Here is a 46,268-nt window from a genome sequence, read left to right on the forward strand (position 1 = left end):
CAGAAGTACGGCCGCGAGCCGATCTCGCTGCACACCCCGCTCGGCGAGGACGGCGACTCCGAGTTCGGCGACCTGATCGAGGACTCCGAGGCGGTCGTCCCGGCGGACGCGGTGAGCTTCACCCTGCTGCAGGAGCAGCTGCACGACGTCCTCGACACCCTCAGCGAGCGTGAGGCCGGGGTGGTCTCGATGCGCTTCGGCCTGACCGACGGACAGCCGAAGACGCTGGACGAGATCGGCAAGGTCTACGGCGTGACCCGTGAGCGGATCCGTCAGATCGAGTCCAAGACCATGAGCAAGCTGCGGCACCCGTCGCGCTCGCAGGTCCTGCGCGACTACTTGGACTGACCGGTCAGCCGATTCGGACAGTTTTGCGCTCATATCAGGGCCTGACACGCTGACCGTGGCACTGCATGGTGCTCTCGTCCAGAATATTGGGCTCGAGTTCGACGCGCAGCGCCAGGCCGATGCCGAGGCCGATCGGCAGGCACGGCCCGATGCGTTCGACCGCGAACGTGCGGAGACGTGGTAGCCGCAGGAAGCTGCGATCAAGGAAGCCGAGGATGCCGCCTGGCAGGCGTTGACAAAGGCAGTGACAGACGGCGGTGTCTGCCTGCGGTAGTTGTGCTGGGTCTTCCTGCGCTACGGTGTTCATATTGTCTATCCCACCTTGACTTTGTCTAGTAGATCTAGACAGATCTTATGAAGCGCAGGGCAGTCCTCAAGTCAATCAAGGCGGCAGCCGACAAGGCTGGCCTCACGTACAGCGAGGTCGAGTTGACCAACCACACCGGCATCATCGTCGGTGGCAAGCGGTCAACGATCGGTCGGCACAACGAGGTGGACGAGGTCACTGTCCTCAAGTTCTACAAGCAGTTTGAGGATGTCCTCGGTAAGGGGTGGTGGAAGTGACCAGGTACACGGTGCGTGCGGAGCGCTCCGGTAAGTGGTGGGCATTGCAGTGTGAGGAGGAGCCGGGGGCGTTGTCGCAGGTCAGTCGACTTGACCAGGCTGAGGAACACATGCGGGAAGCGATCGCGTTCGTGGCTGAGGTCCTCGAGGAAAGCGTCGAGGTCGACGTGATCCCGGTCATCTCGGAGTCGACTCGCCGGCACATGACGGCTGCGGCAGAGGCGAGAACCGAGTACGAGGAAGCGCAGAAGCGAGCGGCGCGAGAGTCTCGAGCGGCAGCGCGCGAGCTGGCGAAGGCCGGCCTCAGCATGCGTGATATCGGCAAGGTGATGGGCGTCTCGTTCCAGCGCGCCCAGCAGCTCGTCAAGGGATGTGGGCGCTCAACGGACTGAGCAGTGCCTCATTGCTGCCTGACGTACGCAGCGCCCCCCCGCCACTAACTCTGGCGGGGGGCGCTGTTGCCTGAATGCCACTGCCTTAGCCAGTGGCAGCCCGGCTCCGGGCGTTAGCCCCGCCATCACCGCGGCCTCGCGCCGATCAGCCGTAGCTCGACGCCTAAGCAGTCCTCGGGAAGGTCGAACCACTCCTGCCGAACTGGTCGGTGGCGTCGACCTGGAAGCTGCCCGTCATCACCCCAGGGCGACGCGGTGGCTGCGGTGATCTGCACCAAGTGTGAACCCGTCCGTCCGTCGCGGTGAAACTGACGCCACGACCAAGCCAAGTGGCTGCACGCTCGGCGTGCGCGGCGGCGTACTGCTCGTAGGTTGGTGAAGCCCGGGTCCTGGTCGACAGTCATGCCGCGCCGCCCGTCGACAGCCGCTGGGCCGCTACCCGGACTGAGTCCGACCGGTCGACGGCCGGCCGGTCCCCGTCAGGCGGCGAGGGCGCCGGCCGGGTCGATCAGCGCTCGCCGCCACACCGTCTCGGCTGCACCGAAGAGCACGGCGTCGTCGCCGAGCTCCGGCAGCGCCAGCCTCACCTGTTCGGCGGGGGCGGCGAGGGCGCCGGCGAACATGCTGTGCCGGACCTCCGACGAGACCAGGGGGTAGACCTCGCGGAGCAGCCCGCCGAGGACGATCAGGCCAGGGTTGAAGATGTTGACGACGTTCGCCAGGCCCGACCCCAGGTGTCTGGCGACCTGGCTGAGCAGTCTGGGCCCGTCCGGCCCGATCGCGTGCAGCGCCTCGACGAGGCTGTTCCGCGGCACATCGGCGCGCAGACCCAGGGCCCGGGCGACCGCCTGCCGGCCGATCTCGGTCTCCCAGCAGCCGACGGAGCCGCAGCGGCACCGTTGGCCTTCCCGGCCGACCACCACCATGTGACCGAGCTCGCCGGCGTAGCCGCCGGCGCCCACCAGTGGCTGGCCACCGATGATCACGCCGCTGCCGATACCGACGTCGCCCTCGACGAAGACGACGTCTCCGCAACCGCGGGCCACGCCGCGGAGGTGCTCGGCCAGCGCTCCGGCGTCCGCGTCGTTGACGACCTGCACGTGCGCCCCCGGCATCCGGCTCTCCAGCAGTCGTCCGAACGTGACGTCCCGCCAGCCCAGGTTCGGCGCGAAGCGCACGTTGCCGTCGGCGTCCCGGGTCACCCCCGGCACGGCGACGCCGAGTCCGAGGACCCGGCCGGGCGCCTTCGCTGCGAGCTCGGTGGCGATCGTGGTGACCAGCTCCGCGGCCGTCGTCGGAGCGCGGTCGGGCAGGGGGCGGCGGTCACGGCGCAGTACCGTCCCGCCCAGCCCGACGAGGGCGACCTCGACCTGGTCGACCTGGACCTCGCCCGCGAGCACCTGGGTGCCGAGCGCACACGGACGGACCACGGGGGACGGACGTCCCCGGCCGGTGTGACCAGCCCTGTTGTCGGCCACCAGCTGCTCGACCGCACCGAGCCGGGCCAGCTCGCCCACCAGGTCGGCCACGGTGCTGCGCGTCAGACCGAGCCGGTCGGTCAGCTCGGCCCGACGCATCGGCCCGTCGAGGTGCAGGTGGCGCAGCAGCACGGCCAGGTTCGTCCGCCGTACGTCCGGCGAGCCGGCGAGTGTCTCCCGGACGCTCATCTGCCACCGTCCCTCGGGCTATCGCCCGGTGGCTGCGGCGCGTCGGCGGGAGATGGCGTCGACGCTGGCCGCCAGCAGCAGTACCAGGCCGGTCACGATGAACTGGATCTCCGCCCGCTGGGTGATGAGCGGCAAGCCGTTCTGGATGACGGCGATCACCAGGCCGCCGATGATCGCGTCGATGATCCGGCCCTTGCCGCCGAACAGCGACGTCCCGCCGATGACGGCGGCCCCGACGGCGAGCAGCAGGGTCGAAGCACCCCCGGTCGACGGCGACACCGAGTTGGCCCGGGACGCCAGCAGCACGCCGCCGAAGGCGGCGAGGGTCGAGCTGATCATGAAGCAGGCGATCTTCACCCGGTCGACGTTGATGCCGGCACGTCGGGCCGCCTCGGCGTTGCCGCCGATCGCGTACACGTGCTGGCCGAAGCGGGTCCGCTTGAGCAGGAAGCTCAGCACGACGACGAACACCACGGCGATCGGCACGATCAGGGGTACGCCGCGCAGCGACTTGATGGCCGGGTTCACGGCTCGCTCGAGGTTGAACAGGTAGACGACCACGCCGAGCACCACGGCCAGAACGGCGATGCGCAGCCCAGGCAGCAACGGTGACGGGGTGGGCAGGCCGGCTTTGCGGCGCCGGGTCATCCCGAGGACCTCGACGAGCGCGTACCCGACGACGACGACGACCCACATCACCCAGCCGAGGGCGGGCGGCAGGTTGTCGTTCATCAGCGCCAGCACGAAGGGGTCTCGCACCGGGACGGTACCGCCGGTGCCGATGACGGTGAGCAGGACACCCTGCAGGGCCAGGAAGGCCGACAGGGTGACGACGAACGACGGGATGCCGAGCTTGGCCACGAGGAGACCGATCAGCAACCCGATGACCATCCCGACGACCAGGGCGGCGAGAAAGGCCGCCGGCCACGGCCAGCCCTTGAAGGTCAGCAGCACCGCGAGCGTGCCGGCACCCACGCCGGCGGTGTAGCCCGCGGACAGATCGATCTCGCCGAGCAGCAGCACGAACACCAGCCCCATGGCGATGAAGATGACCGAGGCGCTCTGGTTGAGCAGGTTGGCCCAGTTGAGCTTGGTGGCGAAGTTGTCGGGCCGCAGGATCGTGAACAGCACCACGAGGAAGACGAAGCCGGCGATGGCCGGCAGGGAGCCGACGTCGCCACCGCGGACGCGGGTCAGGTACTCGCGGGCGGCGCTGCCCAGGGTCGCCCCTTCGGGTATCTCCTGCATCGGTGTGGGGAGCTGCTCGGTGGTGGAGCTCATCGCAGCACCTCTCTGTCGGCGGTGAGACCCAGCTCGCCGCTGCGTCCGGTGGTGATGAGCTCGACGATCTGTCCGGTCGTGACGTCTTCGGCGCGGACCGTGGCGGCGAGCTGGCCCAGGTAGAGAGCGGCCACGGTGTCGGCGACCTGCTTGACGTCGTTCATGTTGTGCGAGATCAGGATGACCGCCAGACCGCTGTCCGCCAGTCGGCGCACCAGGTTCAGCACCTGCTCGGTCTGGGCCACGCCCAGGGCCGCGGTCGGCTCGTCCAGGATCACCAGCTTGCTGTTCCACAGCACCGCCCGCGCGATGGCCACGGTCTGACGCTGCCCGCCCGAGAGCCGGGACACCGAGGTGCGGACGGACTTCAAGGTGCGGACGGAGAGGCCGCGCAGCGTCTCCGACGCCCGCCGCTCCATCGTCGTCTCGTCCATGACGATCCCCGTCGTCTCCTCGCGGCCGAGGAACATGTTGTGGACCACGTCGAGGTTGTCGCACAGCGCGAGGTCCTGGTAGACGACCTCGATGCCCAGGTCACTGGCGGCCTTCGGCGACGTGACGTTCACCTCGCGGCCCTCGAAGAGGTACGTGCCGCCGTCGAAGGTGTGGGTGCCGGCGATGCCTTTGACCAGGGTCGACTTGCCGGCCCCGTTGTCACCGACGAGCGCGGTGACCTTGCCCAGGTAGCAGTCGAGGTCGACGCCCTTGAGGACGTCCACCGCCCCGAAGCTCTTGGTGATGCCCCGCAGGCTCAGCAGCGGCTCCTGGCCGTCGGCGAGCGAGCTGGAGGGTTCGGTCGTCATCGATCCTCCTGGATCTGGTGCGGAAAGGCCCTGGCCGTCCCGTCTCAGGAGGAGACGGAACGGCCAGGGCGAGCGGAATGGGTCAGGAGATGCCCGCGGCGGTGCAGGCCTTCTTCAGCGCCGCGGTGGTGCACACCTTGGCCGACGTCGTGTAACCGTCGTCGATGACCGACTTGACGTTGTCCTTGGTGATCCCCACCGGGTCGAGCAGGATCGCCTTCTTGCTGGAACCGGCCTTCGGGTCGTCGAAGGTCTGGGTGGCCAGCGCATCGGCTCCGGCCACGTCACCCTTGGCCAGCAGGATGCCGAGCTGGGAGGCGGCGTCGACCTCCTTCTGGACGGCCTTGTAGACGGTGTTGCACTGGGTTCCCAGCAGGATGCGCTGCAGGCCCTCGTCGGTGGCGTCCTGGCCGCTGACGGGGACCTTGCCCTGGAGTCCGTTGCGGGTCAGGACCGAGACCACGGCACCACCGAGACCATCGTTGGCAGCGGCGACGGCGTCGACCTTGCCGTCCTGCTTGGTGTAGATCTGCTCGAAGAGCCGGCCACCCTCGTCGTTGTTCCACTTCGGCACGGCCTGGTCGGCGACGACGTCGTAGCCCGCGTCCCGGATGACCTTGTCGTAGCCCTGCTTGAACAACGTGGCGTTGTTGTCGTCGGGCGAGCCGTTGAGCTCCACGATCTTGGGCGAGGTCGTGCCGTTGGCCTTGATGCAGCTGAGGAGACCCTCGCCGATGGTCTGGCCGACCTTGACGTTGTCGAAGGACACGTAGTACTTCGCCCCGCCGCCGAGGTTGGCGCGGTCGTAGTCGATGACCGGGATGCCGGCGTCGGTGGCCTTCTTGATCACCGCGCCGCCCGAGTCGGGGTCGATGCTGGTCATGATCAGGGCCTTCACGCCGGCGCTGATCATGCCGTCGGCGATCGTCTGGAACTGCGTGGCGTCGCCTTGGGCGTTCTGGATGTCGGCCTGGACGCCGGCAGCGTCGAAGGCCTTCTGGAAGGAGGGCCGGTCCGCGTTCTCCCAGCGGGCCGAGGACTCCGTGTCGGGCAGGATCACGCCGATCTTGCCGCTCACCGCGGCGGACGAGCTCGAGGCGGCGGGCTGGCCCGAGTCCGAGCCGCCCCCGCCGCAGCCGGCGAGGGTGAGGGCCGCAGCGGCGGCGAGCGTTCCGATGCCGAGCAGATGCTTGTTCATGGGTACGGACCTTTCTCGGGCCAGCCATGCTGCTGGACCCAGAGGGCGCATCGACAGATACGCCGAACGTGTCCGTCGTGCCCTCGCGCGCGCCCGCCGGCCGGTCGATCGTCCGGGAGGAGGCGCAGACCGCGTCAGCGTTGACGGTCTAAGTAGTGCGCGCAAACATAACAGGGCCCGGTCGCCCGTTGGCGCCCGCGGTCGTCACGGCTTCATAACTTTGCTTCTCGAGCTCTTGCCGTTTCGCCCTCGTCCTCGGCGGTCCAACCATCGACGGATGGTTCGAGACCCAGGGGCGGAGCGTCGCGGCCTGCCACCAGCAGCAGGCCGAACACTGTCACCCAGGTGCACAGACGAGCAGGATGCAGCGTCTGGACGGCGACATGCAGCGTGGGGCGGGACCGAGCCGGCGGCTGGAGCGCTCCGGTCACTGCCTGGCGAATCGGTATGCGCGTCACTTTCGGAGGCGCTACCGGCCCTTCGCCACGACTCCGTTGGGCATGTCCGTTTTCGGACATGACCAGAAGCGGACACCGGAGCGCAAACCCCTGCCGGTCCGGTCGTAGGTCTGGTGTACTTCACCACGGCAAGCTTGCTTGCCTGGGTGGGGCCGGCCTCGATCGGGGGGTCGTTGGCCGGCGCCGCCGAGGACGGGACCGACGCGTGCGTCGGTCCGGTCCGGCTCCCTCCGTGGCCGGGACCGCGGAGGGTCCGTCCTCGAAAGGTCTGTGATGTCGCTCAACCCCTGGTTGCTCATCGTGATCGTCGCGCTCGTCGCGGCAATCCTCGGCGCCGAGCTGCTCGTGCTGCGGCTCCCGCACCGGGTGAGGGTCAGACCGGGCGCGTGGGCACCGCCGGCCGAGCAGGAACGGCTGACCCGGATCCTCGCCCGCAACCCCAGCTACGACGAACGCACCGGCCTGACCAGCGACCGCGAGCTGGCTCGTTGGTTCGAGGACAACCGCCCCTGACCTCTGTCCGCCGCCGAGCCACTCGCGCGGTCCGGAGACGACACAGCCCCCCGCACCATGACGGTGCGAGGGGCTGGCGGCGTCTGGGAGGGGCTACTTGATGCGCTCGGACTCGTCGTGGATCTGCAGCGCCACCTGGCGCAGCTTGTCGGCGTGCTCCTTGCTGTGGTGGGCGCAGAAGAGCAGCTCGAACCCGCTGGCCAGCGTGACGCGCACGTAGGCCTGTGCCCCGCACCGGTCGCAGCGATCGGCGGCCGTCAACTCGGCGCCCTCGATGACTGTAGTGCTCACGGTCGGCCTCGTTTCCTGATGATCACGTGATCTTCATGTGGTGTCGGACTTGCCCCGGGTGGGGCCGAGCAGGTCGAACATCTGGCTGTCGGCCGTCCCCGGTGCCTAGTCAACATCGAACTTGGCTCTGATTGTTCCGGTTGGCCGTCTCGGACCCGTGTCTCTTGTGTAACAAATCCTCAAGCCGTTGGTAGACCCGGGTCCTGCCCTCCCATTCGGCAGCAACACCCGCTTGGACTGGTCAGCCTACGTGCGGGGTTCAAGGTCTTGCCGGCGGTACGCTCGCCGCGTGCCTGCCGCCAGTCCGACGCCTGAGAACCGCGACTACGAGGCGCGCCACCTGCTGGTCCTGGAGGGTCTGGAGGCGGTCCGGAAGCGGCCGGCGATGTACATCGGGTCGACCGACACCCGTGGGCTGATGCACTGCTTGTGGGAGATCATCGACAACGCGGTGGACGAGGCGTTGGGGGGTCACGGCCGCGAGATCGCCGTAGTCCTGCGGGGCGACGGCGGTATCACCGTGACCGACCACGGTCGCGGGATCCCGGTCGACCGGGAGCCGCGGACGGGTCTCTCTGGTGTGGAGGTGGTGTTCACCAAGCTGCACGCCGGCGGCAAGTTCGGGGCCGGCTCCTACAACGCCACCGGCGGTCTGCACGGCGTCGGCTCGTCGGTGGTGAACGCACTGTCGGCGCGGCTGGACGTCGAGGTCGACCGGCTCGGCGCGACCTGGGGCATGTCTTTCCGCCGCGGCGTGCCGGGCATCTTCGACGGCGACGGTCCCCAGGCGACGTTCACCGCCGGCGGACCGCTCCGCAAGCTCGGCCGAGCGCCCAAGGGCACGACCGGGACGCGGGTGACCTACTGGCCCGACCGGCAGATCTTCTTGCCCGGCGCCGAGCTCTCGCTGACCGACCTGCACAACCGGGCCCGGCAGACCAGCTTCCTGGTGCCCGGGCTGGCTCTGCAGGTGACCGACGCCCGGACCGACGAGGTCGCTGAGGAGACGTTCCGGCACGAGGGCGGGATCAGCGAGTTCTGCGAGTTCCTGGCCCCGGACCGCTCGGTGACCGACGTCGTCCGGCTGCAGGGGACCGACCGTTTCACCGAGACCGTGCCGATGCTGGACGACGCCGGTCACATGGAGCCGACCGACGTCGAGCGCGAGCTCGAGGTCGACATCGCGGTCCGCTGGGGCGAGGGCTACGACAGCCGCATCCAGTCCTACGTCAACATCATCGCCACCCCCAAGGGCGGCACCCACGTCGCCGGCTTCGAGCGCGCCCTGACCAAGACGGTGAGCAGCGTCCTCGTCGGCAAGCGGCTGCTGAAGACGGGCGAGGAGGTGACCAAGGACGACGTGCTCGAGGGGCTGACGGCCGTGGTCACCGTTCGGCTGGCCGAGCCGCAGTTCGAGGGTCAGACCAAGGAGGTGCTGGGCACGCCCGCGGTCAGCCGACTGGTGGCCAAGGTGGTCGAGCGCGAGCTGGGGGAGTTCCTGCAGTCGACGAAGACGGCGCTCAAGGCGCAGGCCCGGGCCGTGCTCGAGAAGGTGGTCGGCGCCTCGCGCGCCCGAGTGGCCGCCCGCGCGCACCGCGAGGCGCAGCGGCGTAAGAACGCGCTCGAGTCCTCGTCGCTGCCGGCCAAGCTCGTGGACTGCCGTAGCAGCGACGTCGACCGTTCCGAGCTGTTCATCGTCGAGGGCGACTCGGCGCTCGGGACGGCCAAGCTGGCCCGCAACGCCGAGTTCCAGGCACTGCTGCCGATCCGGGGCAAGATCCTCAACGTGCAGAAGGCCTCGGTCGGCGACATGCTCAAGAACCTCGAGTGCGCCTCGATCATCCAGGTCGTGGGGGCCGGGAGCGGTCGCAGCTTCGACCTCGACGCCGCCCGCTACGGCAAGGTCGTGTTCATGGCCGACGCCGACTCCGACGGCGCCCACATCCGCTGCCTGCTGGCCACGCTCTTCTTCCGCTACATGCGGCCGCTCGTCGACGCCGGGCGGGTGTTCACCGCCGTCCCGCCGCTGCACCGGTTCGAGCTGACCAACCCGCGCAAGGGCATGGCCAAGTACCTGTACACGTACTCCGACGCCGAGTACCAGCGCAAGGCCGCCGAGCTGACGAAGAAGGGCCTCACCTTCAAGGAGCCGCAGCGCTACAAGGGGCTGGGAGAGATGGACGCCGACCAGCTTGCCGACACCACCATGAGCCCCCGGCACCGCATGCTGCGCCGGATGACCGTCGACGACGGTCTGATCGCCGAGACGGTCTTCGAGATGCTGATGGGCAACGACGTCGGCCCGCGCAAGGAGTTCATCATCGACGGCGCCTACAGCCTGGACGCCGCAGCCATCGACGCGTAGCACTCCTGCTCGCGCTCGGTCCTGCTCTCAAGATCCGCTCTTCCGCACTCCATCACCGACGAGAAGCGTTTCGGCTCGCTCGCTCGTCCAGAGCGGACCCGAGCAGGACCTACCCGACGCTCGCAGGCAAGGCGCCGGGGTGTTGGACGGCCACGGCTCCGGCGGCGACGCCGGCCTCGCAGGCCCGGCCCAGGTCGTCGTCCGTGAGCAGGCTGGCCACCGCGGCTCCGACGAAGGCGTCGCCGGCTCCGGTGGTGTCGACGACGGTGACCTGGGCCGAGGCTCGCCGGCCGGTCCCGGCGGCGGAGGAGTAGGCCGCGCCCGCGTCACCGAGGGTGATGACCACCGAGCGGCAGTGCGTCTGCAGCAGGGCGAGCAGGTCGTCGACGTCGTCGCTAGGACGGCCGAGCTCAGCGGCAAGCTGGGCCGCCTCGTGCTCGTTGACCACCAGCGGGTCGCAGACCGCCAGCAGCTCTGCGGTGGCGGCGCGGTACGGGGCGAGGTTGTGCACGAAGCGCACGTCGGCGGCCGCTGCCCACGCCGCGGCCGCCTCGACGCAGGCCACGTTCAGCTCGCCCTGGGTGAGCACCACCCCGACGTCGGACGTCCGGTCGAGCGCGGCGGTGACCTGGGCGGGCGCCAACGCGGCGTTCGCGCCGCCGACGATGACGATGCAGTTCTCGCCGGAGCTGTCGACCAGGACGGTGGCACCGCCCGACTGGACGTCGGGCAGCCGGCTCAGCTCCTCCAGCACGACGCCACGGCGGTCCAGCTCGGCGGTGAGCATGTCGCCAGCCTGGTCGGTGCCCACGGCGCCCACGATCAGGCAGGGGGCTCCCGCCCGGACCACCGCGCACGCCTGGTTGGCACCCTTGCCGCCCGCCGAGACGTGGGAGGACGTCGCCGCCACGGTCTCGCCGGGGCCCGGGATGCGTTCGACGTGCAGGGAGGTGTCGGCGTTGACCGAGCCGACGACGACGACTCGACTCATGCCGGCCGCCTCAGGTCGAAGCGACGGTCGGCGGTGATCTCGTAGTACGCGCTCGGGCCGCCGCCCCGGACCACGGGCCTGGCCGCGGTGGTGTCGTAGACGCCGTCGACGATCAGCGCCTCGTCGACGTGCACGGCGACCACCTCACCGAGAGTGAGCCAGGTGTCGACCGGGGTGCCGTGCCGGTCGGACAGCTGGATCAGCTGGGTGGAGACGCACTCGAAGCTCACCGGGGCACCGGCTACGCGTTCCGGGGCCACCTCGACTGAGGGTGCTCCCTCCAGCCCCGCGAGCTCGAACTCGTCCACCTCGCTGCCCACGCTGGCCGAGCTGACGTTCATCGCCTCGGCCTGGTCGCGCCCGACCAGGTTCCAGGTGAACTCGCCGGTCTCGGCGATGTTGAGGACCGAGTGCTTGTAGCCGGTGCTGCTGAAGCCGACGATCGGCGGGGTGTAGTTGAAGGCGTTGAAGAAGCTGTACGGTGCGAGGTTGCGGACGCCGGCGGCGGACAGGCTGCTGATCCAGCCGATCGGCCGGGGCGCGACGATCGCGTTGAACGGGTCGTGCCGCAGCCGGTGGCCCTCGGCCGGCCGGTAGAAGTGCGTCACCTCAGAGCACCTGGGTGAGCGTGCCGGTGTCGACGTCGTAGAGGAAGCCGCCGACGAGCGCGCGGCCCTGGACGTGCGGGTGCTCGCGCAACGCCGTCACGTCCTCCAGCAGCCGGGCGTGCTGGTCGGTCGAGGCGCCGATCCGCAGGTCGCTGAGGTCTTCGCCGGTCGCATGACGCACCTTGGCCACGATGTCGGCGTCCTCACCGCTGGCCATCGCACAGCGGGTGTGCGGCACGACCAGGATCCGCGTCACCCCGAGCAGGTGCACCCCGAGGACGCAGCCGACGAGCGCGTCCGGGGTCAACCGGCCGCCGGGGGTACGGATGATCTTGGCGTCACCGATGCTGAGCCCGATCATCTGCAGCGGCTCGATCCGGGAGTCCATGCAGGTGACCATGGCTACGCCCGCGCGGGCGATGCCGTCGAAGCCGCCGTGGGTGAATCCGGTCGCGTACGCCGCGTTCTGGGTCAGGAGGTCGGCGAAGCCACCGGACGGGGCGCTCGGATCGGTCACGGCAGCAGCCTAGAGGGGCGGACTGACAGTCCGGCGTTCAGGCCCGCGGCGAGGAGATGGCGGCGATCGGCTGGCTGGCCGGGGTTCCGGACCCGTCGCGTCGACCCTCGGCCGGTGGCAGCTCGACCGGCGCTCCGCTGGCCGCGGCCGCCACCGCCGGGGCCGGCCCCGCCCAGGCCCGCAGCAGCACGTCCTCGCCGCGCAGGAAGCGGTGGCAGCGGACCCCGCCGGTCCCCCGCCCCTTGGCTGGGTACTCCGCGAAGGGCGTCACCTTGACCGTGCCCGCATCGGTACCGGGCAGGGCGGCCGAGCTGCCCGCCACGGTGACCACCAGCGCCTGCTCCGCCTGGTCGGGGGCCGCGACGGCCCCGAAGAACACCGCAGCGGACCCCGGGGACAGCTTGATCCCGGCCATCCCGCCGCCGGAGCGGCCCTGGGGCCGAACCGCAGCCGCCGGGAAGTGCAACAGCTGGGCGTCGCTGGAGACGAACACCAGGTCGACGGCGGCGCTGGTCAGCTCCAGCGCCCCGACCAGCCGGTCGCCGGGCTCCAGCCGGATCACCTCCCACACGTCCCGGGCGAGCACTTCCGGGTTGACCCGCTTGACGACCCCGGCCGCGGTACCGAGCGCAAGCCCGAGGGACTGCGGGTCCAGCGTGGTCAGGGCCAGCACCTGCTCGTCGGCGGCCAGGGTGACCAGCTCGCTGACGTGCGTACCGCCCTGCAGGTTGGGGGCGCTCGCGGTCGTCGGCACCGTCGGCAGGTCGAGGGCGCTGATCTTGACCAGCCGGCCCGCCGAGGTGATCACACCCAGCTCGCCCCGTGCGCTGCTGATGATCACGCTCTGGATCACGTCGTGGTTGGTGCGCTCACCGCTTGCGGGCAACGGATCCGCGTGCGCCGTCCGCGCGAGCAGGCCGGTCGAGGACAGCAACACCCAGCACGGGTCGTCGGCCACCTCCAGCGGGGCCGCCGCCGTGGTGACCACGCCGCTGGCCGCGAGCAGGATCGTCCGCCGGGGGCTGCCGTGGGTCTTGGCCATCGCCGCCAGGTCGTCGCCGACGATCGACCGTAGCCGGTCCCGGTCGTCCAGGATCGCCGTCAGCTCGGCGATCTCGGCGGTCAGGGTGCCGCGCTCGGTCTCCAGCTCCAGCGTCGAGAACCGGGTCAGCCGGCGTAGCGGCATCTCCAGGATGTAGTTGGCCTGCAGCTCGCTCAGCTCGAACGCCTCCCGCAGCCGGGACCGGGCGGCTGCGGTGTCGTCGCTGCCCCGGATGATGGCGATCACGTCGTCGATGTCGAGGATCGCGAGGAGCAGCCCCTCGACCAGGTGCAGCCGGTCGTTGGCCTTGCGCCGGGCGAACTCGGTCCGACGCCGGGTGACCTCGTAGCGGTGCTCGAGATAGACGCGCAACAGCTCGCGCAGACTGAGCGTCCGCGGCTGGCCGTCGACCAGCGCCACGGCGTTGATCGCGAAGTTGTCCTCGATCTTGGTCAGCTTGTACAGCTGCTCCAGCAGCGCTTCGGGATTGAAGCCGTTCTTGACCTCCACCACCAGCCGGGTGCCGTTGGTGGTCAGGTCGGTGAGGTCCTTGACGTCGGCGATGCCCTGCAGCTTGCGGGCGGTGACCAGGTTCTTGATCTGCTCGATCACCCGCTCGGGCCCGACCATGTACGGCAGCTCGGTGATCACGATGCCCTTGCGGCGCGGGTGGACCTGTTCGACCCGGGCGCTGGCCCGGACCCGGAACGAGCCCTTTCCTGTGTGGTAAGCATCTCGGACCCCGTCGAGCCCGATGATCTTGCCGCCTCCTGGCAGGTCGGGGCCGGGGATGAAGCGCATCAGCTCGTCCACGGAGGCCTCAGGGTGGGTGATCAGGTGCCGGAGCGCCTGCACGACCTCGACCAGGTTGTGCGGCGCGCAGTTCGTGGCCATGCCCACCGCGATGCCGCTCGCCCCGTTGACCAGCAGGTTGGGGAAGGCCGCGGGCAGGACGGTCGGTTCGACGTCCTTGCCGTCGTAGTTGGGCTTGAAGTCGACGGTGTCGTCGTCCAGCCCGGCGGTCATCGACAGGGCCGCCGGCGCCATCCGGCACTCGGTGTAGCGCATGGCGGCCGGTCCGGAGTCCAGCGAGCCGAAGTTGCCGTGGCCGTCCACCAACGGCAGCCGCATCGTCCACGGCTGGGCCGTCCGCACCAACGCGTCGTAGATGGCCGTGTCCCCGTGCGGATGGTAGAGGCCCATCACCTGGCCGACCACCCGGGCGCACTTCACGTGGGCGCGGTCCGGCCGGACGCCCATCTCGTTCATCGCGTACAGGATGCGGCGCTGCACCGGCTTGAGGCCGTCGCGGGCGTCCGGCAGCGCGCGGGAGTAGATGACGGAGTAGGCGTACTCGAGAAAGCTGGTCTGCATCTCCGAGGAGACGTCGACGTCGAGGATGCGCTCGACGAAGTCGTCCTCAGCCGGGGCCGGGGTGCGGGGACTACGCGCCATGCTCGCTCACAGGCGCGATTCTGCCCGAGCCGACCCCTGGGGCTCGGCAACCTCTCACCAGGTGAAGTCGGAGTCGCGGAACTCGTTCTCGGCCCGGTCGGTCCGGGCCTCCTCGGCCTCACGCAGCTCCACCCGGCGGATCTTGCCGCTGATCGTCTTGGGCAGGTCGCTGAACTCGAGCCGCCGGACCCGCTGGTACGGGGCGAGGTGCTCCCGGGCGTGGCCCAAGATCGCGCGCGCGGTGTCGGCGTCAGGAGCATGGCCGGCGGCCAGGATCACGTACGCCTTGGGTACGGCCAGTCGGATCGGGTCGGGGGCGGCGACCACGGCCGCCTCGGCGACCGCCGGGTGCTCGATCAGCACCGACTCCAGCTCGAACGGGCTGATCTTGTAGTCGCTGGACTTGAACACGTCGTCCGCCCGGCCGACGTAGGTGAGGTAGCCGTCCGCGTCGCGGCTGACCACGTCGCCGGTGTGGTAGACCCCGCCGGTGAACGACTCGGCGTTCAGCTCGTCGTCGAAGGTGTCGGCGGTGGACTTGTAGCCCTTCATCAGCGCGACCGGGTGGGGCTCCAGCACCAAGCACAGCTCGCCCTCGGTCTCGCTCACCTCACCGGTGGCCGGATCGACCAGGACGACGGCGTAGCCCGGCAACGGACGGCCCATCGAGCCCAGCTTGACCGCCGCCCCGGGCGGGTTGCCGACCTGAGCCGTGGTCTCGGTCTGGCCGTAGCCGTCCCGGATGGTCAGTCCCCAGGCGTTGCGGACCCGGTCGATCACCTCGGGGTTGAGCGGCTCGCCGGCCGACAGGCACTCCCGCAGCTCGGTCTGCGTCCTCGCGAGATCGGTCTGGACCAGCATCCGCCACACCGTGGGCGGGGCGCAGAAGGTGGTCACCCGGCAGCGGACCAGCACGTCCAGCAGCTCGGCGGGGTCGAAGCGGGCGTAGGTGTAGACCAGCACCGTCGCGCCGGCCAGCCAGGGCGTGAAGAAGTTGCTCCAGGCGTGCTTGCCCCAGCCGGGGGAGGAGATGTTGAGGTGCACGTCGCCCGGCCGCAGTCCCATCCAGTACAGGGTGGACAGGTGCCCGACGGGATAGGACGTCTGGCTGTGCTCGACCAGCTTGGGCAGCGCCGTCGTGCCCGAGGTGAAGTAGAGCAGCACCGGGTCATCGCCCTTGCTGACGCCGGGCAGGTGCCGGTCGGTGTGCTGGAAGTCCTCGACCCGGGCGTAGTCCAGCCAGCCCTCAGGCACATCACCGGCGCCGCTCGCGTCGATCCCCAGCCGGCCGAGCGGCACCTCGAGGTCGGCGAACTTGTCGGCGTCGCGGACGTCGGCCACCAGCAGCCGGGCGTCGCCGCGGCGGACCCGGTCGGCGAGGTCGGTGGCTGAGAGCTGAGGTGTGGCGGGGATGAGGACCGCCCCGAGCCGGATCGCGCCGAGCATCACCTCCCACAGCGGGACGACGTTGCCGAGCACCACCAGCAGCCGCTCACCCCGACGCAGCCCCAGGTGGTGCAGGTACTGCGCGACCGCGACCGACCGGTCGGCCAGCTCGCGGTAGGTGAGCCGGGTCTCGCGGTCGCCGTCGACGACCCAGAGGGCCAGCCCGTCCGGGTTCTCCTCGGCCAACCCGTCGAACCACTCGGTGGCGAAGTTGAAGAGCGGGAGCTCGGGCCAGCTGAACCCGGCGTAGGCGACGTCGTAGTCGTCTCGGTGCTGCACCAGGAAGTCGCGGGCCGCGCGCAGGTGTCGGTTCAGCGACGGCAGCGTCATGACCGCGACGTTACCGCTAGGCCCAAGTTGTCAGAAACCAGTTGTCCTCTGGGACAACTGCGTTCTGACAAGTCGGTCGAAACGGGGGGATCAGGAATGGGCGAGGCGGACGTCGGGGGCGCCGAGCCGGGCGGCGTCGGCGGAGAGGTCGTCGGGCTGGTGCTGGGACTCCCGTTCGGCGGCGACCCGCAGCCGGTAGTGCTCGACCTCGCGGGAGACGTCGGCCTCGCTCCAGCCCAGGACGGGGGCCACCAGGGCGGCGACCTCGGGGGCGGCGGCCAGCCCCCGGTCCCAGGTCTCGATCGAGATCCGGGTCCGGCGGGCCAGCAGGTCGTCCAGGTGCAGGGCGCCCTCGTGCGAGGCGGCGTAGACGGCCTCCACCCGCAGGTACTCCTCGGCCCCGGCCAGCGGTACGGCGAGGTCGGGCTGGGCGCTGATCAGCTCGAGCAGCTCCGGGATCAGCGACCCGTAGCGGTTGAGCAGGTGCTCGACCTGGCCGAGCCGCAGCCCGGTCTGCTCGGCGAGCAGCGTCCGCGCGTTCCAGAGCCCGTGGTACCCCTCCGCCCCGATCAACGGCACGTCCTCGGTGCACGAGGCGGGCACGAGCTGCGGCAGCTCCCGGACGACGGCGTCGACCGCGTCGGCGGCCATCACCCGGTACGTCGTGTACTTGCCGCCCGCCACCATGGTGAGGCCGCGGACGGGCGAGGCGACCGCGTGCTCGCGCGACAGCGTCGAGGTCGAGTCGGACTCCCCGGCCAGCAGCGGCCGCAGCCCGGCGTACACGCCGACGACGTCGTCGCGGGTCAGCGGGTCGGCGAGCAGCGCGTTGGCGTGGCCGAGGATGTAGTCGATGTCGGCCTGGCTGGCTGCGGGGTGGGCCCGGTCGAGCTGCCAGTCGGTGTCGGTGGTGCCGAGGATCCAGTGCGCGCCCCAGGGCACGATGAACAGCAGGCTCTTCTCGGTCCGGGTGATCAGCCCGCTCCGGGCGTTGATCCGGTTGCGCGGCACCACCAGGTGCACGCCCTTGGACGCCCGTACGGTGAACGGAGCGCGACCGCCGACCAGCTCCTGCAGCTCGGCGATCCAGACGCCGGTGGCGTTGACCGTCTGCTTGGCCCGGATCTCCAGCTCACGTCCGGACTCCAGGTCGCGGACCCGGACCCCGGCCACCCGGTCGGCCTCGCGCAGGAAGCCGATCACCCGGGCGCTGTTGGCGACCGCGGCCCCGTACAGGGCGGCGGTCCGGGCGATCATCATCGTGTGCCGGGCGTCGTCGACCTGGCCCTCGTAGAACTCGATCGAGCCCCGCAACGTCTGCCGGTTGGCGGAGGGGAACGCCTCGAGGGTCTTGCGCCGGCCGAGGTGGCGCAGGTGGTGCGGGACGCCGCGGCCCGCACCCATCAGGTCGTAGACGCCGATCCCCAGACCCGCGTACGCGCGGTCCCAGACCGGCCGCTGCAACGGGTAGAGGAACGACACCGGCTTGGCCAGGTGCGGGGCCAGCCGGTTCAGCACCAGCGACCGTTCCTTGAGGGCCTCGAACACCAGGTGGAAGTTGAGCTGTTCGAGGTAGCGCAGCCCGCCGTGGAAGAGCTTGGTGGAGCGGCTCGAGGTGCCGGCGGCGAAGTCCCGCGCGTCGACCAGCCCGACCTTGAGACCCCGGGTCACTGCGTCGAGGGCGGCACCCGCGCCGGTCACCCCGGCGCCGATCACGAGCACGTCCAGCTCCTCGGCCGCCATCCGGTCCAGGGCCGCCGCTCGGGCCGCGGGGCTCAGCGGGGCAGTGGTGGTCAACAAAGTGGGCAACCTCTTTCAGCGTCCGGGTCGATTGGCGCGGTGCCGTCTGGACTGCCGAGGGAGGAAGACTGCACCCGAAGCGCCGGTCGGGCCCGGCGCCTATTAGACACTGACCCAGTCCAGTGTGCGTGAGACCGCCTTCTGCCAACCCGCGTGCCCCGCCTGTCGCTGCTCCGCGGTGATCGCCGGGGTCCAGTGGCGGTCCTCGTGCCAGTTCTCGCGCAGCTCCTCGGTCGAGGACCAGAAGCCGACCGCCAGACCGGCGGCGTACGCCGCGCCGAGAGCGGTGGTCTCGGCGACCTGCGGCCGGCTGACCTCGACCCCGAGCGTGTCAGCCTGGATCTGCATGCAGAGGTCGTTGGCGGTGACGCCGCCGTCGACCTTCAGCACCTCCAGGTGGACGCCGGAGTCGAGCTCCATCGCCGACACGACGTCGCAGCTCTGGTAGCAGATCGCCTCCAGGGTCGCCCGCGCGATGTGCGCGCCGGTGTGGAAGCGGGACAGACCGACGATCGCGCCCCGGGCGTCGGAGCGCCAGTGCGGGGCGAACAGGCCCGAGAACGCGGGGACGAAGTAGATGCCGGCCGCGTCGTCGACCTCGCGCGCCAGGGTCTCGGAGTCTTCCGCGCCACGGATGATCTTGAGCTGGTCGCGCAGCCACTGCACGGCCGAGCCGGTGACCGCGATCGAGCCCTCCAGCGCGTAGACCGGCCGGTCCTCGCCGAACTGGTAGCAGACGGTGGTCAGCAGGCCGTTCTTGGACCGGGTCAGCTCGTGGCCGGTGTTGAGCAGCAGGAAGTTGCCCGTCCCGTACGTGTTCTTGGCCTCGCCCGCCTCCAGGCAGACCTGGCCGACCATGGCCGCCTGCTGGTCGCCGAGCACGCCGCCGATCCGGACCTCACCGCCGAACGGGCCGTCCCCCCGGGTGCTGCCGTACGCCTCGGCGTGCGACGAGGGTCGGATGGTCGGCAGCATCGAGCGCGGCACGCCGAAGAAGCCGACCAGCTCCTCATCCCAGTCCAGGGTCTCGAGGTCCATCATCATGGTCCGGCTCGCGTTGGTGACGTCGGTGACGTGCTGGCCGCCGTCCACGCCGCCGGTCAGGTGCCACAGCAGCCAGCTGTCGGTCGTGCCGAACAGCGCGTCGCCCGCCTCGGCCGCCTCCCGGAGCCCGTCGACGTTCTCGAGCAGCCACTGCAGCTTGCCGCCGGCGAAGTAGGGTGCCGGCGGCAGTCCGGCGCGGTGCCGGATGACGTCGCCCCGTTGGTCGCGATCCAGCGCCGCGGCGATGTGGTCGGTCCGGGTGTCCTGCCAGACCAGGGCGTTGCTGTACGGCTCGCCCGTGTGCCGGTCCCAGACCACCGTGGTCTCGCGCTGGTTGGCCAGGCCGACTGCGGCGAGGTCGCCCGCCGTGAGCTCGCAGGTGCGGAGCGCCTCGACGATCACCTGCTCGGTGTTCGCCCAGATCTCGGCGGCGTCGTGCTCGACCAGGCCCGGTCCGGGCATGATCTGGCGGTGCTCGGTCTGCGCCCGGCCCACCTCGCGGCCGTCGTGGCCGAAGATCATGCACCGGGTGCTGGTGGTTCCGTGGTCGATTGCTGCGACGAAGTCGGCCATGACTGTGACCTTAGTGTTTCCCACTGGGCGAGGCGCCTGGTGACCGGGCACTCCGGACGCGGCGGACGACGCACCGGCCCGGCCTCCCGGGGATTCGGACACCGCAGTGTCACCGGGGTTGCGTAGGCTTTCCCTCGTGTCCGTCAGCCAGGTCCAGCTCCCCCCGGGCTACCCGCGCGAGTGGGAAGCAGACGTCGTCCTCACCGACGGCGGCGTCGCCCGGCTGCGACCGATCGTGCCCGCCGACGCCGACCTGCTGGTCGCCTTCTACGAGCGGGTCTCGCCCGAGTCGAAGTACCTGCGCTTCTTCGCCCCGTACCCCCGGCTCAGCATCCGCGACGTCAAGCGGTTCACCGAGGTGGACTACGTCGACCGGGTCGCCCTGATCCTGACCCTGGGTGATGAGATGATCGGCGTCGGCCGCTTCGACCGGATCGAGACCGACCAGGCCGAGGTCGCGTTCCTGGTCGAGGACGCCCACCAGGGACGCGGCATCGCCCAGCTGCTGCTGGAGCACCTGGCCGAGGCGGCTCGCGAGCGCGGCATCGTCGGTTTCGTCGCCGAGGTGCTGCCCGAGAACCGGCGGATGGCCCAGGTCTTCGCCGACGCGGGCTACCGGGTGTCGAAAGGGATCGAGGACGGCGTCCTCAGCGTCGAGTTCCCGATCCTGCCGACCGACACCTCGGTCGGGGTGATGGAGCGGCGCGAGCACCGGGCCGAGAGCGCGTCGGTGCACCGGTTGCTGCACCCGACCCGGGTCGTGATCTACGGCCGCGCCCGCCGCGTCCAGGGGATGGTCAACGCGATGCTCCGCGGCGGCTTTCGCGGTGAGGTCACCGCGGTCAGCTCGGACGGGACACCGGTCGCCGGGGTGCCCACCGCCAGCTCGATCGCGACCGTCCCCGGCCGGCTCGACCTGGCCATCCTCTCGGTGCCGACCGCTGAGCTCGGCGGCGTGGTGATCGACGCCGCCCACAAGGGTGCGCACGGCATCGTGGTCCTCACCGGGACCGACGACTCGCCGAGCGACAACCGCACCGTGGTCAACCTGGCCCGCGCGTACGGCATCCGGGCCCTCGGACCGGACGCCCTCGGCCTGATCAACACCCACTCGGAGGTGGAGATGAACTCCACCCCTGGGCCGATGCCCCGCCGCGGCGGGGTCGGCCTGTTCTGCCAGTCGGCCGCCGTCGGGGTGGCGCTGCTCAACCGGGCCCTGCGGCAGGACCTCGGCCTGTCCTCCTTCATCTCGACCGGCGACTACGCCGACGTCACCGGCAACGACGTGATGCAGTTCTGGGAGGACGACGAGGCCACCCGGGTCTGCCTGCTGTCGCTGGACTCGATCGGCAACCCGCGCAAGTTCTCCCGGATCGCCCGCCGGCTGACCCGGCGCAAGCCCGTGGTGGTGATCGAGCCCGGGCGTACCAGCCGGTCCAGCCACTCCGGGGTCCGCGGCGGTCTGGCCCACGCGCCGGACGAGGCCGTGGACGCGCTCTTCCGCCAGGCTGGGGTGATGGTCGTGCACCGGCGGGGCGCCATGTTCGACATCGCCAAGATCGCCGCCCGCCAGCCGCTGCCCCGCGGCTCCCAGGTACGACTGATCACCAACTCCTTCACCCTCTGCCAGCAGATGGTGCACACCCTCACCGCGGTCGGCCTGCTGACTGAGGAGGAGCCGGTGCTGCTGCACGCCGAAGCCGGACCGGAGGAGTTCGTCGCGGCCGCCCGGACCGCCCTGGCCGACCCGACCTGCGACTCCGTCATCTGCGCGGCTGTGAACGTCTACGAGGAAGGCACCGAGGACGTCATCGCTGCCCTCGACCAGATCGCGCACGAGGGCGACATCCCGCTGGTCGGAGTGTTCCTGGACTTCCACCTGCCGCTCAACCGGGAGGACGAGGTCGACGTGATGGGGGAGCTACCGCGCTTCGACGCCCCGGCCGACGCCATCCACGCCCTGTCCGCGCTCACTGCGTACGCCCACTGGCGCGAACGTGACCCTGGCGCCGTGCCACTGCTCGACCCCGACATCCTGCGCGCCAAGCGCGTCGTGCACCGCGTGCTCTCCGCGCACCCGACCGGCCGCGAGCTGACCGACGAGGAGTCCGCCGAGGTGCTCGCCGCGTACGGTATCCCGCTCGTCCGCCGGTACCCGGTCTCCAGCCTCGAGGAGGCGACCGCCGTTGCGGAGCACCTGGGGTGGAACGTCGTCCTCAAAGCCACCGCCGCCACCGTCCGCAGCCGCCCCGACCAGGCCAACGTGCACCGCAACCTCGCCGGCGCCGACGACCTCGCCGCCGCCTGGGCCGAGCTGAACACCCTGGTGAGCGAGCTCGGTCTGGGCGGCGACATCGGCGCCGTCGGCGAACCGGTCGTCCAGGCGATGGCACCCCCCGGGGTGGCGCTGGTGGTCGGCAGCCGCGAGGACGCCGCCTTCGGGCCGCTGGTCTCGATGGGCCTCGAAGGCATTCCGACCGAGCTCCTCGGCGACACCGTCTACCGCGTCCCCCCGCTGACCACCGTCGACGCCGCCGCCATGGTCCGCGACCTCAAAGCCGCCCCCACCCTGTTCGGTCGGCACGGCAGCCCGCGGGTGCACATCGACGGCATCGAGGACCTGCTGCACCGCGTCGCCCAGCTCGCCGACGACCTGCCCCAGCTCGCCTCCGTCGCCCTCGGTCCCTGTGTCGCCTCCCGCAGTGCCATGTCCGTCCTGGGCGCCCGCATCCTCACCGCGCCGACCGACGACCGACGAGACCCGATGGCGAGAACTCTGTGACTCCTGGCGTCGGGCCTGCTTCGCGCCCTCAAGATCCGATCTTCCTCTCTCGCTCGCAGACGGAAAAGCGTGTCTGCTCGCTCGGTCGTCCAGACCGGACCCGGGCGCTCGCAACCCGACGCGCGCTACTCCCCTGCGAGCGTCGGGTAGGTCGGGCCGCGGCGCTGTCTGGACGATCGAGAGAGCAGACACGCTTTTCCGTCTGCGATCGAGGGAGGAAGACAGCGTCTTGGCGGCACGGCCGAGCGCGAGCGGGACAGTACAGTGAGCGGCATGAGGCTTGGATCGATGCGGAGAGACCTGCGGGCCGACATCGAGGCGTGCGGGTACTTTCCGGACCTCGTCGAGGACGCGGTGATCCTCGCCGTGGCGGAGGAGGAGCTGCTCGACTTCGTCGTGCACCACGAGCCGACCTTTGCCCACGACGAGATCCACCGGCACGTCACCGTGCTGGCCTTGACGCCGACCCGGTTGATCGTCGGCCACACCGACGACCAGCCGGCTGAACCGCCGATGACCGGGATCGCGGCGGCCTCCTCGACCGAGTCGGTCGCCCTGTCCAAGATCAACACCGTCGTGCTGACCCGGGTGGTCAGCCGGCCGGAGTCCTACCGGCCCGGGTCGACCGACGTCGCCGAGACGTGGCTGTCCGTCGGCTGGGGTGCGGTGCGCCGGCTCGACCTGGAGCAGGCGAGCTGTCCCGATCCCGAGTGCGAGGCCGACCACGGCTACACCGGGGCGCTGGTCGGGGACGACCTGACCGTCCGGATGAGCGCCGCCGCCGACGGACCCGACCGGGTGGCCCGGCTGGCCAGGTTCTCCAGCGCCCTGCAGCGGGCGGCTGCCCTGTGACCAGCCCAAGTCAGACGAGCTCCGACCTGACAGAGCTGACGAGCACCGGGTGACCGCCGCAGCGACGACGGCGCCGCTGCCCCCCCTGCTTCTGCCGGCCTACTCCACGTCCACCCTCGCCGAGCTCATGCCCGGCATCGGTCACCACCTCGGCGTTCCGGGCTGCGACCATGACCCACTCACGCTGCCGCCGTCGTCGCGGTACGTGGTGGTGCTCGTCGACGGGCTCGGTTGGCAGCTGCTGCGGCGGGCGTCCCGTGACGTCCCGTACCTCGGCGGCCTGCTGCGCCAGGGGCAGTCCATCACCTCCGGCGTACCCAGCACCACCGTCACCAGCCTGACCAGCCTCGGGACGGGACTGCCGCCCGGCCAGCACGGCATGGTCGGCTACACCGCGCGCATCCCCGACACCGGCGAGATCCTGAACGCCCTCACCTGGGAGTCCGACCTGCTCGGCCGGGCCGTCCAGCCCCGGTCGACCTTCTTCGAACGCGCCGTGGCGGCCGGCGTGGCGGTCAGCTCCGTCGGGCTGCAGCGCTTCGCGGGCAGCGGCCTCACCGAGGCAGCGTTGCGGGGTGCTGATTTTGTCCCGTTCGAGCACGAACGAGCCGAAGAGACCAGGATCTCCCTGATCCAGCAGGCCGTCGCCCGCGGCGACCGCAGCCTGGTCTACGCCTACGAACGGCAGCTCGACCACGTCGGGCACTCCTCCGGCTGCGACTCCGAGGACTGGCTACGGCAGCTGATCCGGGTCGACGCGATGTGCGACCGGATCCGGGACGCCCTGCCCGACGACGTCGTCCTGGTCATCACCGGCGACCACGGCATGGTCGACATCCCGACCAGCCACCAGGTGCTGGCCGAGGACGAGCCCGACCTGATGGCCGGGGTCGACGCGCTGGCCGGGGAAGGCCGGTTCCGACAGCTCTACGTCGACCACGACAACCCCGAGGCCGTCGCCGCCCGCTGGCGCGACCTGCTGGGCGACCGGGCCTGGGTGCGCACCCGAGAGGAGGCGATCGACGAGGGCTGGTTCGGGCCGGTCGCCGGCAACGTCCGGGAGCGCTACGGCCACGTCCTGGTCGCGATGCGCGACACCTGGGCCGTGATGACCCGGCAGTACCCGCGCGAGCTCAGCCTCGTCGGCATGCACGGCTCGCTGACCCCCGCCGAGATGCTCGTCCCGCTGCTGATCGCCTGACCAGCGGCCGGCTCTAGCCAAGCGACAGCGCCCGGGCCGGGCACCGCTCGACGGCCTCCCGGGCGGCGTCCTCCTGCCCGGCGGGCACCTCGGCCTGCAGCACCTGCACGATGCCGTCCTCGTCCTGGTCGAACACCTCGGGCGCCGACAGCACGCAGTTGCCGGCGCCGATGCACACGTCCGGCTCTGCTTCCACCCTCATGATCGGCTCCTCACCAAGGTCACCGGCAGCTCGGTCACACCGTAGACGAACGTCTGCTCCCGGTACGCGGGCCGGCCGGGTTCGACGGAACTCGATCCGGCCGCGGCTGACGCGCTCGGCGTCCCCGAGCACCTCCCGGGCGTCCGCCCAGTCGGTGACGACCCAGACCGGTTGGTCGGCGAAGGGGCTGTCCCGCTTCACCGCACGGCCAGCGACCAGCGGCGGCGCGAAGTTCTCGTCGCGGCGGAAGAGCAGCGGCGCCGTGCTGGTGCTCGCGTCATCCGTAGCCGGAGAATACGCGGCAACCCTGGGAGCCCGGAGGAGCGCGGGTACACCGCGGTGCGCGCGTCGTCTCGCGGGTCGGGCGCACGTCGTGGTCGCCGCGGATGGCAGGATCAGGGGGTGGCCGAGTTCCTGTACTTCACCGGCCCGATGGACTGCGGCAAGTCCACCCTCGCCCTGCAGCTGGACCACACCCACTCCGCGGGCGGGCGCCACGGCCGGCTCTTCACGTCCCAGGACCGCGCCGGTGAGGCGACGATCTCGTCCCGGCTGGGCCTGGTCCGGCCCGCGATCGAGGTGACGCCGGGCTTCGACTTCTGGGACTACGTCGTCTCGCAGCTGACCGGCGGCGAACGCGTCGACTACCTGATCTGCGACGAGACGCAGTTCTACGAGTCGCGCCAGATCGACCAGCTGGCCCGGGTGGTCGACGAGCTGCAGCTCGACGTGATGGCGCTCGGCATCCTGACCGACTTCCAGACCCGGCTCTTCCCGGCGTCCCAGCGGTTGGTGGAGCTCTGCGACTCGATCGAGCTGCTGCAGGTCCGCGCGCTGTGCTGGTGCGGCGAACGGGCCACCCACAACGCCCGGACGGTCGACGGGGTGATGGTGGTGGAGGGCGACCAGGTCATGGTCGGCGACACCGCGGCGCCCGGGGCGGAGGCTGCTCTTGTGGCGTACGAGGTGCTCTGTCGACGGCACCACCGGCGGCGGGTGAGCCGGGCGGTCGCCCGGGCCACGCTGTCGGACCCGTTGCCGTTCGAGCGCGACGAGGAGGACCTTCCCCGCGCTGAGTCGTGGTGAGCGGATTCAGCTGGGCGGCTTCGGACCGCCGAACATGATCTCGTCCCAGCTCGGTACGGACGCCCGCTTGCGCTTCGCCGGCTTGGGCGCGGGCGCCTCCTCCAGCTGGAACTCCTCCGCGTCGGTGAGCTCACCCGCCTCGTCGGCCCGGTCCGCCGCGTCGGTCCGCGCGTACGGCGGGGCGGGCTCGTCGGTGCCGGGCAGCTGGTCGGCGGGCGGGGGACCGTCGTCGACGGGGGTGCTGAGCTCGACCGAGGACTTGTCGTCCATCGGCACCTGGCTGCGGTCGGGGTGCTCGGCCGGCGCCAGCTCGGCCTCCTCGGCCAGGCTCGGCTCGACCGGGTAGTTGACGACGATGGCTGGTTCCCACCCGCCGCCGGCCGTCTCGGGCACGGCTGAGGCGTCGCTCAGACCGGCGTAGACCCGGGGGGAGTCCTCGCTGTAGCCGTCTGGGCCGAGCATCGCGTAGAGCGCCGTCAGCTCGGAGCCTTCCGCGACCTCGGGCGCCGGCTCGGGCTGGTCGGCGTGCTCCGGCTCATCGGCGGCCGGCTCCTGGGCTGCGTCGGTGTCCCGCGGCAGCTCCGCTACGTCCCCGGACTCGGCCGCGGGAACGGCGCGTAGCGACCGGACGGGCGGCAGGTCAGGCGTCGGCTCCGGGGTCGCCGGCACCTCGGGCGCCGGCTCCTGCACGACCCGGACGAGCGCGAGCTCGTCGCTCAGGTCGACGGTCGGCTCGTTGCTGGACTCGCGCGGGCCGCGCCCCGGGCCGGCCGAGCCTGCGGGTTCCTCACCGATCAGCCAGCGGGCCGGGTCGTCGGAGGCGATCGTGTACCGGCCGCGCAGGTCGAACGCGAACGACGCCCGCTGGTCCTCCGCGCCGAGCCGGTACGCCGCGGTGACGGCCCAGCGTCCGTCCTCGAGCCGGTAGGCGTCCCAGTCGATGGTGTCGACGTCCACGCCACGCTTGAGCAAGCGGTCGGCGACCGTGGCCCGCAACAGCCGGTGGCCGGCGGTCTCACCCCGCCGCCGGACCGGGCAGGCCAGCGCCATCAGCGCGATGTTGTCCCGCTCGGCCAGCACCGGGGCGGCGAAGCGTTCGACCCGGTCGTGCTCGAGGCCGGCGACGGCGCTCACGTCCGCCAGCGACTCACCGGCCCGGATGCGTGCCTGGATGTCCCGCGGGCTGAGTGAGCTGTCCATCGGGGTCTCCAGGGCAGGCGGTCGGGGGCCGGGGGCACGCAGCGCCGCCCGTAACCGGTCGTCAACGGCGAGCACCAGCTCTTCGCCGTCGTCGTCGGTCAGGATGAGCGACGTGCCGTCGGGGCCCGGTCCCACCAGTCGCGCGTTGCGCATCGGTTGTGGCGGCTCCCTCAGGCGGTCATGGTCGTGTCGGAGCCCAACCTATCGGAATGTCTCCCTCCGCTTCGCGACACGAGCAGGGTCTCGGCCAGCGTGGTGAGGCTCCGTAGCCAGAGCGCCGGCCGGTCCGGGTGCACGTCGTGACCGCAGCAGGACCGTGCGGCTCGGGGCAGCACTCTCGTCGATGACGGGCCTGAGCCCAAACGAGCCTTGCGGGCCGGTCGTAGGGTTTCGGACATGACCGAGGCGCACCCCGCTCAGCCCACTCCTTCGGCCGCCCCCGAGCCCACCACGGTAGGTCGGCTGCGAGCGTCGGGCCACACCACCCGCGGCACCAAGCAGGAGCTGCGCGAGAACCTTCTCCAGCGGCTGCGTTCGGGGGAGACCGCGTTCCCGGGCATCGTCGGCTTCGACGACAGCGTGCTGCCCGAGCTCGAGGGCGCGATCCTGGCCGGGCACGACCTGGTCCTGCTCGGTGAGCGCGGCCAGGGCAAGACGCGGCTGATGCGCACCCTGGTCACCCTGCTGGACGAGTGGAGCCCCGAGGTGGAGGGTTGTGAGATCCACGACGACCCGTACACGCCGGTCTGCGTCCGCTGCCGGGCGCTGGCCGCCGAGCTGGGCGAGGACCTGCCGGTCGCCTGGCGGCACCGCGACGACCGCTACACCGAAAAGCTCGCCACCCCCGACACCTCGGTCGGTGACCTGATCGGTGACGTCGACCCGGTCAAGGTCGCGCAGGGCCGCACCCTCGGCGACCCCGAGACCGTCCACTACGGGCTGGTGCCCCGGGCCAACCGGGGGGTCTTCGGGCTGAACGAGCTGCCCGACCTGGCCGAGCGGATCCAGGTCGCCCTGTTCAACGTGCTCGAGGAGCGGGACATCCAGGTCCGCGGCTACTCGCTGCGGCTGCCGCTCGACCTCTTCCTGGTGGCCACCGCCAACCCCGAGGACTACACCAACCGCGGCCGGATCATCACCCCGCTCAAGGACCGCTTCGGCGCCGAGATCCGCACCCACTACCTGACCGAGCTGGCCGATGAGGTGTCCCTGCTGCGCCAGGAGGCCGAGCTGGTGTCGGAGGTGGGCGATGCGCTCCTGGAGGTGCTGGCCCGGTTCACCGCGAACCTGCGGTCGTCCTCCTCAGTCGACCAGCGGTCCGGGGTGTCAGCCCGCTTCACCATCGCGGCCGCTGAGGCGGTGTCGGCCTCCGCGCTACGCCGGGCCGCCCGGACCGGCGACGACGAGGCGGTGGCCCGGATCTGCGACATCGGCGTCGTGCTGCCCACGCTGCTCGGCAAGGTCGAGTTCGAGATGGGTGAGGAGGGTCGCGAACGCGCCGTGCTCGACCACCTGCTGCGGCTCGCGGTCGCCGCCACCTTCCGTGACCGCCTCGGCGGCCTCGACCTCGCCGGGTTCACCGGCGTCTTCGCCGAGGGCGCCGTGGTCGAGACCGGCGAGCTCGTCCCGGCGCGCGAGCTGTTGACCCAGCTCGGCAGCGTGTCCGGGCTCTCCAAGGTGCTCGACCGGCTCGGCTACGGCGACGCGGCCAGCCGCGGCCAGGTCGCCTCCGCCGTCGAGCTCACCCTCGAAGGCCTCCACCTGACCCGCCGGATCGAGAAGGAGACCGTCGACGGCCGTACGGTCTACGGCGCCGCCTGAGCGCGAGCAGGAGGTTGTGCCGCTTTTTCGGCGTCGCTGTCCGGTAGAGCCTCCTCTTCGTGAGGGCGACCCTGTGGATATCTCGTCGCGAGGCTCCGGGCACCCCATGCTGCCCACGTGGGTCGATTCGAGGGTGAGCTCCCCGCCACCATCTCTCCGCGTGCGGCAGCTGATCTCGTAGCCGCAGGTGTGAGCCGACACGCCCTCGAAGGCTCGCGGTGGCGCCGCACCAGCAGGGGCTACTACGTGCCGTCCACCGGCGTACCCAGCTCGCCCACCCAGCGCATCATCGAAGCCGCGGCTGTGGTGCAGCCCGGGGCGGCTCTTGGCGGCTGGGCCGCGGCGTACGCCTGCGGAGCCGATCTGCTGGACGGTCTCGACGACTTCACGATGGCTCCGCTGCCGGTCCTCGTCTGCCGCCGGGCGGCCATCGTGTGCCTGTCGCCGGGATCGACTACAAGCAGCACCGACTCGCCGAGGACGAGGTGAGCACGAGAGCCGGGATCCCGTGGACCAGTCCGGCCCGGACGGCGTCGGACCTGCTGCACACGGCGACCGACCTCACGGAGGCGGTGGTCGCTCTCGACGCCATGCTCGCCGCCGGGCTGCCCGTCCGCGACCTGTCACTCACCCCCGGCCGCCGCGGCGCACGGCAGGCCCGAGAAGCCCTCACGCTTGCCCGTGCTGGCGTAGCAAGCACGTGGGAGAGCCGGCTGCGGATGCTCTACGTGCTCGAGCTGGGTCTCCCGATGCCGCTGGTCAACCACCCGGTGTACGACCTCGACGGCCGGCTGCTCGGCGTACCGGACCTGCTGGACGTCGAGGCGGGACTGGTGCTCGAGTTCGACGGTTCGCGGTGGTCAGGATCACCCGTGGCCGGCGGCCACCGCGACCGCGACCAGCACCGAGCCGACAACGTCCGCGAGGAGCTCTTCGAGCGCGCCGGTCTGACGGTCGTCCGGGCCGACGGTCGAGACGTCGGCTACTACCGGCGGCGGCTGATGGCCCGCGTCGGCGCGGCCCGATCCGACGGTCTGAAACGGGACCGTAGCCGGGATCGGTGGGTGGTCGGCACGAGCAGGAGGCTGTCCCGGTTTGAGAGACCCAATAGCCGGGACAGCCTCCTTCCCGGGCGACCTAGGCTGACGTCATGAGTGCCGAGCGGTACGAGAGCCCTGATCCGCACCGGAACGTCCGCTACGGTCCGTGGCGGGGCGGGCCTGACCCGCTGGCGGCGCCGTACGACGTCCGGGCGGCGGTCGACCAGATCGGCTCCGACGTGATGTCGGCGGGCAACGTCCGGGACTCGCTGCGCGACCTGATGCGGCGTGGCGTCGACGGCCGCGGCGGCTTGGACAAGCTGGCGCAGAAGCTGCGCAAGCTGCGGGCGGCGGCCCGGCGGCGAGGTGACCTGGGCGGCACGCTCGACCAGGTCCGGGCTGCGCTCGACCAGGCTCTGGCGTTCGAGCGGGAGGCGCTCGCCGCCACCGAGGGCGACGAGGCCCGGATGGCGGAGATGGAGCTGGACACGCTGCCCGACGACGTCGCCGGGGCGGTCCGCGCGCTGGACGGCTACGACTGGACCTCACCCGAGGCGAAGGCGACGTACGAGGCCATCCAGGACATGTTGCGCCGCGAGGTGCTCGACGCCCAGTTCGCCGGCATGAAGCAGGCGCTCGAGTCGCCCGACCCCGAGGCCATGGCCCGGGTCAAGGACATGCTCGCCGACCTCAACGCCCTGTTGGCGGCGCACGCGCGGCAGGAGGACACCACCGACCAGTTCGCGGACTTCATGGCCAAGCACGGGGAGTTCTTCCCCGAGCAGCCCGAGAACGTCGACGAGCTGATCGACGCGCTCGCCCGCCGGCAGGCCGCCGCCCAGCGGATGATGGCCTCGCTCAGCCCGGAGCAGCGCGAGCAGCTCGGCCAGCTGATGAGCCAGGCGCTCGGCGACGCCGACCTGGCCTCGGAGATGGCGCAGCTCTCGGACAACCTGCGCGCCCTGCGGCCCGGGCTCGACCGCGAGTCGCCGTCGGGGATGAGGCCCGGGGGAGAATGCCTCGGCTACAGCGAGGCCGTCGAGGCGGTCGCCGAGCTGGCTGACCTGGAGGCGTTGGAGAACCAGCTGGCCCAGGGCTACCCGGGCGCCACCCTCGACGACGTGGACGTCGACACCCTCGAGAAGCGGCTGGGGCACGAGGCGCTGCGGGACTTCCAGGGCCTGCGCGACCTCGAGCGCGAGCTGGAGGAGCAGGGCTTCCTGACGCGGACCGACGACGGGCTACGGCTGACCCCACGGGCGGTCCGCCGGCTCGGGCAGACCGCGCTGAAGCGGGTCTTCGCCCAGATCGCGGCGGCCGGGCACGGCGACCACGAGGACCACCGGACGGGCGCGGCCGACGAGCCGACGGGCCTGACCCGGCCGTGGGAGTTCGGCGACGAGCTGCCTCTCGACGCGCCCCGGACGGTGGCCAACGCGCTGCGGCGGGCCGGTCTGCCCGATGCGTCCGGCGATCGCGCCGGGGTCCAGCTGGACGTCGAGGACTTCGAGGTGACCGAGACCGAACGGCGGACGAGCGCGGCGGTGGCGCTCTGCGTCGACCTGTCGTACTCGATGTTCGCGGACGGCCGTTGGGGCCCGATGAAGCAGACGGCGCTCGCGCTGCAGCACCTGATCGAGACCCGGTTCCGCCAAGACGCGCTGCAGGTCATCGGCTTCAACCGGACGGCGCAGCGGCTGTCCCCGGTCGAGCTGGCCGAGATCGAGCCGACCATGCTGCAGGGCACCAACCTCCAGCACGCCCTGCTGATCGCGTCCCGGCACCTGCGTCGGCATCCCGACGCCGAGCCGGTGGTGCTGGTGGTCACCGACGGCGAGCCGACCGCGCACCTGACCGGCGACGGCGGCGCATACTTCCGCTGGCCGACGACGACCGAGACGCTGCGGGCCACCATCGCCCAGGTCGACGAGCTCGGCCGGTACGGCGCCACGCTGAACACGTTCATGCTCGGCGACGACGAGGGCCTGGCCCGGTTCGTCGACGCCATCGCCCGCCGCGCCGGGGGCCGGGTGTTCACTCCCGACATCGGCCGGCTCGGCGAGTACGTGGTGTCGGACTACCTCAAGGCCCGCCGCGGCCGCCGCTGACCCCGACAGTCACCACCCTCTAGAGCCCGGTGAGTGTCTGACAAGGCGGCGAGGTAGAAGTGGAGCATGAAACATCTGACCATCGCCACCGAGGCCGAGAAGAACGCCGACTTCCGCCGCGTCCTGTGGACCGGCACGTACACCCAGCTGGTCATCATGACCATCCCGCCGGACGGGGAGATCGGGGCCGAGGTGCACCCCGAGACCGACCAGATCCTCACCTTCGTCAGCGGCGTCGGCGAGGCCACCGTGGATGGCAGCAAGCGCAAGGTCGCCCAGGGCGACCTCGTCTGCGTACCCGCTGGGGCCAAGCACAACTTCGTCAACACCGGCCCCAACCCGCTGGTCCTCTACACCGTGTACGGTCCGCCCGAGCACGCCGACGGCGCGGTGCACAAGACCAAGGAAGAGGCCGACCAGCTCGAGGAGTCGGGCCTCGACGAGCCGCCCGCCTGACCAGCTCCCCGACGCCACCGTGGTTGGCTCCGACGCTCCTCGAGCACCGTCAGCGGCTGAGACTCCGGTGGGTGGCGACCCAGCGGAGCACGGCTCGGACCAGCAGGCCGGACGTGAGGCCCCAGAAGGCTGCGCCGACCCCGAACAGGCTGATCCCGGAGGCAGTGGCGACCAGCGCGACGACGGCGGCAACCCGGTCGTCCGGCTCGGCCAGGCAGCGTTCGAGGGCGGCACCGAGGGGCCCGAGCAGGGCGAGCGCCGCGACGGTGATCACCAGCCCGGGCGGGGAATGGGTGAGCACGAAGGCCGCGGCGGCGGACGCGAGCCCGAGCAGCACGTTGCTCCCGGCGGCGGCGACGGCCGCGATCCAGCGACGACGAGGGTCTGGGTGAGTCTCGGGTGAGGCGGCCAGCGCGGCGGAGATCGCCGCCAGGTTGACGGCGTGGCCGCCGAACGGGGCCGCTGCGGCCGACACGCCGGCGGTGACGAGCATCGTCGGTCGCCACGGGACGCGGTAGCCGTAGGTCCCCAGCACCGCGACCCCGGGTGCGTACTGCGACGCGATGTTGACCAGGAACAGGGGCACGGCCAGCCCGATCACCAGCCGCCAGTCGAAGACGGGCGTCGTCCAGGTCAGCTGCGGGAGCAGCGCGGCGGTGGTCGGGGTGGCGTCCAGGGTCAGCGCCACCACGACCAGCGCCGCGACCAGGGCCAGCGGGACGGCCCAGCGGCGTAGCAGCGCGTAGCCGACCAGCCAGGTGATCAGGATCGGGGCCGCGTAGCGGGGCGTGCGGCCCAGCGTGGTGAACGCGGTGACGCAGATGGGCAGCAGCACGCCGGCCAGCATCGCGTTCGCGATCGAACCCGGGATGGCGGCCAGTCGGCGGGACAACCAGGGCCACCAGCCGGTGAGGGCGGTCAGTCCGGCGACCACGAGGAAGGCCCCGACCGCGGCCGGCCAGTCTCCCGCCGCACCCTTCCCGCCGGCGAGCAGGGCGGCTCCGGGCGTGGACCAGGCCAGCACGAGCGGCATCCGGTAGCGCAGCGCCAGCACCAGCATGCCGACGGCCATGCCCAGGCACAGCACCAGCAGTCCGGACGCGGCCTGGGCCGTGCTCGCCCCCTGGGCGGTCAGCCCGGTCAGCACGAGCGCGAACGAGGACGAGAAGCCCACCACCGCGGTGACTACGCCGGCCAGGACCGCGCCGAGGGTGTGTCCCCGCTCAGCCACGGCCTCGTCCCGACCTGTCAGCCCCCGTGGTCGCCCGAGCAGCCACTGCCGCTGACAACTCGGAGGAGGAGTGGGTGGTGCGGATCAGCGTGACTGCCGGTGCCGCTGCACCAGCTCGACCAGGTAGGTGCCGTAGCCGGACTTGAGCAGCTTCGTCGCGCGCTCCTCGAGCTCGTCGTCGCTCAGGAAGCCCTGCCGCCACGCGGCCTCCTCGGGCGAGCCGACCTTGAGTCCCTGCCGGGCCTCGATGGTGCGGACGAAGTTCCCGGCGTCGCTCATCGAGTCGAACGTCCCGGTGTCGAGCCAGGCGGTGCCGCGCGGCAGCACGCCGACCTGCAGCTTGCCGGCCTCGAGGTAGTGCCGGTTGACGTCGGTGATCTCGTACTCCCCGCGCGGCGAGGGTGCGAGCCCGCGGGCGACGGGCACCACGTCGTTGTCGTAGAAGTAGAGGCCGGGCACGGCGTAGTTGGACCTCGGCTTCGTCGGCTTCTCCTCCAGCGAGACCGCGCGGCCCTCGGCGTCGAACTCCACCACGCCGTACGCGCTCGGTTCGGCCACCCAGTAGGCGAAGACCGCGCCACCGTCGACGGTGGCGAAACGCTGCAGCTGGGTGCCCAGGCCGGGGCCGTAGAAGATGTTGTCGCCGAGCACCAGGGCCACGTGGTCGTTGCCGATGAAGTCGGCCCCGATCACGAACGCCTGCGCGAGCCCGTCCGGCGAGGGCTGTTGCGCGTAGCTGATCGAGATGCCGAACTGCGACCCGTCGCCCAGCAGCCGCTCGAAACCGGGGGCGTCGTGCGGGGTGGTGATGATCAACACGTCCCGGATGCCGGCGAAGATCAACGTCGACAGCGGGTAGTAGATCATCGGCTTGTCGTACACCGGGACGAGCTGCTTGCTGATGCCCAAGGTGACCGGGTGCAGCCGGGTGCCGGAACCGCCGGCCAGGATGATGCCTCGCATGGCGCACCAGTGTGGCACCTCACCGCCCGCGGCTGACGAACCCCGTCTCGTACGCGACCACGACGGCCTGGACCCGGTCGCGGACGCCGAGCTTGGCGAGGATGCGGGCGACGTGGGTCTTCACGGTGGTCTCGGCCACCACCATCTCGGCGGCGAGCTCGGCGTTGGACAGGCCGCGCGCGACCAGCCGGAGCACCTCGAGCTCCCGTTCGGTCAGTGCTGCCAGTCGAGCCGGGACCCCGGGGGTGACCGCCGGCTCGGCGAAGTGTTCGACCAGCCGCTGCGTGATCGACGGCTCGATGAGGGAGTCCCCGGTCGCCGCGGCGCGGACGGCGGCGATGAGCCGGGACGAAGGCGCGTCCTTGAGCAGGAACCCGGCGGCGCCGGCGCGCAGGGCCCGGTAGATGTAGGCGTTCTGGTCGAACGTGGTGAGTACGACGACGGTCGGCGGGTCCGGCTGGCGCAGGATCTGCTCCGTCGCGGCGAGGCCGTCGAGCTCGGGCATCCGGATGTCCATCAACACGACCTGAGGCTTCGTCAGCGCCGACTGACGGATCGCCTCGAGCCCGGTGTCGGCCTCGGCGACGACCGCGATGTCGCCCTCGGCCTCCAGGATCACCCGGAAGCCGGTACGCACCAGCTCCTGGTCGTCGGCGATGAGGACCCTGATCACGCCCTCATTCTCACCGCCGGACGGCCTGCCGCGACTCATCCTCAAGGATGACGTCGGCCGTGATGATCATCCTCGGTGCTGACGTGGACGACCCGCCCGCAACGGAAGTCTGGGCCCAACGGGGTCACCCAGACCCTGAACCGAAAGGACAACCACCATGAACACCACCGGCATCCGACCGCTGGACTACGTGCTGGCGGCCGCCATGGTCGCGCTCGCCGTCTTCCTCGGGGTCGAGAACGTCACCGCGGGGCCGGTCAACGACCTGGCGCACCCCCTCGACTCCCAGTCCGTGCTCATCGTCCCGGTCTTCGCCCTCGCCGCCCTGCCCATCCTCTGGCGGCGACGCCACATCCTGGCCGCGATCGGCGTCTCGCTCGTGGTCATCGCCGCGAGCCTGCTGGCCTTCGGCTGGCTCACCCGCTGCGGGTTCGCGCTGCCCTTGTCGGCGGCGATGGCCTACGCCGTGGCTCGCTTCGCCGGCGGCAAGCAGAACCAGCTGATCGGGCTGGTCGGCATCGTCGCCCTGCAGATCGTGGTGTTGGTGCACGACTCCTCCACCGGCGGCCTCGGCGGCCTTTCGGTCGGACTGCCCGCCGCCGCTCTGGGCTACGCAGCCGGCCTGGTCGTGCAAGCCCGTAGCGCCAAGCGGGTTGCCGAACCTACGCTGGACTCCGTCGAGCACGTCCACGCCTGAGGGGTCGAGCGATGCGTGAGGGCTTTCGCCGGACCTTCCGGGACATCCGTCTCCTCGACGTGCTCCTGGCGGGAGCCCTCACCGGGCTCGGTTACGTGTTGATGGTCGAGAACGTCCAGGTCGCCGACGACGAGGTCGCCAGCCAGGTGGCGGCCCACGTCATGATCCACCCGATGGGGTCGCACTCGTGGCTGATGCTGCCGGTCTTCCTGCTGGCGCCACTCTCGGTGCTGTGGTGGCGGCGTGGCGTCATCGCCGTCACCGGGGTCGCGCTGGCCGTGATGATCCTGCACGACCTGGCCTTCGGCTGGGTGACCCGCTGCGGGGCCGGGCTCCCGCTCGCGTTCGTGCTGGCGTACCTGGGGGCGGTGTCCCTGGACCGGGCGCGGGCGTGGGTCGCGCTCGGCCTCAGCACGCTCCTGACCGCCGCCGTGCTGGTGGTGGACGCGACCACCGGCTTCGAACCGTTCGTGCTGGCCTTCCCGATCGTGCTGATCGTCTTCGGGATCGGCCGGGCGGTCCGGCACCGGACGGCCATGAGTGCCGAGCTCAAGGCACGGACGCTCGAGCTGCAGCGGCTGCGCGACGAGCGGGTGGCCCTGGAGGTGGCCGGTGACCGGGCCCGGCTCTCGTCCCAGCTCGACGGGCTGCTCCGGGAGCGGCTCGGTCAGCTCACCACGGCGGCCGAGTCGGGCCCCGAGCTCGACCGGAGCCACGCCAAGGCGCTCTTCGCCTCGATCGAGGCCGACAGCCGCGCGACGCTCGACGGCATGCGGGAGATCGTCGGCCTGCTGCGGGGCGGCGACGTCGCGCTGGCGCCGGCGCCCACGGTCGCGCACCTCGACGCCCTGTTGGCTCGGCACACCAGGGCGGACGCGCGGCTGACCGTGGCCGGCGACCCGCGTTCCCTGCCGGCGGCCGTCGAGCTGTCCGCGTACCGCATCGTCGAGCACCTGGTCAGCGTGCTCGCCGACCAGCCGGACTCCCGCGTCGAGGTAGGCGTGCGGTTCGACGACCACGCGCTCGAGATCCGGGTCGACGGGCTCGTCGGCCGGACCGCCGACCTCAAGGCTGCCGTGGCCCGGGCCCGCGAGCGTGCCGCGTTCCTCGGCGGCTCGCTGGACGTACGGGTCAGTCGCGGCCGGGCCCGCGCCGTCGCCCAGCTACCCGTCCTGGCCTAGCGAGCTCCTCGTGAGCCGGTGGCTACGGGTGGAGGGAGCGGCGATCGCCGTCGCCGTGCTGCTGCTCGTCGCCCTGCCGACGGCGCTGCACGGCTGGCCGACGACGCTCCGCGGCAACCTCACCACCCTCATCGTGATCGGTGGCGGACTGGCGCTGGTCGGCTGGCGCCGCCGTCCGCGCGTCGCGTCGACGGTGGCGCTCACGGCCTTCCTGCTCACCGTCACCCAGATCGGCTGGTTTCCCGACACGGGGATCGCGCTCTTCTCCGCCAGCTTTGCCGTGCTCGCCCTCGGCTGGTCGGGCCGCTCGGCCTGGGTGGCGGCCGGCTGCGGCGCGCTCTACCTCGTGGCGTTCTACGTGCACAGCGGGACGGACAGCTGGGTCGCGGCGCTCATGTTCACCGTGCCCCCCTACGTTGCCGGGACGGTGCTGCGGCTGCGGCAGGAGACTGCCGACGAGCTGGCGCGGCGGGCGGCCGAGCTCGAGGAGGAGCGCGAGCTGTTCGCCGAGATCGCCCTGCGTCACGAACGAGCACGGATCGCCAGCGAGCTGCACGACATCATCGGCCACGCGATCAGCGTGATGGTGATCCAGGCGGCCGCCGGGCAGCGACTGGTCGACGCCGACCCGGTCCGGGCGCGAGCGGCCTTCGCGGCCATCTCGGAGTCGGCGCGCCAGGGCGGGCAGGACGTCGAGCGGCTGATCGAGCTGCTGGAGGGCGGCGAGCGTGGCGGCGCGGACCTGTCGCTCGTCGACGAGGTGGTCGCCCGGGCCGTTCGCAGCGGGCTGAACGTCACCTGTCGCTTCGAGGGGGACCGCGATCAGGTGTCCGAGCCCGTCGGCCACCTGGCCTTCCGGGTCGTGCAGGAGAGCCTGACGAACGCTCTGCGGTACGCCCCCGGCGCCGACGTCCGGGTCGTGATCAGCGTGGACGGCGAAGGGCGTGGTCTGAGGGTGCGGGTCGAGAACGACCGCACCCCGCAGTCCGAGTCGCCGCTCGCCGGTACCGCTCGCGGCCTGATCGGTCTGCGGGAGCGGGTCCGGACGCTCGGCGGGCAGTTCGACGCGGGGGCGACCGCCGTGGGCGGGTGGGCCGTCGAGGCCCGTCTTCCCGCAGGGTGAGCCGAGCGCCGAAGCACCGGGGCCTCTCGCGCTTAGGATGTCCGCCATGGCGACCCCCCACAGCCCGGCTGACCTTCGACGTCCGCAGGGGGGCTCACGGTGACGGCGTACCTGGTCACCGGCGGCGCGGGCTTCATCGGCTCCAACTTCGTGCGGCACCTGCTCAAGCACACCGACGCGACGGTGACGGTGCTGGACCTGTTGACGTACGCCGGGAACCCGCAGTCGGTCGAGGGTCTGCCCGCTGACCGCTTCACCTTCGTCAAGGGCGACATCTGCGACGCCCGGCTGGTGGCCCAGCTCGTGGCGAACAGCGACGTGGTGGTGCACTTCGCCGCCGAGTCGCACAACGACAACTCCCTGCTGGACCCCTCGCCGTTCCTGACCACCAACCTGATCGGCACCTACACCCTGCTCGAGGCGGTCCGGCACGCCGAGGTCCGCTTCCACCACATCTCCACCGACGAGGTCTACGGCGATCTCGAGCTCGATGATCCCGAACGCTTCACCGAGTCGACGCCCTACAACCCGTCCAGCCCCTACTCCTCGACCAAGGCGGGCTCGGACCTGCTGGTCCGGGCGTGGGTGCGCTCGTTCGGCGTCCAGGCGACCATCAGCAACTGCTCCAACAACTACGGGCCGTTCCAGCACGTGGAGAAGTTCATCCCGCGCCAGATCACCAACGTGATCGACGGTGGTCGACCCAAGCTGTACGGGGCGGGCACCAACGTCCGCGACTGGATCCACGCCGACGACCACAGCTCGGCGGTGCTGCGGATCGTGGCGGACGGCACGATCGGGGAGACCTACCTGATCGGCGCGGACGGCGAGCGCAACAACCTGCAGGTCGTCGAGACGATCCTCGAGCTGCTGGGCCAGCCGCGCGACGCCTACGACCACGTCAACGACCGACCCGGCCACGACCTGCGCTACGCCATCGACTCGACCAAGCTGCGCACCGAGCTCGGCTGGACGCCGGCCTACTCCGACTTCGACGCGGGGCTCGCGGCCACCATCGAGTGGTACCAGGCGAACGAGGCCTGGTGGCGACCGCAGAAGGCCGCGACCGAGGCCAAGTACGCCACCCAGGGACAGTGACGCCGGTGGCTGCCCTGAGCGTCACCCCGACCGCGATCGACGGCCTGCTCGTGGTCGCGCTGGACGTCCGCGCGGACAACCGCGGCTGGTTCAAGGAGAACTGGCAGCGGCGCAAGATGGTCGACCTCGGCGTTCCCGACTTTGGTCCGGTGCAGAACAACGTCTCGTTCAACACCGCGGCCGGGGCCACCCGGGGCATCCACGCCGAGCCGTGGGACAAGTTCGTCTCGCTCGCCCGGGGCCGGATCTTCGGCGCCTGGGTCGACCTGCGTCCGGGCCCCGGCTTCGGCACCTGCGTCACCCTCGAGCTCGGGCCCGAGACCGCCGTCTTCGTGCCCCGTGGGGTGGGCAACGCGTTCCAGACGTTGGAGGACGAGACCGCCTACTCCTACCTGGTCAACGACCACTGGAGCCTCGCCGCCAAGGACTCCTACACCTTTGTCAACCTCGCCGACGAGACGCTGGCCATCGCCTGGCCGATCCCGCTGGCGCAGGCCGAGCTCTCCGACGCCGACCGGGCGCACCCGCGGCTGGCCGACGTGGTGCCGATGCCTGCGGCCAAGACCCTCGTCGTCGGGGCCGGCGGCCAGCTGGGCCAGGCCCTGAGCGCCGCCTGGCCGCACGCCACCGCCGTCACCCGGGCCGAGCTCGACCTCGCCGACCCAGCGTCGGTCGCGGCGTTCGACTTCGCGCCGTACGGGGTGGTGGTCAACGCGGCCGCCTACACCGCCGTCGACGCCGCCGAGACGCCCGAGGGCCGCAAGGATGCCTGGGCGGCGAACGTGACCGGCGTCGCGGCGCTGGTCGGGGCGGCCCGGGAGCACCGCTGCACGCTGGTGCACGTCTCCTCGGACTACGTCTTCGACGGCACTCAAGCCGAGCACACCGAGGACGAGCCGTTCAGCCCGCTCGGGGTCTACGGCCAGACCAAGGCCGCGGGCGACGCGCTCGTGGCGACCCTGCCCGCCCACTACATCCTGCGGACCAGCTGGGTGATCGGCGCGGGCAAGAACTTCGTGGCCACCATGGCCTCGCTCGCCGACCGCGGCATCTCCCCGGGGGTGGTCGACGACCAGTACGGCCGGCTGACCTTCACCTCCGACATCGCCCGGGCGGTCGACCACTTGCTGACCAGCGGGGCGCCGTACGGCACCTACAACGTCAGCGGCGCCGGTGAGGTGATGAGCTGGGCCGACATCGCGACGGCCGTGTTCGTCGCCCGCGGCCGGTCGGCGACCGACGTGACGCCGGTGAGCACCGCCACGTACGGGGAGGGCAAGACGCTGGCCCCCCGGCCGCAGCACAGCGCGCTGGCCCTGGCCAAGCTCGAAGCCACCGGCTTCGTCCCTGGTCTCGCCACCGACCAGCTGAAGGCGTACCTGGAGACCGTCTCGCCCTGAGCTTGGTTGGAAGCCGGCGAAGGGCTTGCGCTCACCGCGAGAACGTCTTGAGTTCCACGCACAGAGTGTGAGTGAAGGTCTCGTAGTCGGGACACAAACTCACAGTCTGTCGGGCTCAGCAGGGGTGCGCGTTCTGCTAGGTCATGGCCAAGAGAGGCGCAACCTCTTCGAGGCCCTCGACACGTTCGGAACGCGTTGGACTCGCCCTTCGACCGGCTCAGGGAGCGGCCACGGGCCGGGCGCGGACCCCGAGCGCGGCCACGGTCAGCAGGACCCCGGCGCCCACGACCCCGGCAAAGCCCAGCTGGGAGCCCCCGCGGTCGATGAGCAGCCCCATCGCGGCGGCCCCGACGGCGAGCCCGCCGGCCAGCCCGGTCGAGCTCCAGGCGAGGGCCTCGGTCAGCCGCGAGTGCGGGACGGCCGCCTGGGTGACGCTCACCGAAGCGATCATCGTCGGAGCGATGGCCATCCCGCCGACCACGAGCACGGCGGCGAGCAGCAGAGGCGCGTGCAGCCACGGCAGCGGCAGCAGCGACAGGGCGAGGCAGGCGGCGCCGATCCGGAACCGGGCGGCCGGGGACCGCCGCCAGGTGAGGGTGCCGGCGACCACCCCGGCCAGCAGCGAGCCGACCGCCCAGGCCATCAAGATGGCGCCCGCCCACGGCAGCACCCCGCTCTCGGTGGCGAAGGCCACGATCACCACCTCCATCCCGCCGAAGATCGCGCCGAGAGCGACCGAGGCGACCACGACGGGGGCCAGCGCACCCGGGTCGATCCGGGCCCGGACGGTGTCGGCCGTCCGCCGGGGCTGACGCGGCGGCTCAGTACCCCGCTGCGCGGCCAGGGCGAGCGCGCCCACCAGACCCAGCGCGGCGCTGACCCCCAGCGCCACGGCCGGGTGGATGCGGGTGGCCAGGAAGGTGACCAGCACCGGGCCCACGATGAAGACGACCTCGTCGAGGACCGCCTCGAACGCGAACGCGGTGTCCAGCAGCGGTGATCCCTGCAGCCGGTGGTTCCAGCGGGCCCGCACCGCCGAGCCGGCCGAGCTGAACCCGAGTCCGACACCGACCGCGGCCGCCACCACGGCTCCGAAGGGCCAGCCGAGCAGCACGCCGGTGACCAGCAGCCCTTGGGCGACCGTCCAGACCAGGCTCGCGGTGACGAGCACCGACGCCTGCCCCAGCCGGTCGACCGCCCGGCCCCACAGCGGGGCGCTGACGGCCGCGGTCATGGTGCCGGCGCCGGTCACCAGCCCAGCGCGACCAAACGACCCCGACTCGAGTGAGACCAGCAGCACGATGCCGATACCGGTCATCGAGATCGGCAGCCGCGCGACCAGGGCGGCGAGGCTGAAAGCCCGTGCGGCCGGGTCGGCCAGCACGACCCGGTAGGCACCCAGACCGGCGGGCACGTTTTTCCTCCTCTGACAAGATTCGCTGGTGACCTCTCCAGCCGCCCCGACCGTACTCGACCCCTATGACGCGGTCCTTCTCGTCTCCTTCGGCGGTCCCGAGCAGCCGGACGACGTGGTGCCGTTCCTCGAGAACGTCACCAAGGGTCGGGGTATCCCACGTGAACGTCTCGTCGAGGTGGGCGAGCACTACTTCCTGTTCGGCGGTCGCAGCCCGATCAACGACCAGTGCCGCGCCCTGCTGGGCGCCCTGCGTACCGAGCTGGACGGTCGCGGCCTTGCCACCCCGCTCTACTGGGGCAACCGGAACTGGGACCCCTACCTGGAGACCGAGATCAAGGCGCTCGCGGCCGCCGGACACCGGAGGGTGCTCGCCGTCCTGACCAGCGCGTACCCCTCGTACAGCTCGTGTCGGCAGTACCGGGAGAACCTCTACGACGCCGTCCAGGGCAGCGGGGCCGCCGAGCTGGGCGTGACCGTGGACAAGATCCGGCACTACTCCGACCACCCCGGATTCGTCACCGCGTCGGTCGACGCGACCCTGGCGGCCCTGGAGTCGCTGGGGGAGGACGCCGACCCGGCCGAGGGTGAAGCCGCCCGGCTCGTCTTCGTCACCCACTCCATCCCGACGACCATGGCCGAGGCTTCCGGTCCGCCGCCGCGGAGCGCCAACGGTGGCTACGTCGACTGGCACCTCGCCGTCGCCGCGGAGGTCACGCGACAGGTCAGCGCCCGCCGGGGCCGCGACTACACCGGTGACCTGGCGTTCTGCTCCCGGTCCGGCCCGCCCGGCCAGCCGTGGGCCGAGCCGGACGTCAACGACCACCTGACCGAGCTGAAGGCGGCCGGGGTGCCGGGGGTGGTGGTGATCCCGATCGGCTTCATCTCCGACCACATGGAGGTCATCTACGACCTCGACACCGAAGCCGCCGAGACCGCCGCCGAGCTCGGGCTGACGTTCGCCCGCGCCGCCACCGCCGGCACCCACCCGGCCTTCGTGAGCGGCCTGGTCGACCTGCTGGTCGAGCGCGCCGCCGCCACCCGCGGCGAGCAGCCCGACCGACCGGTCGTCGAGGGCGGGGTCGTCGGCTGGTACGACTGCCAGCCCGACTGCTGCGTGAACGCCCGGCAGCCCGACCGCCCCACCCTCTGCCAGGCCGCGGGCCGGCGGTCCGACGCCGCAACCGTGGCCCCGGCCACGGCCGGCGCCGCCGGATGAGCGAACCGACTCAACCCTGGACCGACCTGCAGGCCTACGTCGCCCTACCGCGGCTGACCGACCTGCTGACCGGGCCGAGCGGTGAGGTGCTGGTCGCGGTCTCCACCCTGGACGCCGAGGCGACCGGCTTCCGGTCCGCGTGGTGGCAGCTCGACCCCACGGGCGCGGCGCCGCCCCGCCGGCTGACCCGGTCCGTCGAGGGGGAAGGTGCGGCCGCCTTCCTGCCGGATGGCCGGCTGCTCTTCACCTCCTCGCGTCCGGTGCCCGGCGGTACGGCCGACGGGGCCGGGGAGTCTCGGGCCGTCTGGTGCCTGCCCGCCAGCGGGGAGGCGTACGTGCTGACCCGCCGCAGCGGCGCCTGGGAGTCGGTGACCACGGCACGGCAGAGCTTCCGGGTCGTGCTCGGGGCCCAGCTGATGACCGGCGCGACCACGGTGGCCGAGGACGAGACCGCCCAGGCGGCCCGGCGCGACCGGACGGTCACCGCCCTGCTGCACGAGGCCGCCCCGGTCCGGCACTGGGACCACGACCTCGGGCCGGGCGGACCCCGGCTGCTCAGCGCCGACCTGGACGGCGTCGCCGAACCGCTCACGGCTGCCGACGCGCTCGACCCCGCCGCACTCCGGGTGCTCGTCACCCCCGGCCGGGCGCTGGACTCGGCGCCGGACCTCGACGCCGCCGGCGAACGGGCCGTGGTCACCTGGGCCGTCAACGGCCCGCGGGGCGTCGTCCGCACCTCCATCGCGCTGCTCGACCTGGTCGAGACGGCCGAGCCGCGGATCCTGGCGGCGGCGACGGACGAGCACGACTTCTCCGCGGCGCGGATCTCCGCGAACGGCCGCCAGGTGGTCTGCGTCCGCCGTTCCCGCGGCACCGCCGACGAGCCGGCCGACCAGCGGCTCTACCTGATCGACGTCGCCACCGGTGCCGGTGAGGTGCTCGCGGCCGACTGGGACCGCTGGCCCGTTCCCGCCGCGTTCTCCGCCGACGGCGCGTACGTCTACGTCACCGTCGACGAGAACGGCCACGCCCCGGTGTACGAGGTCGCGGTGGCCGACGGCCGCCGTCGCCGGCTGACCGACCTCGGCGCCCACACCGCGGTCCGGCTCGCCGCCGACGGCCGCACCCTCTACGCGCTCCGCAGCGACTACAGCGACCCGGGCTCGGTGGTGGCGGTCGACACCGCCACCGGGGTGGTGACGGTGCTGCCGCGACCGGTGGACTACCCGCTGCCGCCAGGCCGGATGGAGAACGTCGAGGTGCTCGCGACCGACGGCGCCCGGGTCCGCGGCTATCTGCTCACCCCCGCCACCGCGTCGCGGAGCACCCCGGCGCCGCTGGTGCTGTGGGCGCACGGGGGTCCGTTCAGCTCCTGGAACGCCTGGTCGTGGCGCTGGAACCCGTGGCTGCTCGTCGCCCAGGGGTACGCCGTCCTGCTGCCCGACCCGGCGCTGTCCACCGGCTACGGCCGCGCGATGATCGCCCGCGGCTGGACCCACTGGGGCGACACGCCGTACACCGACCTGATGAGGATCACCGACCTCGTCGAGCAGCGGCCCGACATCGACGGCGAGCGGACCGCCGCGATGGGGGGCTCCTTCGGCGGCTACCTCGTCAACTGGATCGCCGGCCACACCGACCGGTTCCGCTGCCTGGTCAGCCACGCCAGCCTGTGGGACCTGGAGACCTTCCTGCGGACCACCGACCACCCGTGGGCCTGGGAGATCGAGCTGACGCCCGAGATGCGGCACCGGGCCTCGCCCGCCCGGTTCGCCGACCAGATCACGACGCCGATGCTGGTGGTGCACGGTGACCGCGACTACCGGGTGCCCATCTCGGAGGGGCTCGCGCTGTGGCGCGACCTCGTCAGCCGCCACGACGGACCCGAGGAGGAGCTGCCGCACAAGTTCCTGTACTTCCCCGAGGAGAACCACTGGGTGCTCTCACCGCAGCATGCGGTGATCTGGTACGAGGCGGTCCTGAGCTTCCTGGACACCCACGTCAGGGGTGGGAATTTCGTGCGGCCGGCTGCGTTGTAGGGGGCGCGAGAGCTCCAGAGCAGCGCCGACTCGGCTCAGTGTGATAGGCATGCGCTCGCGAATCGCGGAACTGCCGTGTGACGGGCAAACGAACGCTGGGCGGGGAACCGCCCTGGAAGGAGTGAGATGGCGACCGACTACGACGCCCCTCGCAAGACCGACGAAGAGATGAACGAAGACAGCATCGAAGAGCTGAAGACTCGTCGCAACGACAAGAACTCGGGCAAGGTCGACGAGGACGAGGCGGAGGCCGCTGAGGCCTTCGAGCTCCCCGGTGCTGACCTGTCGCACGAGGAGCTCACCGTCCGGGTGCTGCCGCGGCAGTCCGACGAGTTCACCTGCGCCGGTTGCTTCCTGGTCCGGCACCGCAGCCAGATCGCCGAAGAGCGGGCGAACGGCGACGAGTTCTGCTTCGACTGCGCCGGCTGAGAGCCGGTCAGCCCTGGCGGCAGCGCTACATCACAATTGGATAAGGGTTCTAGCCGCAGGCGGGCTCCCATGATCAACTTGGCTTGCACTTCTGGTTTTCGACAACCAGGGTGCAGGCCAGTTCTTTGTCGTCGGTGATCATCCTGTTCCGACGCCAGGCCTGCTCCCCGTCTGCCGGAGCTGCCGAGATGTGCCGGGCTGATTGGGGGCAGTCAGACCGGACAGAAAGCCGCCTCGCGTCCTCCAGGCGCGAGGCGGTGATCCGTACATCGCTCGCCGCGAGGGCTGGTGGTCGCTTCGCTCCCGCCCCACGATCCGTACATCGCTCGCCGCGAGGGCTGGTGGTCGCTTCGCTCCCGCCCCACGA

Annotated in this window: 41 protein-coding genes; 22 read left to right on the forward strand and 19 right to left on the reverse strand. The window is 71.4% G+C overall.

What is annotated here, in order from left to right; translation table 11 throughout:
- Positions 1–348: sigma-70 family RNA polymerase sigma factor (locus tag ACFE76_RS16140; RefSeq protein WP_375432795.1), on the forward strand; the 348-nt coding region annotated here is incomplete at its 5' end.
- A gap of 34 nt (positions 349–382) precedes the next feature.
- On the opposite strand, the gene ACFE76_RS16145 is transcribed toward ACFE76_RS16140, so the two are convergent.
- Positions 383–655, reverse strand: a complete 273-nt coding sequence (locus tag ACFE76_RS16145; protein WP_375432796.1) for a hypothetical protein — start codon at positions 653–655, stop codon at positions 383–385.
- A gap of 47 nt (positions 656–702) precedes the next feature.
- Between ACFE76_RS16145 and ACFE76_RS16150 the strand changes: the two genes are divergently transcribed.
- Complete coding sequence (locus tag ACFE76_RS16150; RefSeq protein ID WP_375432797.1) at positions 703–912, forward strand: ribonuclease PH; 210 nt, start codon at positions 703–705, stop codon at positions 910–912.
- Positions 909–1,304 carry a hypothetical protein gene (locus ACFE76_RS16155; RefSeq protein WP_375432798.1) on the forward strand — a complete coding sequence of 132 codons (396 nt, stop codon included), beginning with the start codon at positions 909–911 and terminating at the stop codon, positions 1,302–1,304. Before ACFE76_RS16150 ends, ACFE76_RS16155 begins: the two co-directional genes overlap by 4 nt.
- A 479-nt stretch (positions 1,305–1,783) precedes the next feature.
- On the opposite strand, the gene ACFE76_RS16160 is transcribed toward ACFE76_RS16155, so the two are convergent.
- From ACFE76_RS16160 to ACFE76_RS16175, 4 genes are all read right to left on the reverse strand, one after another.
- Positions 1,784–2,971 (reverse strand): ROK family protein, encoded by a 1,188-nt coding sequence (locus ACFE76_RS16160; protein ID WP_375432799.1) that lies wholly within the window; start codon positions 2,969–2,971, stop codon positions 1,784–1,786.
- A gap of 18 nt (positions 2,972–2,989) precedes the next feature.
- On the reverse strand, positions 2,990–4,252 hold the full coding sequence (locus tag ACFE76_RS16165; RefSeq protein ID WP_375432800.1) for a sugar ABC transporter permease: 1,263 nt from the start codon (positions 4,250–4,252) through the stop codon (positions 2,990–2,992).
- Positions 4,249–5,055 (reverse strand): ATP-binding cassette domain-containing protein, encoded by an 807-nt coding sequence (locus tag ACFE76_RS16170; protein WP_375432801.1) that lies wholly within the window; start codon positions 5,053–5,055, stop codon positions 4,249–4,251. Before ACFE76_RS16170 ends, ACFE76_RS16165 begins: the two co-directional genes overlap by 4 nt.
- 82 nt (positions 5,056–5,137) lie before the next feature.
- Positions 5,138–6,253, reverse strand: coding sequence for a sugar ABC transporter substrate-binding protein (locus tag ACFE76_RS16175; protein ID WP_375432802.1), 1,116 nt, complete (start codon positions 6,251–6,253; stop codon positions 5,138–5,140).
- A gap of 731 nt (positions 6,254–6,984) precedes the next feature.
- On the opposite strand from ACFE76_RS16175, the gene ACFE76_RS16180 reads away from it, so the two are divergent.
- Positions 6,985–7,224: a hypothetical protein gene (locus ACFE76_RS16180; RefSeq protein WP_375432803.1), complete on the forward strand. Its 240-nt coding sequence runs from the start codon at positions 6,985–6,987 to the stop codon at positions 7,222–7,224.
- A gap of 93 nt (positions 7,225–7,317) precedes the next feature.
- Here ACFE76_RS16180 and ACFE76_RS16185 read toward each other — a convergent pair whose 3' ends face one another.
- Positions 7,318–7,515, reverse strand: coding sequence for a hypothetical protein (locus ACFE76_RS16185; RefSeq protein ID WP_375432804.1), 198 nt, complete (start codon positions 7,513–7,515; stop codon positions 7,318–7,320).
- A 289-nt stretch (positions 7,516–7,804) separates the two neighbouring features.
- Between ACFE76_RS16185 and ACFE76_RS16190 the strand changes: the two genes are divergently transcribed.
- Positions 7,805–9,880: a type IIA DNA topoisomerase subunit B gene (locus ACFE76_RS16190; RefSeq protein WP_375432805.1), complete on the forward strand. Its 2,076-nt coding sequence runs from the start codon at positions 7,805–7,807 to the stop codon at positions 9,878–9,880.
- Between the two features lie 109 nt (positions 9,881–9,989).
- Here ACFE76_RS16190 and ACFE76_RS16195 read toward each other — a convergent pair whose 3' ends face one another.
- From ACFE76_RS16195 to glpK, 7 genes are all read right to left on the reverse strand, one after another.
- Positions 9,990–10,871 (reverse strand): ribokinase, encoded by an 882-nt coding sequence (locus ACFE76_RS16195; protein WP_375432806.1) that lies wholly within the window; start codon positions 10,869–10,871, stop codon positions 9,990–9,992.
- Positions 10,868–11,479 (reverse strand): flavin reductase family protein, encoded by a 612-nt coding sequence (locus ACFE76_RS16200; RefSeq protein ID WP_375432807.1) that lies wholly within the window; start codon positions 11,477–11,479, stop codon positions 10,868–10,870. Before ACFE76_RS16200 ends, ACFE76_RS16195 begins: the two co-directional genes overlap by 4 nt.
- Before the next feature lies 1 nt (position 11,480).
- A complete protein-coding gene (locus tag ACFE76_RS16205; protein ID WP_375432808.1) occupies positions 11,481–11,996 on the reverse strand; it encodes a beta-class carbonic anhydrase in 516 nt (171 codons plus the stop codon).
- A gap of 37 nt (positions 11,997–12,033) precedes the next feature.
- Positions 12,034–14,493 carry a DNA topoisomerase (ATP-hydrolyzing) subunit A gene (locus ACFE76_RS16210; RefSeq protein ID WP_375432809.1) on the reverse strand — a complete coding sequence of 820 codons (2,460 nt, stop codon included), beginning with the start codon at positions 14,491–14,493 and terminating at the stop codon, positions 12,034–12,036.
- A 54-nt stretch (positions 14,494–14,547) separates the two neighbouring features.
- Positions 14,548–16,269 carry an AMP-binding protein gene (locus ACFE76_RS16215; RefSeq protein ID WP_375432810.1) on the reverse strand — a complete coding sequence of 574 codons (1,722 nt, stop codon included), beginning with the start codon at positions 16,267–16,269 and terminating at the stop codon, positions 14,548–14,550.
- A 90-nt stretch (positions 16,270–16,359) separates the two neighbouring features.
- Complete coding sequence (locus ACFE76_RS16220; protein WP_375432811.1) at positions 16,360–18,066, reverse strand: glycerol-3-phosphate dehydrogenase/oxidase; 1,707 nt, start codon at positions 18,064–18,066, stop codon at positions 16,360–16,362.
- A gap of 105 nt (positions 18,067–18,171) precedes the next feature.
- Positions 18,172–19,686, reverse strand: coding sequence for a glycerol kinase GlpK (glpK, locus tag ACFE76_RS16225; RefSeq protein WP_375432812.1), 1,515 nt, complete (start codon positions 19,684–19,686; stop codon positions 18,172–18,174).
- A gap of 136 nt (positions 19,687–19,822) precedes the next feature.
- On the opposite strand from glpK, the gene ACFE76_RS16230 reads away from it, so the two are divergent.
- The 3 genes from ACFE76_RS16230 to ACFE76_RS16240 all read left to right on the forward strand — a co-directional run bounded on the left by ACFE76_RS16230 (position 19,823) and on the right by ACFE76_RS16240 (position 24,521).
- Positions 19,823–22,468, forward strand: a complete 2,646-nt coding sequence (locus ACFE76_RS16230) for a GNAT family N-acetyltransferase (protein ID WP_375432813.1) — start codon at positions 19,823–19,825, stop codon at positions 22,466–22,468.
- A 288-nt stretch (positions 22,469–22,756) separates the two neighbouring features.
- On the forward strand, positions 22,757–23,320 hold the full coding sequence (locus tag ACFE76_RS16235; protein WP_375432814.1) for a DUF5998 family protein: 564 nt from the start codon (positions 22,757–22,759) through the stop codon (positions 23,318–23,320).
- A gap of 49 nt (positions 23,321–23,369) precedes the next feature.
- A complete protein-coding gene (locus ACFE76_RS16240) occupies positions 23,370–24,521 on the forward strand; it encodes an alkaline phosphatase family protein (protein ID WP_375432815.1) in 1,152 nt (383 codons plus the stop codon).
- A 13-nt stretch (positions 24,522–24,534) separates the two neighbouring features.
- Here ACFE76_RS16240 and ACFE76_RS16245 read toward each other — a convergent pair whose 3' ends face one another.
- The gene (locus ACFE76_RS16245; protein WP_375432816.1) at positions 24,535–24,723 is read right to left on the reverse strand and encodes a ferredoxin; all 189 of its coding nucleotides are present in this window, start codon (positions 24,721–24,723) and stop codon (positions 24,535–24,537) included.
- A gap of 402 nt (positions 24,724–25,125) precedes the next feature.
- On the opposite strand from ACFE76_RS16245, the gene ACFE76_RS16250 reads away from it, so the two are divergent.
- Positions 25,126–25,809 carry a thymidine kinase gene (locus tag ACFE76_RS16250; protein ID WP_375432817.1) on the forward strand — a complete coding sequence of 228 codons (684 nt, stop codon included), beginning with the start codon at positions 25,126–25,128 and terminating at the stop codon, positions 25,807–25,809.
- A 6-nt stretch (positions 25,810–25,815) separates the two neighbouring features.
- On the opposite strand, the gene sepH is transcribed toward ACFE76_RS16250, so the two are convergent.
- Positions 25,816–27,162 carry a septation protein SepH gene (gene sepH, locus ACFE76_RS16255; protein WP_375432818.1) on the reverse strand — a complete coding sequence of 449 codons (1,347 nt, stop codon included), beginning with the start codon at positions 27,160–27,162 and terminating at the stop codon, positions 25,816–25,818.
- Between the two features lie 243 nt (positions 27,163–27,405).
- Between sepH and ACFE76_RS16260 the strand changes: the two genes are divergently transcribed.
- The 5 genes from ACFE76_RS16260 (at position 27,406) to ACFE76_RS16280 (ending at position 32,434) form a co-directional block, all read left to right on the forward strand.
- A complete protein-coding gene (locus ACFE76_RS16260) occupies positions 27,406–28,830 on the forward strand; it encodes a sigma 54-interacting transcriptional regulator (protein WP_375432819.1) in 1,425 nt (474 codons plus the stop codon).
- A 189-nt stretch (positions 28,831–29,019) separates the two neighbouring features.
- The gene (locus ACFE76_RS16265) at positions 29,020–29,319 is read left to right on the forward strand and encodes a hypothetical protein (protein WP_375432820.1); all 300 of its coding nucleotides are present in this window, start codon (positions 29,020–29,022) and stop codon (positions 29,317–29,319) included.
- Positions 29,316–29,984 (forward strand): hypothetical protein, encoded by a 669-nt coding sequence (locus tag ACFE76_RS16270; RefSeq protein ID WP_375432821.1) that lies wholly within the window; start codon positions 29,316–29,318, stop codon positions 29,982–29,984. The genes ACFE76_RS16265 and ACFE76_RS16270 overlap by 4 nt, the downstream gene beginning before the upstream one ends.
- Positions 29,981–31,978 (forward strand): VWA domain-containing protein, encoded by a 1,998-nt coding sequence (locus ACFE76_RS16275; protein WP_375432822.1) that lies wholly within the window; start codon positions 29,981–29,983, stop codon positions 31,976–31,978. Before ACFE76_RS16270 ends, ACFE76_RS16275 begins: the two co-directional genes overlap by 4 nt.
- Positions 31,979–32,044: 66 nt before the next feature.
- On the forward strand, positions 32,045–32,434 hold the full coding sequence (locus ACFE76_RS16280; protein ID WP_375432823.1) for a cupin domain-containing protein: 390 nt from the start codon (positions 32,045–32,047) through the stop codon (positions 32,432–32,434).
- Positions 32,435–32,483: 49 nt separating this feature from the next.
- Here the strand turns inward: ACFE76_RS16280 and ACFE76_RS16285 are convergent, their stop codons facing one another.
- The 3 genes from ACFE76_RS16285 to ACFE76_RS16295 all read right to left on the reverse strand — a co-directional run bounded on the left by ACFE76_RS16285 (position 32,484) and on the right by ACFE76_RS16295 (position 35,301).
- The gene (locus ACFE76_RS16285; RefSeq protein ID WP_375432824.1) at positions 32,484–33,665 is read right to left on the reverse strand and encodes a benzoate/H(+) symporter BenE family transporter; all 1,182 of its coding nucleotides are present in this window, start codon (positions 33,663–33,665) and stop codon (positions 32,484–32,486) included.
- Between the two features lie 84 nt (positions 33,666–33,749).
- A complete protein-coding gene (gene rfbA, locus ACFE76_RS16290; RefSeq protein ID WP_375432825.1) occupies positions 33,750–34,628 on the reverse strand; it encodes a glucose-1-phosphate thymidylyltransferase RfbA in 879 nt (292 codons plus the stop codon).
- A gap of 19 nt (positions 34,629–34,647) precedes the next feature.
- Entirely contained in the window at positions 34,648–35,301 is a 654-nt protein-coding gene (locus ACFE76_RS16295; RefSeq protein ID WP_375432826.1) for a response regulator, read from the reverse strand.
- Between the two features lie 157 nt (positions 35,302–35,458).
- Here ACFE76_RS16295 and ACFE76_RS16300 point away from each other — a divergent pair, with 157 nt between their 5' ends.
- The 5 genes from ACFE76_RS16300 (at position 35,459) to ACFE76_RS16320 (ending at position 40,800) form a co-directional block, all read left to right on the forward strand.
- Positions 35,459–35,998 carry a hypothetical protein gene (locus tag ACFE76_RS16300; RefSeq protein ID WP_375432827.1) on the forward strand — a complete coding sequence of 180 codons (540 nt, stop codon included), beginning with the start codon at positions 35,459–35,461 and terminating at the stop codon, positions 35,996–35,998.
- An 11-nt stretch (positions 35,999–36,009) separates the two neighbouring features.
- A complete protein-coding gene (locus ACFE76_RS16305) occupies positions 36,010–37,179 on the forward strand; it encodes a hypothetical protein (RefSeq protein WP_375432828.1) in 1,170 nt (389 codons plus the stop codon).
- Between the two features lie 10 nt (positions 37,180–37,189).
- Positions 37,190–38,302: a sensor histidine kinase gene (locus ACFE76_RS16310; RefSeq protein ID WP_375432829.1), complete on the forward strand. Its 1,113-nt coding sequence runs from the start codon at positions 37,190–37,192 to the stop codon at positions 38,300–38,302.
- Positions 38,303–38,401: 99 nt separating this feature from the next.
- A complete protein-coding gene (gene rfbB / locus ACFE76_RS16315; protein ID WP_375432830.1) occupies positions 38,402–39,400 on the forward strand; it encodes a dTDP-glucose 4,6-dehydratase in 999 nt (332 codons plus the stop codon).
- Positions 39,397–40,800: a sugar nucleotide-binding protein gene (locus tag ACFE76_RS16320; protein WP_375432831.1), complete on the forward strand. Its 1,404-nt coding sequence runs from the start codon at positions 39,397–39,399 to the stop codon at positions 40,798–40,800. Before rfbB ends, ACFE76_RS16320 begins: the two co-directional genes overlap by 4 nt.
- A gap of 217 nt (positions 40,801–41,017) precedes the next feature.
- Here ACFE76_RS16320 and ACFE76_RS16325 read toward each other — a convergent pair whose 3' ends face one another.
- Positions 41,018–42,214, reverse strand: coding sequence for an MFS transporter (locus ACFE76_RS16325; RefSeq protein WP_375432832.1), 1,197 nt, complete (start codon positions 42,212–42,214; stop codon positions 41,018–41,020).
- 28 nt (positions 42,215–42,242) lie between these two features.
- Between ACFE76_RS16325 and ACFE76_RS16330 the strand changes: the two genes are divergently transcribed.
- The 3 genes from ACFE76_RS16330 (at position 42,243) to ACFE76_RS16340 (ending at position 45,901) form a co-directional block, all read left to right on the forward strand.
- Positions 42,243–43,433, forward strand: a complete 1,191-nt coding sequence (locus ACFE76_RS16330; protein WP_375432833.1) for a ferrochelatase — start codon at positions 42,243–42,245, stop codon at positions 43,431–43,433.
- Positions 43,430–45,472 carry a prolyl oligopeptidase family serine peptidase gene (locus ACFE76_RS16335; RefSeq protein WP_375432834.1) on the forward strand — a complete coding sequence of 681 codons (2,043 nt, stop codon included), beginning with the start codon at positions 43,430–43,432 and terminating at the stop codon, positions 45,470–45,472. Before ACFE76_RS16330 ends, ACFE76_RS16335 begins: the two co-directional genes overlap by 4 nt.
- A 126-nt stretch (positions 45,473–45,598) precedes the next feature.
- Positions 45,599–45,901 (forward strand): DUF4193 domain-containing protein, encoded by a 303-nt coding sequence (locus tag ACFE76_RS16340; protein WP_375432835.1) that lies wholly within the window; start codon positions 45,599–45,601, stop codon positions 45,899–45,901.
- The last annotated feature ends 367 nt before the right edge of the window (positions 45,902–46,268 follow it).

The sequence above is a fragment of the uncultured Friedmanniella sp. genome (assembly GCF_964244005.1).
Lineage (GTDB): Bacteria > Actinomycetota > Actinomycetes > Propionibacteriales > Propionibacteriaceae > Microlunatus.

Excerpts from the sequence above, each read along its gene's own strand:
- ACFE76_RS16145 (WP_375432796.1), bottom strand. The coding sequence starts at position 655 with ATGAACACCGTAGCGCAGGAAGACCCAGCACAACTACCGCAGGCAGAC.
- ACFE76_RS16150 (WP_375432797.1), top strand. The coding sequence starts at position 703 with ATGAAGCGCAGGGCAGTCCTCAAGTCAATCAAGGCGGCAGCCGACAAG.
- ACFE76_RS16160 (WP_375432799.1), bottom strand. The coding sequence starts at position 2,971 with ATGAGCGTCCGGGAGACACTCGCCGGCTCGCCGGACGTACGGCGGACG.
- ACFE76_RS16165 (WP_375432800.1), bottom strand. The coding sequence starts at position 4,252 with ATGAGCTCCACCACCGAGCAGCTCCCCACACCGATGCAGGAGATACCC.
- ACFE76_RS16170 (WP_375432801.1), bottom strand. The coding sequence starts at position 5,055 with ATGACGACCGAACCCTCCAGCTCGCTCGCCGACGGCCAGGAGCCGCTG.
- ACFE76_RS16175 (WP_375432802.1), bottom strand. The coding sequence starts at position 6,253 with ATGAACAAGCATCTGCTCGGCATCGGAACGCTCGCCGCCGCTGCGGCC.
- ACFE76_RS16180 (WP_375432803.1), top strand. The coding sequence starts at position 6,985 with ATGTCGCTCAACCCCTGGTTGCTCATCGTGATCGTCGCGCTCGTCGCG.
- ACFE76_RS16195 (WP_375432806.1), bottom strand. The coding sequence starts at position 10,871 with ATGAGTCGAGTCGTCGTCGTCGGCTCGGTCAACGCCGACACCTCCCTG.
- ACFE76_RS16210 (WP_375432809.1), bottom strand. The coding sequence starts at position 14,493 with ATGGCGCGTAGTCCCCGCACCCCGGCCCCGGCTGAGGACGACTTCGTC.
- ACFE76_RS16215 (WP_375432810.1), bottom strand. The coding sequence starts at position 16,269 with ATGACGCTGCCGTCGCTGAACCGACACCTGCGCGCGGCCCGCGACTTC.
- glpK (WP_375432812.1), bottom strand. The coding sequence starts at position 19,686 with ATGGCCGACTTCGTCGCAGCAATCGACCACGGAACCACCAGCACCCGG.
- ACFE76_RS16235 (WP_375432814.1), top strand. The coding sequence starts at position 22,757 with ATGCGGAGAGACCTGCGGGCCGACATCGAGGCGTGCGGGTACTTTCCG.
- ACFE76_RS16245 (WP_375432816.1), bottom strand. The coding sequence starts at position 24,723 with ATGAGGGTGGAAGCAGAGCCGGACGTGTGCATCGGCGCCGGCAACTGC.
- sepH (WP_375432818.1), bottom strand. The coding sequence starts at position 27,162 with ATGCGCAACGCGCGACTGGTGGGACCGGGCCCCGACGGCACGTCGCTC.
- ACFE76_RS16260 (WP_375432819.1), top strand. The coding sequence starts at position 27,406 with ATGACCGAGGCGCACCCCGCTCAGCCCACTCCTTCGGCCGCCCCCGAG.
- ACFE76_RS16275 (WP_375432822.1), top strand. The coding sequence starts at position 29,981 with ATGAGTGCCGAGCGGTACGAGAGCCCTGATCCGCACCGGAACGTCCGC.
- ACFE76_RS16280 (WP_375432823.1), top strand. The coding sequence starts at position 32,045 with ATGAAACATCTGACCATCGCCACCGAGGCCGAGAAGAACGCCGACTTC.
- rfbA (WP_375432825.1), bottom strand. The coding sequence starts at position 34,628 with ATGCGAGGCATCATCCTGGCCGGCGGTTCCGGCACCCGGCTGCACCCG.
- ACFE76_RS16300 (WP_375432827.1), top strand. The coding sequence starts at position 35,459 with ATGAACACCACCGGCATCCGACCGCTGGACTACGTGCTGGCGGCCGCC.
- ACFE76_RS16305 (WP_375432828.1), top strand. The coding sequence starts at position 36,010 with ATGCGTGAGGGCTTTCGCCGGACCTTCCGGGACATCCGTCTCCTCGAC.
- ACFE76_RS16335 (WP_375432834.1), top strand. The coding sequence starts at position 43,430 with ATGAGCGAACCGACTCAACCCTGGACCGACCTGCAGGCCTACGTCGCC.
- ACFE76_RS16340 (WP_375432835.1), top strand. The coding sequence starts at position 45,599 with ATGGCGACCGACTACGACGCCCCTCGCAAGACCGACGAAGAGATGAAC.